Annotated in this window: 48 protein-coding genes (2 of these 48 running past the window's edge); 26 read left to right on the top strand and 22 right to left on the bottom strand. The window is 67.2% G+C overall.

Going from position 1 to position 57,671, the window contains the following annotated elements; translation table 11 throughout:
* From RBS12_RS00295 to RBS12_RS00325, 7 genes are all read left to right on the top strand, one after another.
* Nucleotides 1–1,342 carry the 3' portion of a ThiF family adenylyltransferase gene (locus RBS12_RS00295; protein ID WP_307964053.1) on the top strand. The gene continues 131 nt to the left of window position 1, outside the view, so only the last 1,342 of its 1,473 coding nucleotides appear in the window; its start codon lies off the left edge, out of view; it ends in the stop codon at nucleotides 1,340–1,342.
* A 442-nt stretch (nucleotides 1,343–1,784) separates the two neighbouring features.
* Entirely contained in the window at nucleotides 1,785–2,828 is a 1,044-nt protein-coding gene (locus RBS12_RS00300) for a hypothetical protein (RefSeq protein WP_307964054.1), read from the top strand.
* Nucleotides 2,809–3,648, top strand: coding sequence for a GSU2403 family nucleotidyltransferase fold protein (locus RBS12_RS00305; RefSeq protein ID WP_307964055.1), 840 nt, complete (start codon nucleotides 2,809–2,811; stop codon nucleotides 3,646–3,648). The genes RBS12_RS00300 and RBS12_RS00305 overlap by 20 nt, the downstream gene beginning before the upstream one ends.
* A 903-nt stretch (nucleotides 3,649–4,551) precedes the next feature.
* Complete coding sequence (mobF, locus tag RBS12_RS00310) at nucleotides 4,552–7,602, top strand: MobF family relaxase (RefSeq protein ID WP_307964056.1); 3,051 nt, start codon at nucleotides 4,552–4,554, stop codon at nucleotides 7,600–7,602.
* Between the two features lie 326 nt (nucleotides 7,603–7,928).
* A complete protein-coding gene (locus RBS12_RS00315) occupies nucleotides 7,929–8,624 on the top strand; it encodes a hypothetical protein (protein WP_307964057.1) in 696 nt (231 codons plus the stop codon).
* Between the two features lie 511 nt (nucleotides 8,625–9,135).
* Entirely contained in the window at nucleotides 9,136–9,675 is a 540-nt protein-coding gene (locus RBS12_RS00320) for a trypsin-like peptidase domain-containing protein (protein ID WP_307964058.1), read from the top strand.
* A gap of 370 nt (nucleotides 9,676–10,045) precedes the next feature.
* A complete protein-coding gene (locus tag RBS12_RS00325; RefSeq protein WP_307964059.1) occupies nucleotides 10,046–10,987 on the top strand; it encodes a hypothetical protein in 942 nt (313 codons plus the stop codon).
* Between the two features lie 446 nt (nucleotides 10,988–11,433).
* Here the strand turns inward: RBS12_RS00325 and RBS12_RS00330 are convergent, their stop codons facing one another.
* Together RBS12_RS00330 and RBS12_RS00335 are read right to left on the bottom strand one after the other, a co-directional pair.
* Nucleotides 11,434–14,223: a DUF4365 domain-containing protein gene (locus tag RBS12_RS00330; protein ID WP_307964496.1), complete on the bottom strand. Its 2,790-nt coding sequence runs from the start codon at nucleotides 14,221–14,223 to the stop codon at nucleotides 11,434–11,436.
* An 8-nt stretch (nucleotides 14,224–14,231) separates the two neighbouring features.
* Nucleotides 14,232–14,375 (bottom strand): hypothetical protein, encoded by a 144-nt coding sequence (locus tag RBS12_RS00335; RefSeq protein WP_307964060.1) that lies wholly within the window; start codon nucleotides 14,373–14,375, stop codon nucleotides 14,232–14,234.
* 658 nt (nucleotides 14,376–15,033) lie between these two features.
* Between RBS12_RS00335 and RBS12_RS00340 the strand changes: the two genes are divergently transcribed.
* Together RBS12_RS00340 and RBS12_RS00345 are read left to right on the top strand one after the other, a co-directional pair.
* Entirely contained in the window at nucleotides 15,034–15,183 is a 150-nt protein-coding gene (locus tag RBS12_RS00340; RefSeq protein WP_307964061.1) for a hypothetical protein, read from the top strand.
* A gap of 152 nt (nucleotides 15,184–15,335) precedes the next feature.
* A complete protein-coding gene (locus RBS12_RS00345) occupies nucleotides 15,336–16,484 on the top strand; it encodes a hypothetical protein (RefSeq protein WP_307964062.1) in 1,149 nt (382 codons plus the stop codon).
* 402 nt (nucleotides 16,485–16,886) lie between these two features.
* Here the strand turns inward: RBS12_RS00345 and RBS12_RS00350 are convergent, their stop codons facing one another.
* From RBS12_RS00350 to RBS12_RS00380, 7 genes are all read right to left on the bottom strand, one after another.
* Nucleotides 16,887–17,708, bottom strand: a complete 822-nt coding sequence (locus RBS12_RS00350) for a nuclease-related domain-containing protein (protein ID WP_307964063.1) — start codon at nucleotides 17,706–17,708, stop codon at nucleotides 16,887–16,889.
* Complete coding sequence (locus RBS12_RS00355) at nucleotides 17,705–18,439, bottom strand: hypothetical protein (RefSeq protein ID WP_307964064.1); 735 nt, start codon at nucleotides 18,437–18,439, stop codon at nucleotides 17,705–17,707. Before RBS12_RS00355 ends, RBS12_RS00350 begins: the two co-directional genes overlap by 4 nt.
* Complete coding sequence (locus RBS12_RS00360; protein WP_307964065.1) at nucleotides 18,436–19,848, bottom strand: DUF4041 domain-containing protein; 1,413 nt, start codon at nucleotides 19,846–19,848, stop codon at nucleotides 18,436–18,438. Before RBS12_RS00360 ends, RBS12_RS00355 begins: the two co-directional genes overlap by 4 nt.
* Nucleotides 19,845–21,023: a hypothetical protein gene (locus RBS12_RS00365; RefSeq protein WP_307964066.1), complete on the bottom strand. Its 1,179-nt coding sequence runs from the start codon at nucleotides 21,021–21,023 to the stop codon at nucleotides 19,845–19,847. Before RBS12_RS00365 ends, RBS12_RS00360 begins: the two co-directional genes overlap by 4 nt.
* 893 nt (nucleotides 21,024–21,916) lie before the next feature.
* A complete protein-coding gene (locus RBS12_RS00370) occupies nucleotides 21,917–22,378 on the bottom strand; it encodes a hypothetical protein (RefSeq protein WP_307964067.1) in 462 nt (153 codons plus the stop codon).
* Between the two features lie 275 nt (nucleotides 22,379–22,653).
* Nucleotides 22,654–23,256, bottom strand: coding sequence for a cation transporter (locus RBS12_RS00375; protein ID WP_307964068.1), 603 nt, complete (start codon nucleotides 23,254–23,256; stop codon nucleotides 22,654–22,656).
* A 75-nt stretch (nucleotides 23,257–23,331) separates the two neighbouring features.
* A complete protein-coding gene (locus RBS12_RS00380) occupies nucleotides 23,332–23,946 on the bottom strand; it encodes a helix-turn-helix domain-containing protein (protein ID WP_307964069.1) in 615 nt (204 codons plus the stop codon).
* Between the two features lie 149 nt (nucleotides 23,947–24,095).
* On the opposite strand from RBS12_RS00380, the gene RBS12_RS00385 reads away from it, so the two are divergent.
* The 5 genes from RBS12_RS00385 (at nucleotide 24,096) to RBS12_RS00405 (ending at nucleotide 29,294) form a co-directional block, all read left to right on the top strand.
* Nucleotides 24,096–24,824: an ABC transporter ATP-binding protein gene (locus RBS12_RS00385; RefSeq protein WP_307964070.1), complete on the top strand. Its 729-nt coding sequence runs from the start codon at nucleotides 24,096–24,098 to the stop codon at nucleotides 24,822–24,824.
* A gap of 23 nt (nucleotides 24,825–24,847) precedes the next feature.
* Nucleotides 24,848–27,244, top strand: a complete 2,397-nt coding sequence (locus RBS12_RS00390) for an FtsX-like permease family protein (RefSeq protein WP_307964071.1) — start codon at nucleotides 24,848–24,850, stop codon at nucleotides 27,242–27,244.
* Between the two features lie 51 nt (nucleotides 27,245–27,295).
* The gene (locus RBS12_RS00395) at nucleotides 27,296–27,424 is read left to right on the top strand and encodes a hypothetical protein (RefSeq protein ID WP_307964072.1); all 129 of its coding nucleotides are present in this window, start codon (nucleotides 27,296–27,298) and stop codon (nucleotides 27,422–27,424) included.
* A gap of 52 nt (nucleotides 27,425–27,476) precedes the next feature.
* Nucleotides 27,477–28,361 (top strand): MBL fold metallo-hydrolase, encoded by an 885-nt coding sequence (locus RBS12_RS00400; protein ID WP_307964073.1) that lies wholly within the window; start codon nucleotides 27,477–27,479, stop codon nucleotides 28,359–28,361.
* Nucleotides 28,362–28,430: 69 nt separating this feature from the next.
* Nucleotides 28,431–29,294 carry a hypothetical protein gene (locus RBS12_RS00405; RefSeq protein WP_307964074.1) on the top strand — a complete coding sequence of 288 codons (864 nt, stop codon included), beginning with the start codon at nucleotides 28,431–28,433 and terminating at the stop codon, nucleotides 29,292–29,294.
* 83 nt (nucleotides 29,295–29,377) lie between these two features.
* Here the strand turns inward: RBS12_RS00405 and RBS12_RS00410 are convergent, their stop codons facing one another.
* Nucleotides 29,378–30,322, bottom strand: a complete 945-nt coding sequence (locus tag RBS12_RS00410; RefSeq protein ID WP_307964075.1) for a DUF2599 domain-containing protein — start codon at nucleotides 30,320–30,322, stop codon at nucleotides 29,378–29,380.
* A 692-nt stretch (nucleotides 30,323–31,014) separates the two neighbouring features.
* On the opposite strand from RBS12_RS00410, the gene RBS12_RS00415 reads away from it, so the two are divergent.
* Entirely contained in the window at nucleotides 31,015–32,061 is a 1,047-nt protein-coding gene (locus RBS12_RS00415) for an LLM class flavin-dependent oxidoreductase (protein ID WP_307964076.1), read from the top strand.
* Here the strand turns inward: RBS12_RS00415 and RBS12_RS00420 are convergent.
* From RBS12_RS00420 to RBS12_RS00430, 3 genes are read right to left on the bottom strand one after another with little or no spacing between them, the layout of a single operon-like run.
* Nucleotides 32,058–33,128: a hypothetical protein gene (locus RBS12_RS00420; protein WP_307964077.1), complete on the bottom strand. Its 1,071-nt coding sequence runs from the start codon at nucleotides 33,126–33,128 to the stop codon at nucleotides 32,058–32,060. The genes RBS12_RS00415 and RBS12_RS00420 overlap by 4 nt on opposite strands.
* A gap of 54 nt (nucleotides 33,129–33,182) precedes the next feature.
* Complete coding sequence (locus RBS12_RS00425; RefSeq protein ID WP_307964078.1) at nucleotides 33,183–34,343, bottom strand: glycosyltransferase; 1,161 nt, start codon at nucleotides 34,341–34,343, stop codon at nucleotides 33,183–33,185.
* A 23-nt stretch (nucleotides 34,344–34,366) separates the two neighbouring features.
* Complete coding sequence (locus RBS12_RS00430; RefSeq protein ID WP_307964080.1) at nucleotides 34,367–35,311, bottom strand: DNA-formamidopyrimidine glycosylase family protein; 945 nt, start codon at nucleotides 35,309–35,311, stop codon at nucleotides 34,367–34,369.
* Between the two features lie 189 nt (nucleotides 35,312–35,500).
* Here RBS12_RS00430 and gcvH point away from each other — a divergent pair, with 189 nt between their 5' ends.
* The 5 genes from gcvH (at nucleotide 35,501) to RBS12_RS00455 (ending at nucleotide 38,450) form a co-directional block, all read left to right on the top strand.
* Nucleotides 35,501–35,887: a glycine cleavage system protein GcvH gene (gcvH, locus tag RBS12_RS00435; RefSeq protein WP_307964081.1), complete on the top strand. Its 387-nt coding sequence runs from the start codon at nucleotides 35,501–35,503 to the stop codon at nucleotides 35,885–35,887.
* A gap of 30 nt (nucleotides 35,888–35,917) precedes the next feature.
* Nucleotides 35,918–36,406, top strand: coding sequence for an FHA domain-containing protein (locus tag RBS12_RS00440; protein ID WP_307964082.1), 489 nt, complete (start codon nucleotides 35,918–35,920; stop codon nucleotides 36,404–36,406).
* A gap of 9 nt (nucleotides 36,407–36,415) precedes the next feature.
* The gene (locus RBS12_RS00445; RefSeq protein ID WP_307964083.1) at nucleotides 36,416–37,141 is read left to right on the top strand and encodes a MerR family transcriptional regulator; all 726 of its coding nucleotides are present in this window, start codon (nucleotides 36,416–36,418) and stop codon (nucleotides 37,139–37,141) included.
* Nucleotides 37,141–37,647, top strand: a complete 507-nt coding sequence (locus RBS12_RS00450) for a bifunctional nuclease family protein (protein ID WP_307964084.1) — start codon at nucleotides 37,141–37,143, stop codon at nucleotides 37,645–37,647. The genes RBS12_RS00445 and RBS12_RS00450 overlap by 1 nt, the downstream gene beginning before the upstream one ends.
* 209 nt (nucleotides 37,648–37,856) lie before the next feature.
* The gene (locus tag RBS12_RS00455; RefSeq protein WP_307964085.1) at nucleotides 37,857–38,450 is read left to right on the top strand and encodes a MerR family transcriptional regulator; all 594 of its coding nucleotides are present in this window, start codon (nucleotides 37,857–37,859) and stop codon (nucleotides 38,448–38,450) included.
* Nucleotides 38,451–38,552: 102 nt separating this feature from the next.
* Here the strand turns inward: RBS12_RS00455 and RBS12_RS00460 are convergent, their stop codons facing one another.
* Nucleotides 38,553–39,377 (bottom strand): ParA family protein, encoded by an 825-nt coding sequence (locus RBS12_RS00460; RefSeq protein ID WP_307964086.1) that lies wholly within the window; start codon nucleotides 39,375–39,377, stop codon nucleotides 38,553–38,555.
* Between the two features lie 213 nt (nucleotides 39,378–39,590).
* On the opposite strand from RBS12_RS00460, the gene RBS12_RS00465 reads away from it, so the two are divergent.
* On the top strand, nucleotides 39,591–42,992 hold the full coding sequence (locus RBS12_RS00465; protein ID WP_307964087.1) for a pyruvate carboxylase: 3,402 nt from the start codon (nucleotides 39,591–39,593) through the stop codon (nucleotides 42,990–42,992).
* Nucleotides 42,993–43,132: 140 nt separating this feature from the next.
* Nucleotides 43,133–44,650, top strand: coding sequence for a hypothetical protein (locus RBS12_RS00470; RefSeq protein WP_307964088.1), 1,518 nt, complete (start codon nucleotides 43,133–43,135; stop codon nucleotides 44,648–44,650).
* A 7-nt stretch (nucleotides 44,651–44,657) separates the two neighbouring features.
* Here RBS12_RS00470 and RBS12_RS00475 read toward each other — a convergent pair whose 3' ends face one another.
* Nucleotides 44,658–46,472 (bottom strand): AMP-dependent synthetase/ligase, encoded by a 1,815-nt coding sequence (locus tag RBS12_RS00475; protein WP_307964089.1) that lies wholly within the window; start codon nucleotides 46,470–46,472, stop codon nucleotides 44,658–44,660.
* 171 nt (nucleotides 46,473–46,643) lie between these two features.
* Here RBS12_RS00475 and RBS12_RS00480 point away from each other — a divergent pair, with 171 nt between their 5' ends.
* Nucleotides 46,644–47,669, top strand: a complete 1,026-nt coding sequence (locus RBS12_RS00480; RefSeq protein WP_307964090.1) for an ROK family glucokinase — start codon at nucleotides 46,644–46,646, stop codon at nucleotides 47,667–47,669.
* Nucleotides 47,670–47,762: 93 nt separating this feature from the next.
* On the opposite strand, the gene RBS12_RS00485 is transcribed toward RBS12_RS00480, so the two are convergent.
* The 3 genes from RBS12_RS00485 to RBS12_RS00495 are packed head-to-tail and all read right to left on the bottom strand — an operon-like array spanning nucleotide 47,763 to nucleotide 49,827.
* On the bottom strand, nucleotides 47,763–48,296 hold the full coding sequence (locus RBS12_RS00485) for a hypothetical protein (RefSeq protein ID WP_307964091.1): 534 nt from the start codon (nucleotides 48,294–48,296) through the stop codon (nucleotides 47,763–47,765).
* Nucleotides 48,293–49,063: an alpha/beta fold hydrolase gene (locus tag RBS12_RS00490; RefSeq protein WP_307964092.1), complete on the bottom strand. Its 771-nt coding sequence runs from the start codon at nucleotides 49,061–49,063 to the stop codon at nucleotides 48,293–48,295. The genes RBS12_RS00485 and RBS12_RS00490 overlap by 4 nt, the downstream gene beginning before the upstream one ends.
* Before the next feature lie 8 nt (nucleotides 49,064–49,071).
* Nucleotides 49,072–49,827: an alpha/beta fold hydrolase gene (locus RBS12_RS00495; protein ID WP_307964093.1), complete on the bottom strand. Its 756-nt coding sequence runs from the start codon at nucleotides 49,825–49,827 to the stop codon at nucleotides 49,072–49,074.
* Between the two features lie 120 nt (nucleotides 49,828–49,947).
* Between RBS12_RS00495 and RBS12_RS00500 the strand changes: the two genes are divergently transcribed.
* Together RBS12_RS00500 and RBS12_RS00505 are read left to right on the top strand one after the other, a co-directional pair.
* Entirely contained in the window at nucleotides 49,948–50,697 is a 750-nt protein-coding gene (locus tag RBS12_RS00500) for a lysophospholipid acyltransferase family protein (RefSeq protein ID WP_307964094.1), read from the top strand.
* 62 nt (nucleotides 50,698–50,759) lie between these two features.
* On the top strand, nucleotides 50,760–52,151 hold the full coding sequence (locus RBS12_RS00505; RefSeq protein ID WP_307964095.1) for a class II 3-deoxy-7-phosphoheptulonate synthase: 1,392 nt from the start codon (nucleotides 50,760–50,762) through the stop codon (nucleotides 52,149–52,151).
* Between the two features lie 56 nt (nucleotides 52,152–52,207).
* Here RBS12_RS00505 and pknB read toward each other — a convergent pair whose 3' ends face one another.
* Together pknB and RBS12_RS00515 are read right to left on the bottom strand one after the other, a co-directional pair.
* Complete coding sequence (pknB, locus tag RBS12_RS00510) at nucleotides 52,208–54,253, bottom strand: Stk1 family PASTA domain-containing Ser/Thr kinase (protein WP_307964096.1); 2,046 nt, start codon at nucleotides 54,251–54,253, stop codon at nucleotides 52,208–52,210.
* 46 nt (nucleotides 54,254–54,299) lie between these two features.
* The gene (locus RBS12_RS00515; RefSeq protein ID WP_307964097.1) at nucleotides 54,300–55,430 is read right to left on the bottom strand and encodes a LysM peptidoglycan-binding domain-containing protein; all 1,131 of its coding nucleotides are present in this window, start codon (nucleotides 55,428–55,430) and stop codon (nucleotides 54,300–54,302) included.
* A gap of 216 nt (nucleotides 55,431–55,646) precedes the next feature.
* On the opposite strand from RBS12_RS00515, the gene RBS12_RS00520 reads away from it, so the two are divergent.
* Nucleotides 55,647–55,979: an Rv2175c family DNA-binding protein gene (locus tag RBS12_RS00520; RefSeq protein ID WP_373886459.1), complete on the top strand. Its 333-nt coding sequence runs from the start codon at nucleotides 55,647–55,649 to the stop codon at nucleotides 55,977–55,979.
* Between the two features lie 50 nt (nucleotides 55,980–56,029).
* Here RBS12_RS00520 and RBS12_RS00525 read toward each other — a convergent pair whose 3' ends face one another.
* On the bottom strand, nucleotides 56,030–57,151 hold the full coding sequence (locus RBS12_RS00525) for a polyprenyl synthetase family protein (protein ID WP_373886444.1): 1,122 nt from the start codon (nucleotides 57,149–57,151) through the stop codon (nucleotides 56,030–56,032).
* A 2-nt stretch (nucleotides 57,152–57,153) separates the two neighbouring features.
* Nucleotides 57,154–57,671: the 3' portion of a hypothetical protein gene (locus RBS12_RS00530; protein WP_307964099.1), read on the bottom strand. It continues 13 nt past the right edge of the window; only the last 518 of its 531 coding nucleotides appear in the window; its start codon lies off the right edge, out of view; the stop codon is at nucleotides 57,154–57,156.

Here is a 57,671-nt window from a genome sequence, read left to right on the forward strand (position 1 = left end):
CGAGACCGCGCTCATCCGTGAAGCCTGCCTGCCCCTTGAGGGCGAGCGCGAGGTTCACGGCAACGCAACGATCACCGGCAAATACGTCCTCAGGGTCGCACGGGAAGCCCGCAACGTCGGTCTGGGAGTCGTGATCCTCCATTCCCACCCCCATGGCAAAGGCTGGCAAGACCTCAGCGACCTCGACGCCGCCGCAGAGGCGTACTACGCGCACCTGATCGCCCAGGTCACCGGACTACCGCTAATCGGGATGACGCTTGCGGGCGTCGACGAGAAATGGTCCGCGCGCCAGTGGAGCGCTGAGGGAAACCACGTTGCAGCCGAAAGCGTGCGGATCGTCGGTGCCCGACTCCAGGTCAGCTGGAACGAACGACTCGTGCCGGTGCCATCCGCAATGCCCAGCCAGTTCCGCACAGTCTCTGCTTGGGGCGATCGCACCCACGCCGACATCGCCCGTCTGCGCGTCCTGGTAGTCGGTTCGGGGAGTGTGGGCATGGATGTTGCCATCCGGCTGGCAGCGACTGGGATCCAGAGGGTGGGGGTGATGGACTTCGACGAAGTGGAGGAAGTGAACCGGGACCGACTCGTCGCCGCTACACGACGCGACGCAAGGCTCCGGATCCCCAAGGTCGACGTCGCCCAACGCGCTTGCGTCAGCGCGTCAACTTCAGCCGACTTCCAGTTCCAGCGCCACCATCTCAGCGTCACCGATCTTGAAGGGCAACGCGCAGCCCTCGACTACGACGTGATCTTCTCCTGTGTTGACCGGCCCTGGCCTCGAGCCGTCCTCAACCAGATCGCCTACACCGACCTCATTCCGGTCATCGACGGCGGAATCGGCATCGACACCTTCGACACCGGAGAGATGCGCAACGCCACCTTCCGGACTCACGTCGTTCGGCCAGGCCGCCCCTGCCTGCAATGCAACGGCCAGCTCGATCCCGCCCAGGTCTCCCGCGACCGCCTCGGACTCTTTGACGATCCGACGTACATCGAAGAAGTCGGCCGCCGCGAAGCCGGCAAGCAGAATGTCACGATGCTGTCGGCCTCGGTTATGGCCTCGCAGCTGGCACTGTTCGTCTCACTAGTCGCTTCACCGTCCAAGTTCGGTGAACCCGGGCCCCTGCGATTCAGCCTGACCACCCACCGGCTCGAGCACGTCAAAGTCACAACCAACCCTGCATGTGTCTACGAGAACCTCATAGCGCAGGGGGACAAGCGGATTCCGCTGACGCTGGCTTCGGCAACATCACCACCCGCTGGCCACGGAATCGCCGGGGCGCTGTTCGGCCTAGCCACCCGCTACCTGATCGGTCTGGTCAGGTGGCTATTTGGTCACTGAAGCCGTAGACGCCTCAAGTACCAAGCACCGAATCTGCGATTTGGGTGCGGCTTGGTCCGCTGTGATGTGTGTGGTGTCGATTAGCTCTGCTTCATCGTGCAGCCAGGCCCGAGCTGCCTCGGCGTATGGCTCCAAGTAGGCGAAGCGGAACGTTGAGGGCCGAGGAGCTTGTCGTTCTGTACGTGGTCCGTCAACGCACCACCCTCGTGCTGTTCGGCCTGCTCGTCGGCATCATGGGAATCGTGTTCGGGACATCGCCTGACTCAGATCGATCCCACCGGGCGAACCGGGCGACGTGCCGCCGCTGCTGGCTCTGCCTCGGATACCCGCGGCCGGCGGGCCCATATGTTCAGAAAATCCACCTATTCCATTCTCGACGGAACATGGCTATTCTCTGAACATGATGAGAGTTGGTGCGGAGCCGCCTCGGACTGAGGATGACGTGCTGTCGGCGGGAGTGGCAATGATACGCGACCGCCTGCCCTCCACATGGTCGCTATCGACTAATGGCCGACAGCGACCCAGTGACCGCGGCGCTGACGCGGTACTCTCGATTCGTGCGCCGGACGGGAAAGAGGCAATCCTGATCGTCGAGGCCAAGCGCCTGCTCGAGGTCCGAGACGTCGCGACGATTCGTGAGCAGCTAGTGAATCTCACTGCTCGACAGCCGGGAAGCGTTGGCGTGGTCGTTGCCCGGTATCTGTCTAAGGCCACGCGACAACGCCTGGCGGAGGCCGGACTGTCCTTCGCGGATGCGACCGGCAATGTTCTCGTGCGGGTAGAAGCGCCGAGCCTTTTCATTTCCGACCGCGGCGCCGACAACGACCCCTGGCGAGGCCCGGGGCGACCTCGAGGCACTCTCAAAGGCGAGCCGGCCGCCAAAGTCGTGCGGGCACTCCTGGACTTCAGGGGCCCCTGGAAGATTCGAGACCTTGTCCGCATCTCGAAGGCATCGACAGGTTCGGCCTACCGGGTGATCGAGTTCCTAGAGACCGAGGCCCTGGCAACTCGCGAAGGCGGGCTGATCAGCGTCCCGGACTGGTCGTCTCTCCTTCGGCGCTGGAGCGAGGACTATCAATTCCTCCACACCAACACGATCACCCGCTGGATAGCCCCCCGCGGCTTGGCAGCCTTTCTCGAACAGGTGCGCAATTCTGACATCGACGGCTACGCGCTGACCGGTTCCGTCGGGGCCGCAGTCTGGGAGTCGTACGCGCCTGCGCGCTCGGCCATGGTCTACGTCAGTGCCGCCGAACGCGCCGCCAAGGAATGGGGCTTGCGCCCCACCGAATCAGGCGCCAACGTCCTGATCGCCAAGCCTGCCTATCCGGTCGTGCTCGAACGTACTGTGACGGCACTCGACGGGCTTCAGGTGGCCGCGCCCACGCAGGTGGCCGTTGATCTCATGACCGGACCAGGGCGTGCGCCATCCGAAGCAGAAGAACTCCTGGAATGGATGGAACGCAATGAGCAGTCCTGGCGATGACCCGACTGACCTCCTTGTCCGTGCCCGCACGGCGTTGCTCGATGCCCTTGATGCACTCGCCGAGCAACGCGATGCCGTCATCGTCATCGGCGCCCAAGCAGTCTACCTGCGAACCGGCGGCATCGACGTCGCTCTCGCCGAAGCTACCAAGGACAGCGACGTCGCCCTCGACCCGCGCCGCCTGACGGATGACCCGAGGATCGAGACGGCCATGCGTGAAGCGGGCTTCCTCCCCTCCGCCACCGGACAGCCGGGAGCTTGGGTAAACACCGACGGCATTCCTGTTGACCTCATGGTTCCCGAACAGCTCGCAGGACCAGGCAGCAGCCAGACCCGTGGCGCGCGCATCCCACCCCACGACAAGAAAGCCGCTCGGCGAGCCAGAGGCCTCGAGGCAACCCTTATCGACCACGACGAAATCGCCGTCAGTGCCCTCGAGCCAACCGATGGGCGAACCATCACCGTCAACGTCGCGGGTCCAGCCGCCCTCCTTGTCGCCAAGTTGCACAAACTGGGCGAACGAGCCAACAACCCAGCGCGACTAAACGACAAAGACGCTCACGACGCCTATCGGCTTCTCCGCGCGATCGAGACCGAGAAGCTACGAGCGGGCTTCACCGTGCTGCTGGACAACGAGCTCAGCCGAGAAGTCACTCGCGAGGCGCTCGACCATCTCGCCGTGTTGTTCGCCGACAGTGCCGACGCGCTCGGGTCCACCATGGCCGGGCGAGCCGAGGAAGGCGTTGGTGAACCTGAAGAGGTCGCCGTTGCAGTCTCTATCCTCGCCGGTGATCTTCTCACGAGCCTCGGTCGGCGCTGATCGTCAAAGCGACATGACCTCCTCCGGCGTCGGCTTCTGCCGGCGCCCTTCATTGAGGACCCGGTCCGCCCGCCGTCTCATGGCCTCCCGGACTCAGAGGCGTGGCGGCCGACGGTGGGGCTGAGTGACGCCGAATTCGGCGATGCGCCATGGTGTGGGCGCGCTTCTCGTCGGGACCCTGTCTCGCGTCCTACATCTGGCCGGCCAGGTGCACCTACCAGGGGGCTCGAGCTTGGACTTCTGTCCGCCCATGTACGGCCATACCCGGCCGCGGGAGGCTGTCGCTGGTCCGCCCGGATACCAGGGCACTTCCGCAGCTAATTTGCGCGCAATCCCTTCCAGATCTACCCCCCCGCGGCATCGGCCGGCGGTGCTTCCCTTCGGAAATTCTCCGCGAGAGTTGGGCCGGCCAACGCTTCTGTCAGCAGGAGCTCGAATGCATCGACGGGGGCCCTGAAGCCGAAGCAGCCGCCTCTCTTCCCAGAGGAAAAGATGCTTGGGCCAAACCAACGCGCAGTCCGGGTCATCTAGATCGACGTGCATGCTGCAACGACTATGACGTCGTTGATCTGATTCTCGTGTAGCTTGCCTGATAGCCGGCCGGTTAACGAGCTCATCATCGTCTGCCGCCTGACGTTGTGTGGATCGTTGAGATCGGTGGCGAGCACTATGCGCGTAGGCCCGCATGATGAAGACGCACGCAAGGATCACTCAACCGAAACAGCCGAAGGGGCCCAAGTCTGGCCTGCCATGTCGTCGTCGACGCGCATCGTGTCACACCCCCGCCGACGCGTAGCGCGTGACGAACAGGTTATCCCCTTCGAACAAGCTCTTCTGAATGGACGCATGCTACCGCCGGTAGGTCCTGCGCACCTGTCTCTCACAGACGTGAGGGAGACGGGCATGAAGGGCGGCGTGACACTGTTCCGCGGGGACGGCGCGGCCGCGCGCCGGTACGTCGAATCCGACCGGTCGCGCGCCGACGACTACTACCTCGGCGACGCGACCGTTGCCGAGTTCGTCCAGCTCGACCGCCACGGCGAGGTTAATGCCGTCGGTGACCTCGTCCCGGAGGCATACGCTGCGTGGGTCAACTGGGCGCACCCGATCACCGGGGAACAGCTGGGCATCCCGCGCCAGGCGGGCGAGGCCCGTCTGGGATCGCCGCGCTTCGCGGAGATGGTGGTCAACGCCCCGAAGTCGCTATCCATCGCCGCGGCACTGCATCCCGAGGTGTCGGCCGCGCTCGATGCCGCACAGCAGGACGCTGCCGCCGAGATCCGCCGATGGCTCGCCCGGCATTCGGTGACAAGGGTCGGGCCGCGCGGCGCGCAGGAGGTGGTGCCGGTGGAGGGACTGCACACCGTCGCCGTCGCGCACTGCACGAGCCGCGCCGGGGACCCGCACCGGCACATCCACCTCCAGATCGGCACGCGCGTGCGCGCGGCCGGCGCCTGGCGGGCCCTCGACACCGCGGCACTGTTCGCGCAGCAGGGCGCAATCCGCGCGCTCGGCACCGCCGTGATCGCCGCTCATCCCGCGCTTGCCGAGGTGCTCGCCCGGCACGGGCTGACACTGGACCCGGTCACCGGCGAGGTCGCCGAACTGCAGCCGTTCAATACGGTGATGAGCAAGAGGGCCGCACAAGTGGAGCGGAACCTCGCCAGCCTGACCTCCGAATGGGAGGCCGCGCACCCAGGAGAGACACCCGGGCCGGTGGTCACCGCGCGGTTGCAGGCGAAGGCGTGGGCGTACGAGCGGCCCGCGAAGAAACCGACCAGCCTCGCTGAAGAGGCCGCGTGGATCGCCGAACTCCGTCAGGCCGGATACGACCCCGCAACCCTGAAGCAACCGGCAACGCCCACGGTGGCTGCGCTCGACGACCTCTCGATCGAGGAGATCGCCTCCCGCGCCCTCGACCGCAGCGCCGCCCGCGCCTCCGCCTGGACCAAGCACACCCTCACCGAGCACATCACCGGCCTGGTGACCGAGTACGGCGTGCGCGCAACCGGCGACGAGCTGCGGGAGTTCGTCGCGCTCGCGACTCGACTCGCCCTGGAAGACTGCCTCTCGCTCCTCCCGCCCGGCGCACCCGCACCGGAGCACGTCGCACACCTCACGAGCATCCACGTCATCGGAGCCGAGACCAGGCTCCGCGACCTCCTCGCCGCCCGCGTCACAGACGCCGAGGACGAGCGTCCCCGTCTCGGCGACCTCGCCCAGGCCAACGGCCTCGACCCCGACCAGTGCGAAGCGGCCGCGGCAGTTGCATCGACGGACCCGCTCGTCGTCATCGAGGGCGCCGCCGGTGCCGGGAAGACAACGATGCTCGCCGCCGCAATCGCCACCTCCGAACGCGAAGGACGCCCCGTGCGCGTCGTCGCCCCGACGAAGAAGGCCGCGCAGGTCACCGCCGAAGAACTCGGCGTGACCGCGGACTCGGTTGCAGCCCTCGTGCACGCACACGGCTGGCGATGGAACGACGACGGCGTCTGGACTCGCCTCGCCCGCGGCGCGATTGACCCCGAGACCGGACGCAGCTACGTCGGCCCGCCCGCCGCCGCGCGGATCGGCCGTGGCGAGCGGATCGTCGTCGACGAGGCCGGGATGCTCGACCAGGACACCGCGCTCGCCCTGTTCACCCTCGCCGCCGAATCAGACGCGACTCTCGCGCTCGTCGGCGACCGCGCGCAGCTGCCGGCAGTCGGCCGCGGGGGAGTGCTCGACATGGCAGCCCAGCTCCGCGGCCGCACCTGGCAGATGACCAGCGTCCACCGCTTCACCGATCCCGCCTACGCGGACCTCACGCTCGCGATGCGCGACGGCCGCGACCCCGGCGCCCTGTTCGATCAGCTCACCGCACTCGGCCTCGTCCGAATCCACGCGAGCGAGGACGAAGCCCAGACGCACATCGCCGGCACCGCCCGCGAGGGGGTCGTGATCACCGTCGCGTCCATCGAGGAAGCCGCCGCACTCAACGAGAGGATCCGCGCCCGCCGAGTCAAACAGGGCCTCGTCGACGACGCCCGCACGGCCACGGGCAGCGACGGCCTGAGCATCGGATCGGGCGACCTGATCCAGACCCGACACAACGACACCCGGCTCGGCGTCGCCAACCGGCAGACCTGGACCGTGCAGCAGGTCGACGCCGACGGATCACTGTGGGTGCGCGAGACCGGCACGGGGCGAAAACGCAACGCCAGTGCCCACCTCCCCATCGCCTATGTGGCAGATCACGCGCACCTCTCCTACGCGGCGACCGCCTACGGCGTCCAGGGCAGGACCGTCGCGGCGTCGCACACGCTGCTCGCCGACCAGACGAGCGCGGCGGCCGTATACGTCGGCATGACCCGCGGCCGCCAGGCGAACCTGCTTCACGTCGTCGCCGAGAACCCCGCCGATGCGCGGGAACAGTTCGTCTCCGCGATGGAACGCGACCGCGCCGACCGCGGCCTCGCCGTCGCCTCGGACCGCGCGGCAGAGGCGATCCGCGGGCTCGTCGACGACGGCCCAGCCAGGCGGGTACGAGACGAAATCGCCGCGCTCACCACCCGCGCCGAGGCCGCCGAGCGTACGGCGACACAGTGGGGCTACGTTGCCGACCTTCTCGCCTCCACGGGTACACGCCGCCCGACACTATCTCTCAGGGAGGAAAGATTGGCCGCCATGGCCCGTGTATTCGGCGTCGAGCAGGTCCGCCGGGCAGCCGCGCGCTACGAACGCGCTAACCCTGACCGCGAAGTTCGGCGGTGGACAAAGGCCGCAGAAGACGCGCGAACAGAGGCCGAGGCGCTCAGGTCGCTCACCCCGCGCGACGCCGTAGCTCGCATCGAGCGCACCCATGCAGCCGAGGCGCAGAAGGTCGCAGCCCGCAAGGCTCACCAGGCCGACGCTGAGAGCCTGATGACACGAGGGCGTGCATCTGGCCGGGAGGCCCGCGGCCCGAGTCTTTGAATGAGGCAGCGAATGTGAGGTGGGCGAAGCCGGGTCCCCGACCGCTCCAGCTCGCGAAGTATCTCCACGGACCGCCGGTAGACGCCCGGACGAGGTCCTCGGGCAGATCCTCGGCGGACGAAGAGTCCCGCTGGGTGCGCTGGTCCGACGGCAGGAGCGATCCTTATATAAACCTCACATAAAGAAACCATGTCTGGAGAGTTCAGGGTCAGGCTGACCTTTGGGATGACGCCGTGGAGCAGGTGCCCGGTGTACCTTCCCCCGCTCCAGGCAGTTGCTGCCGTGCCTTCGGCTACCCGCGCCGCCGCCAGCCCTATGCTTCATTCATGGGGAACAAACCACAGCAAAGCCCGCATCTCTTCAAAGTGTTCGCCAGCGGAGATCGCGAGAGCCTCATCGTGCGGTATCCATATCAAGACGAATCTGACGTCGAATTCGGGTATGTCGAGGCAGCAAGGCGGCTCGCTGCGTCATTCCAGGGACAGCCGATTGATGACGCGATCCTGATGCCGTTCATGTACCTATGGCGCCACGCGGTTGAACTGTCACTGAAACAACAGATCAAGTACGCAGCAAAACTCAGGCGGGTGAACGGCGAACAGGATGCATCACTCGATCCCCAGAGACTTCGGGGATGGCTCATGAGAACGCACAGTCTGAGGGATATGGCTACAGAGTTGGCTGGGCATTTCGCCCATCTCGACCTGCCCGAAATGCCGACCGACACACGCCGCACTCTCTCATGGCTAATCGAGGCGGATCCGAAGGGCCAGACCTTCCGCTACTCAGGCGGGCTTCCGGACACGCAGGACTTTATCGACTTCCACGCACTCGGCAAATGCCTTGAGGAGACCTACAACATGGTGTCTGCCGGAATTGATGTGCTTGGGGCCTACGGCGAGGCGCAGGAAGATTTCCTCGTCGAACGGCGCGAGTTCGAGGCGGAGATGCGCGCTGAGTTCGAGGCGGAGATGCGCGCCGAGTATGCGGAGGAGATGGGGAGCTACGGCGACTACGCGTGAGTGACGGGCCCGTTAGCCGAACTCCCGGCGGGTGCGAGGGCCCCGCGCGGTTTGGGCCGCACCGCGTGTGGAGCTGGTTCTCTGTGGCGGAGGAAGATCTAATCAAAGGCGTTTGATGAGATCTCTCCCAGCTGATGGACCGGGTCAGCAAGGAAGTGCCGTCCCCTCACCGTGCATCTCATCGTGCGGGTCTTACGCACATCACGCCGGGCCGCATTCGTGCGCCGCCGGCGAGGGGTCCGCACACACGGTGAGGGGTCGCCTTACGGGCGGACGCAAATGGAGGAACTGTTAAGTGGGCTCCAGCTAGGCCTGTAGGCTCTGGTCGTGATTGCTTACATCACGCCATTGATGAACCGCTTGGCGCTATCACGAGCGGGGCGTGGGAGCAGGTGCAGGATTCTTCGATATCGTGAAGGATGCCTCTTCTTGGCCGTGAGCTGCCACCGTCCGTGATGTCACTGCCACTTCTCGTCTACAGGCTGCCGGTGGGCCCCGATGGGTGCCCGTGATGCTGGATCAAGGAACCGGATTCCTGGTCCGCCATGAAGAGCAGCTATATCTGATCACCAACTGGCATGTGGTGACCTGCAGGAAACCCGTCACGGGCGAAAATAATGGGGGATCTTCCTCCCTTCCCGAGTACCTCGAGGTGAGTTTCCCTTTCCTTCTCGGCGGAGATCTGTATTGGACGCTCCAACGCCTCAACCTGTACGACACACATACGCGGAAAGCCCGATGGCTAGTGCATCCATATGCGCCTCCAATGAAGGGAGGGACGGACGTTATCGCCTTGCCTATCGGCAAAGAACCTTCCAGTGTCTACGCATATTCGCTTGAAGACGCACTGGATCCTCGCGAGCTCAGTCCTGGCGCCGAGCTCAGTATTGTGGGCTATCCGTTCAAGGTAAACCCCAGCACGGCAATTTGGACTCGCGCGACAGTTGCATCTGAGCCACCACATGGATTTGAGGATGATCCTGTCTACTTGGTCGATGCGCGCAGCAGGCCGGGACAGTCCGGCTCGTCGTCGCCGCAGATTCTCGTCTAGGGATCGATGGGCACCGCAAGTCGGTCGGCGGTGGATGGACGCTCGCAGGGATCTATGCGGGGCGGGTCCGTGACGACCTGGATCTCGGGCGGGTGTGGTGGCCAGTTGTGATTCGTGAGATCCTGCAGCACATGCAGACTGACCGGCTTTCCTTCGAGTAATAAGACGTTGTCAGGCCCGCAAAAGCACCGCCTTACAGGCAACTCGTGCCGTCGTGCGGGCATGGAACCGCTAATAGTTGAATTGGTCGGTTGAACGTGAGCGAGAGGACGTCAGAATGAGCTCGCCGAGTTCGAAAGCACGCCGCGCGGCGCACGCAGCACAAGTCACGGCCCGCAGCGCGCAGAGTTCCGGCAGGATCAAGTGTTACGTGGAGCGCTTCGAACGCCCCGACGGGATGCCTGACCTCCGCCTTCGCGAGAAATTGACCCGACGGACGGTGCGGGTTCTCACTAACCAATCGATGCTTCAGCCGTTCGCGCCGATGTCGAATCTGCTTCAGGACTGTTATTCCCACGGCGGCGGGCTTATTGAGCCTCGGAACCGTAAGGAGCACGTCGCCATCGTCGCACCGATCGTTACGCAGAACGCGCAAGAGATCACGGTGTGGCTCGATGACAAGTTCTCCGTGACGGTCAACATCCTGACCGCGGGCATCGTCTCTCCGCCTGTCTCCGTCTGGTGCTACGTCGAGGAGTACCCCGGCGAGAACGATAGTCTCGGCCTCCGACTCCGCCAGAAGGTTACCGGCCGCAAGGTCGAGATGTACGGCAAGAACAAGGACCACTTGACCAAGTTCCTTGCCAGCCCTCGCTTCACTGGCGCGTACAAGCTCATGCCGAACCTCTACGAGAAGGACGGATACCACGACTACGTGCTGGTGTCTGGCGGGACTGCCGTGGACTCGTACGACGTGGTCCTCTTCGAAGACGACGCCCAACTCACATACCTGCTCGGCCCGACACCGGATACCGCGTACCGGGACGCGTTCCGGGTTCTAAAAGAGGAGTCTGCGGCCGCGGCGCACTCACGCACGGCAATGACGCATTTCGAGGGTGGCCGATACCGCGAGGCTGTACTCTCCGCCCGTCTCGCGGTCGAGATGGCCTGCGGCGGGGGTGGTGCGGATGTGAAGCGTCGTCTCGATGGGGCGCCCCAGAATGTTTCGACAGCCGGCGCCACCCTTTTTGCGAGGCGCAATATCGCCGTCCATGAGGGCGGCACGAGAGTCGAACAGCCGGACGCCCTGGAAGCGATCCGCGCGATGATGCGCCTCCTTGACTACCTGGAGCTGAAGGGCGGCCAACCGTGATTGTCGAGCCAGCGGCAGTGCGCGCCTCGCTAGCCACCACCCTCAGAGCATAGGTGCTGATTGCTGGCTTGAATCGGTTGGGGATGTCCGAGCCTCCGCTGAGGGACCCCATCGGAGCGTTAGGAGTGTCCGGTAGGCCTTCCTTATGGGCCTCAGGCGCCGTGCGTGCGTCAGAAGCGACATCACCTGCCACTACTCGGCCGTCTCATCAAACGTCCGTATTCCCAGAACCTGCGAGAGTCCAAGTGAGACTCATTGCTGAGACGCGTTGTCTACTCCCATACGGGCGTTTAGAGCAGTGCGGAGGTGCACCGGCCGTTCGCTCAAAGGAACCTTTCTCTAGACTGCGTCCATCCCGCGTCTGTGGCCACGCAGAAACGACACGCAACCCCGCACTCCGCGCGGAGCGAACTTGATGCAAGGATGCGTGAAGCCCCGGGCGATCGTCAGGCGCCACCCCATCCTCGTTCCAAGATGAGCTGGCCCGTCTTTTCGCGGACCGCGGGTGAAGCGTGATGAGCCAGAGCTTTCAGGATGTTGCTGACACCGTCGTTCAGGTCTTCACCTGTCGAGACTCCAGAAAGTACCGCAAAGGGGATGCTCTCTCCACCAGCTGCCGAGATACGGGCCAACTCGTTGACGAATGCCTGTGAGATTGTCGGATCGGACGCGACTCGCTGGGCAAGTCCGCGTGCTGCTCGCGCCGCAACCTCCTTCTCGCCATCCATGGTGAGCGCCAAGATCGTTACCTCATAGCCGGACCTTCGAGCCATCAGGTCGCAAGCGGCCCGCTTTGAGTCTCTGTCACCAACGAGCAGCGCCGCCAGCAAGTCGTTCCAGTCTTCCGCCTGCGGGTCCAGTTCAAGCAGCAGTTCGGTGGCAGGCGCAGCAATGGATTTGAGGCCCGACATGCCGTCCACGTACTTGCTCGGCGGCGCCTCGCGGAGTCGCCGAGCAGCCGCAACCAATTCCTCACGATAGGCCATGGGGACCTGGCCGTAGTGTCCTGCGACGATCTTCAGAGCATCGAACATCCGCTCGGGAACGTCGACAACTGCGGTGAGCGCGCCGATCGTTGTGGCCCATGCTCTTTCACGGGCCTCGGCTGGCCCGTTGAGAGCGAGAACCGTTGCGAGACGGTAGTAGTCCTGTTCGCCGATCGAGATGCCGTTTGTCGGCAGCTTGTAGCTCTCCAGGACCGTGTCGCAGCGGTCGAGGAGCACCGATGCCTCATCGGCGGCGATTTGGGTGACGTCGTTCGCGCCGCTGAGAGCGGTGAGATCGCCGTGCAGCAGGGCAGCGCGCACAACCTTTCGGGCGCGGGTGGAGCGGGGGGCAAGCACATCGCGGAACAACTTCCGCTGCCAAGTGATCGGCTCGTCTTCCGTGTCGAAGGCGGCGAGCTCGGCATCAAGGACATCGGGGCTGAACGAATGCAGCAGTCTCGTGAGAGGACTTTCTAGCAACTGATCGGCCTCGTCGGGAAGGACTGTTGCGAACTCGATGACGGCTGCTTGCTCAGCGTCCGTGAGGTGTCGTCTGAGCCCTCGGATCGCGGCCAGCACCTTGTGATGGGCTTGGTAGCGCAGCGCGAAGTGTTCATAGAACTCTTGGGGAGCCGAGAGAGTCTGCAGGAGCAGGTCGAGCCAGGGTCTTGCCTGGTCTTCGGTGAAGTGATCGCCTGCCTGCGCGAGCAGTTCGAGGTCGGCATGGATGGAGAGCGAAGTTGCATGATCAGGTGTCGCGATGTTCGCGAGTGCCGAAAGCTCGCTGACGGGCCCGTCGGCACGAACCTTCTGGAGCGCGAGCTTGAGCGCATCGGTATCGCCGATCTGGCGGAGCGATTCGAGGCTTGTGTGGACATCCGCGTCGCCATCGGGAGGCGTGACCAAGTCGGTTTGAGCCAGCAGGCCCATATAGCCTCGCCAGCTGCCGAAATCACCGGCTAGGCGTGCGGTCAAAGCTGCTGAGAAGAGGTCGTTGTGGGCGGACTCGGTCCCGGCGATCATGATCGCAGTGTCACCGGCCCACTTCTTGAAGCGCTTCTCCGCGTCCACTTCAAGTCCGTGGGCAGCCGAATGCGTTCTCCACCAGGAGGCAGAATTATCGGCCGCCGTGACGGCCGCGGCCACGTCACCGGAGAGTACGGGCGACAGGTCGAAAAGACCGAGGATGCATGCAGCGCGTAGGGCAGAGGTGGTCAAGTCCAGTGTGAGCGCGGCCGCGGTGACCAGGCATGCTTCGAGAATCGACTTGGCCTCTGCGAGGTTGCCCTGGAGTCGTCGCACGTGGGCAAGGTGTACGCCCAGCCACACCTGGTCCGCCGAGACTTCATCAGCGTCTTGGGCTGCGGTTAGTGTCTCGGCAGCCTTGAGGAGGTCGTAGCGGTCGATTGCGGCCGTTGCCGTGCAAATTGCGAGTGCGACCTGCAGCGATCGAGGGAAGTCGTGTGCGTCAACGGATACTAGAGCAGGGGCATCCCCGAGGACCCACTTGTGGACGGCTGCTGCGAATCGCCAGCCTGGGTCATTGCCGACGAATGCCTCTTCAACGCTCGGGACGTCGGGACGCTGCTGCGCGAAGTACGGCCACTGATCTGGGTCGCCGGCGGCGCTGGTCCCGACCGCCTCTGCCCAGTTGATGTCCGATGAGTAGCCCTTGTTGCGGTGAGGCGCGACCAACCGTGGCGTAAGGAGGCCGTATCGCGCCCAGCTGGTCTCCGGGACCTGCGTTACCGAGAAAGTCCACCTCGCTCCCTCGAAGGAGAGAAGCTTTCGGGCCTCGGTCACGAGCTCGATCCAGCGTGGCTTCCAGCTGGCGTCGAGCACTTGATCGGCGGGCACGAAGACTTTGATCCCATCGCCGGTGTCCTCGATCGTCTTGGGATCGAGCACGGTCCAGACACGCCTCGTCATGTCCGTGCTCTGCAGAATAAGGAGGTGCGGGACGTGGTGGTTGATCCAGTACTCAGCATGCTTCTTGTCGGACTCGCGGAACCACCAGCCACTCCGCCCTTCTACGACGCCAGGCTCGCGAAAGGAAGTCGGCCCGGTCTTCACCTGTGCACCGAGGAGCATCCTCAGATCCGTGAGGTCGTCAGCGCGGAGCTGAATGAAGAGATCGGTGCCGAGATCATGCTTGTGGGTCTTGAGCGGACCCCAACCGATTCCGCTGAAAAAGGCGACCGCTTGGTCCTCCCCAAACTCCCCAAGCTGCACAGAGGGCGGCTGCCGCATCGAGTCCACTACGCCACCATCGCGACGAACGTGTCGTACAACCCAAACCGCTGGAGCTCTTTGGGTGAGGAGATGTTGGTGTATGACAGCCCATTGTCCTCATAACGTTGGAAAGCGAACAGGGGCTGGTTCACATGGGCGGCGTTGATCATCTTTCCATTCTGTCCGCAGTCATGGTGGGTACCGCGGAAGTTAGCTTAGACGGGGTGGCGCAGACTTCGTTCGCCGTGACCGCATTCACTGCCTGCAGGGGCTCGCGCATCTGACCGCAAGCGCCACCGAGCGCATTCGTGTGGCTGCAGTGACCGGCTGACCGCCGTTCGCGGCCATCTTCAAGACCTCCAAGAGAAGGACGGCGCGACCCTGCTCGGCGGGCCGGCACGGTCGCGCTGGCTTGAGGAGGCGGCCCCTGCATCGAGACTGAGCAGGAGCGGGATTCGGCGGCTGGTGGAGCTTTCTCGTCCCGAGCGTATCCATCACGCCGCCGACAGTGCCTCAGACCACCCAGCCCGGCGCGCACGGGACACGACAGGACAAGGACCGGAGGCGAGGCCGGCCTTAGGCGCGACATGCGAAGGGGCCCCGCTCTGAACTGCTCCCTTGGAGTTGGACTGAGAAAATCAGTTCCATCACCAGGGGAGCAGTTCCTATGCATCGGATGAGTTCGTTGTCTGCTGAGCAGCGCGAGGCGTCCTTTGCCCTGTTCGGGCGGGGTTTGGCGGATGGGCCGCGGCGTCGACGCTGGAGGTGAGCCGCTGGCCGGTCAGGATGCTGTACCCGCGGTGGCGGATCCATGGCAGAGGAGCGCTGGTGAGACAGCCCGAGAATCGACCGTATTCATTCGAGTTCAAGCTCGGCCTCGTCCAGCGGTTCCTGGGCTGGGAGGCATCCGCGGACAAGCGGGCGCAGGAGCACGGTGTGAGGAACGTCCATGGGCTCGCCGGGAGCGCCAATGCGTGATATTAGGGAAGGCCTGTGAATTCGGGAAATGCGCATGCTCGCGTCTGGGCAGTTGACTTCGGAAGCAACAGCTGGTCCCACCGTCTGCTAGTGTCATTCTAGGTTAGGGCTGCGACGCCGATTAATTCTGAAGGACGGAATAGGCTGGCACTGTGATCGACCCAGATTTCTCCCTCTCATGGCCCACCGGCCTTTTCGTCTGGGAGGCTCGGCGCCTGTTGCAGATCTCCGCAGGCTCAGACTGGCCCGATATGGTACGCCACCTCGTAGAAGAAGCCTTCGAAGATGTTCAAATGGTGGAGTATTTTGATGAAAAGTTCACAGCTCCGGCGGAGTGGGCAAATGCACTTAACGTCCTGGTGATCAAGAAGTGGCTCGAAGATCTCATTGCCGATCCTAATAAGCTCGTACAGTATAATCATCCGAAGTACTGGGCGGAACGGCACGATAAACTTGATGAAAATATGTCGCATGGTCGCGTTTCGACAATGGCAGAGGATTGGGTCGCCCTGATCGACAAACATTCAGCCGAAGGCTACCTTCCCCGCATCCTCCCTGTTCCTTGCGTAGACGCCCATTCGTCTTGGCCGGACCCCGAAAGAGTAACCGCTGAGATACAGAGAGCTACACACCTGCGGGTTGAATGGCCACTTACTCCCGACTCGGCAAACTCTTTGCCCGAATCGGTGCTGTACTCGCTCATCGAATATTTCCATGACCAATCGCAGCGGCCTCGCACAGCCTCATATCACAGCTTCAATGACTGCGGTTACCACTACTCCGATTTCAATCGAGACTCCGGCGGTGCCGTTTACCGATGGAGGGTTAACGGCATCTTGGAGGCTCACGGCGTTCCATATCGGCTCGGCATACAGGGCGACGAGCGGGGTCGGTTGGTTCGGTACTTTGGGGGCGATCTAGACTCCGTCCTGTCCGGGCAGCTATCTGTTCGTCATGAAAACCCCAAAGACGAGGTCGTACATGCGATTCGAATGTTTCGCGCCCGCGGGGCAACGACCACGGACAAAAGGGCGGCGCTTGCGCTCCTCGCCCGCGATCTAGAGCCTAGACGCAAGGCCATTGGACAACTGGTCTCCAAGGGAGATGAAAGCGATATCTTCAATATCGCCAACAACTTCAACATCCGCCACAACACTAAGCAAAAGACCGAATATGGCGAAGAATTTCTCGATTGGATATTCTGGAACTATCTCGCGATGATCCAGCTCATGGACGCTCTAAAATCGGGAAGAGGAAAACCAAGTGATAACGCCGCGGATGATTCGGGGACATCTGCCTAGTCGCATGCCGAACGTCTTAGGGGCGGACTTAGCTGATTCTCTCTGCCGTCTCGCTCTCTCTCCGCTGAACGGGCTATAGCGTTGTCGAATTGTATCGAAAACGAGCGGCGGTTCGAAAACTGTGAAGCGACGATGCCCGTTGCACCTCCGACCAGACCAGTACTGGCGGCCTGTAGCCCAAACTGTTCAGGATTGCCAAAGGAAATTAACAGACCGAAGCGCGATTGTCGTGAACGTGCCAGGCCACCGTTTCCCTCGATCTTCGTGTAAAGCCGAACTGACTGCCCGTGCCTGAGGGCCCGTCCGTCGATTATTGATAGATAGAATAACGTGCAAGAGCTACCCCACATAACCGCGGTTCTCCGCGTTTCCGAGGACCCTCTGCCAGGCCCAATGGGAGCGTCAGGCCGGTTTGAAGCGTTCGGCGACGGCTTCGCGCGCTTTGGCGACGTCGTTCTCGCCCGCTGGTTCCTGGGCCAGCTGCTTGGTCAGCCGCCGGGGGGAGAGGACATGGACTCCGCGGGTCGAGAAGAACCCGCCGATGAGGGGCCAGTCGGCCTCGACGAAGCACAGCGCGCCTGTGACCGGCATGTCCGGTACGAGGCTCCGCACGGCATTGACCTGCTTGAGTACCCCATCGACGAGCTTCGTGCAGTCACGGCGACCGACGAGCAGCTTCTCGACGCGTGGCCGGAGGATGCCGCCCTCGATCTTCAGCTCGGGCCGCCCCTTGTATCGCTTGGCGTCGATGACCCAGATTCCGGCTGGAGTGATGGCGATGTGGTCGATATTGGCCTTCGATCCGGGGATGCATCGGTCGTGGAGGAGAGCGATTCCGTTGTCGGCCAGGGAGTCGAGCCGCGCGCCGAGGCGTTCCTCGCCGATCGCGCCCTGGTCCCAGGCTCGGGTGCTCTGCCGCTCGTCGGAGAGGGCGACGGCGAGCCCGCCGAATCGGCCCCATTTCTCTCGGAGCCTCAGCTCGTCCTTGGCCTTGCGGCGCTCGTATTCTCGACGGGCCGATGACCCGGCGGCGCCGGGCTGTCTGGGCGAGGACGCTTCGGAAGGCGACTCGGGATTCGCGGGATGAGCCTTGTTGGCCTCGTTGAGGCACGCCAAGCAGAGGACGGTCTTCGTCTCGCTCTTGTAGGCCGCTTCGGCCCCGGCGGGGAGCAGTGTGCCGCACATCCGGCACGTCCCGGCGTATCGGAGCCTCATTCTCTTCATATGGAAGCCCGCTCAGTTCCAAGGAGCGAGGCGTTTCCGGCGTAGGTCCAGTGGAAGCCGAAGATGTCGATGACCTTTGCACGGGTCATGGGGCGCCGGGTTTCTTTCCCCGTTGCCATGTCGAGGGTCCGGAGCTGGGAGGCGAGGTCGTCGATCTCCTGGGCGTGCTCGGTGTAGAAGCCGGCCAGGAGGCTCCGTGAACGGCGGTTTCCGAGCGCGAACGCGCGCTTGTCGACCTTGTCGCCTGCGAGGGACTGGAAGGTGTCGACGAAGTAGGTGTCATAGGAGGGCAAGCAGCCCCATACTCCGAGCATGACCTTGCTTATGAGGGTGAGAGGCCTTCCTCCCTCGGGCAGCAGTGCCTTCTCAAGGTCCTTCCAGGCCTTGGAGAGGTGCTCGTCTGCCGCGTCGTCCCGATAGTGGTGCACGTCAAGACCGCGCATGGCCTGGTTGTGCTCCTCGATGACCTCCACGACCTTGCGGTAGTGCAGGGCGTTGGTGTGGTTGAAGAGGAAGGAGGACCCGCGGAGCATGCCCCATGAGGCCAGGTAGTAGCCCAGGTGGAGGCAGGACAGATCCATGGCCTCGGTGGGGTTGGAGTGGTCCTGGAAGTGGTTGAAGCAGAAGTCCCATGAGCGTTCCCGACGTCTGGACGGAGGAGTTCGTTCATCGTGGGCGCGGAGGAAGGCTCTGACGTGGCGGGTGATCTCGCCTGTGGCGATTGTCTTCACGGGTTCTGCTCCAGGTCTCCGTCCGGGGCGCGTCGCTGGGCGGGCCAGGAGCTGAGGGACTGGAAGTATTCGGTTGCGTCTGCTTCTTCGGTGAACTCGAGGAGGTTGCCGACCTTGCTGGCCAGGACCGCGCGCACTTCGGCGGGTGTGGCGAAGAAGAACTCCTTCCTCGGATTGGCCTGGTTGAGGGCGCGGTCCGCGAAGTGCCGGTGGAGTTCGGTTTCGAGGGTGACGGCGTCCTCAGAGAAGTAGATGGTGTGGATGTCGAAGCGGAACGGGACGGAGGCGCCGCTGAGCTCGCTGACCCGGTCGGAGGGTTCGAGGCGGCGGGTCAGGCCGATCTTGACGACCCCCTTGCCGAAGGCTCCTCGGTTGGAGATGACGTAGACGTAGCCCGCGCGGATGTTGGCTGCACGGTAGTCGTTTTCAGCGATCGCCTGGTCGATGTCGGCGAGGCGCTGGACGAGGTCGGGGTTCGTCGTCCCGGCGGCGGTGAGGGTTTCGAGGGTCTGCAGGAGCAGGGCCCGTTCCTTGTCGAGCCGGGCCCGTTCTTCGGCGAGTTCCTTCTCCACGCGGCGTTCTTCCCTGAGGCGGGCGCGCTCTTCGCGTTCGCGCTCCTTCTCCTCCTGCTTCATCATCAGCCAGTCCGCTGTCAGCTCGATCTCCTCGATGCGCAGGGCATGGTACGCATTACTGATTCGCATCTGCATCATCGCCCCCAGACGGGCGATCGCGGCCCGGGAGGCTTCGAGCCTGCGCTTGGCGGTCAGGACGTTCCCGGCCTTCAGGGTCCGGATGCTATTGTCCGCTTCGGCGTTGTAGGCGCGCAGCATCAGCTTGGCCAGATCGTCGGACATCTTCCGCCCCTTGGCAAGCGAGTTGTCGAACGTGAACATGTTCGACGTCTCGATCGCGTGCCCCTCTCGGATCAGGACCGCCACCCGAGACTCGACATCGTTGAGGCGGGGAAGATACGCCGCGGCGTTCTCGAGGGGGTGGTGGTAGCGGTAGATGCCGACCTCTTGGAGCACCTTCTGATCATCGAGCTGGACCGCACCGTCGAACGCCGACGCATCGGAGAGCAGGCGACGGAGCCTTTCGTTCTCGGCCTCGAGCGCTTCGAGGCGGCCGAGCAGCTCACCCTCATCCGAGGCAGGGGTCCGAGCTTCCTGTGCCGCTTCAGGTGAGGTCTCGTCGTCACTTTCGTTTCCCAGATCCTGCTGCACCGCCGGGCGTTCGCCATCGGGGGCCACGTCCTCGGCCGCCTCTTCCTCGGCGAGCCACAGCTGCCACCCGGGCGGGGGAGCCGGCCACGAGCTCGGAGGCTTCCACCCGGTGGGAGGCTTCCATCCCGCAGGGGCCGCCGGCCAACCTGGGGGAGGGTTGAAGCGCGCTCCCTCTGGGCTCATGAGCGGCGGACGCCGGCCGGGTCGACCGCGGCCAGCGCCGAGGGATTCTTGGACACCGCCGCCCCCAGATGCTGGAGCGTAGCGGCAGGGACCACCCCGGAGAGGTCGAACTCAAGGAACTTCTCCCGGGGCGACGTCACGGCGACCAAGGGGATGAAGGTCTCGCGTCCTGTCGCGGGGTCCTTGGTCTGGGGCCCGACCTGCAGGGAGACCGCCTGGATGATCCCCTGACGGTCGGATTCGAAGATCTCGTGCAGGGACCTGAGGGCAACCTGATGCAGGGCACCGGCGTAGCGGTCGTTCGCCTCCTTCTTCGACAGCTGCGTTGCGGTGATCTCGTCGCTTGCCTTCACATACCGGTGGGCCTTCACGGTGCGGAGCTCCTCCGGAGCAGGCACTACCACGCTCAGCTTCAGCTCGGCCGTCTCCGGGTCGAACTTCGCTTCGTGCTGGACTTGGAAGTGCTCGGGGTATACCGAGTTCGCCATGACGATGCCGACGTATTCCTCCACCGCCTCGGTGGCCCCATAGGCGAGGGCGGCCGCGAGGTCATCGATCGCGGCGTTGTGCTCGGCGACTTCCTTCTCACGTTCCTTGCAGTCGGCCTCGTAGCGGGCGATCTCGGCCTTGAGCTGACGGAGCCGTTCCTCCTCGAAGGCGGCGTGCGTTGCCTTGAGCGCGGCCTCCTGCGAAGGAATCGATTCCCGGTAGGCGGTCCACTCCTGCATGGCCTGCCAGTACTCGGCCTGGGCCTGCTGCCGCGCGGCCTCGAGCTTCTTCTTCCTCCCGAACAGCCCCGTCGGGGGCTCCGGTTCCCGGAGGACCGGAGGCGGGGGCACTTCGATCGGGGCAGGCGCTGGGTTCGGGCGTTCCAGGTCGGGGCGCGGGAACGCCGGGTGCCGCACGGTGCGCTTCAGGGACTGCAGATCGACCCAGTCGTCCGAATCGAGGGTGGCGGCGAGGATGCCGTCGATCTCGGCGTATTCCTGGTTCAGCGCGTCGTTGAGCCTTTCCGCCTCTGCCTGTTGGGCCTCGACGTGCGCTGCGCGGGCCTCCTTCTCGAGCTGCTTGCGCTCCGCCTCGGACGCACGCGCCGCCGCAGCCGACGCCCGGAGGGCAGCGGCATGGGCCCGCTCGGCCCGTGCTTGCGCGGCCGCTGCTGTCCGCTGGGCCACATTCGCTCGCTGCTGGGCCAACCGCTGCTGACGTTGAAATTCTGCAAGGAACCCGCGATGCCGCGACACTCAACCTCCACCCCATACGAAACCAACCGAGCTTCACTCTAGGCCCGTGCATCATCGAAACGACAGAACAAGACCCCCTCTCGCAGCGCGTTTCGTGGCACATCTGACACGGAGCTGACACCTTCGATGAGACAGCTTGAGGTTCAGGCAGAGCGCGCGAGCATTCGTCCCAGAGAGATCTTGGCGAATCGAAGGTGCGCGAACTGAAGCCCGTTTCGTCCAACCGCGAAGTAGCCGGGGCGCCCCGGTCCAACAAGGTACGGGCCTTGCCGGAAGATGCTTCCGTTGCCAGGGGTCGAAGTCCGGGCTGTGCCATATTTGTGCCATTAAATCCGCGAGAAGCAACTGAAACGAACTGAGACCACCGGGTAGAAACCGCGAGATTCTGCGGATCTGAGCCATAGATACAGCGCGAAAAACTCGTCTGGCCTCACTGAAAATCGAACGATCATCGGATCGACACCCCTCGGAGCCGGCTCGGAGTGACAGCGAAGCCAGCGGCCGGGCCTTACTTCGCTGCACAACCCCGGGGACAGTTCCAGGCGCGACTCCGTGGACGGCCGCTAGCTCGCGTGGAGTGCCCGGACGGTCCTCGGTGACATCAAAACCGAAGACGGAGCACGGTGACGCCCATCAGAAACCCATCGAAAACACCCGTGACTGACCCGAAACGACCCGGTAGAATCCATACGGGGGAGTCGCCCGATTCCCCGTCTGACCAGGGAAAACGCGAGATTTCCGCAGCCTTCCGGAGAATTCAAAAATCCTCCAAGGGGTCGCAGGTTCAAATCCTGTCAGCCCGACAAACCAACTCCGGTGAGAGGTCACTCTCGCCGCAGTTTTGTCTTTCCCGGTGAGAGGGCAAAATCTCGAACGCGGGGCGCACGCTGCCCGCCGCCGGGCGTGACGATTTCGGACACCGGCGCTGCCGACACCTTCCGTCGCTCCGCGGACCTCAGAGCCCAAGCGACGAGGAGCGCCGTCACGAGTGCCGCGGCGACATGAGCTACGACCATGAGGTGGAGGTCCTCCGGGGCGGCCGCCGCCGTGCCGGCTGGTGGCGAGACCGTCTGGTTGTGCACATGGCCCGCAGACGGGAAGAGCGGCGCGTTCGCACCTGCCAACAGGGTGAACCCCAGATGAAGGACCTGCTGGAGGGCTCCGCTCCCGACTCCGAGCGCCCACGAGGGCAGAGGGAGCCTCGCGACGGCAGCTGCCACGAGACTCACAAGGGCTGTGAGCGCCACGGCGACGGTGACCGGAGGGGCAGCGCCCCCCGAAGCCATATGTGCCACCAGTCCGAGTCCGACCGCGGCCGGCCCAACCACGAGCGCCGCGGCTGCTGACCTTCGGCGGGCTGCGCCGGCTCCAATCTCCACGCAGGGGATTCGGAGCGGGGCCCGATCCGGATCGGATTGCTTTCGCCGTCGCCAGCACATCCGCTCGGCGCCGCCCGACGGCAGAGTCTGGAGATCCCCTGCGTCGGTCCCCACGATCCGTCGCGGGTGAACCCCGAGACGAGGGCCCGGGCGGGGGCTGAGGCCGGCCAAGCGAGTGCGGGCTAGGACCGCAGCGTCTCCCAGGCTTCGCGGGCTGCGTAGACGATGACGACGGCGCCAGCCGCCGGGTCTGCCCACCACCAGCCGAACAGCCCGTTGAGGACGAGCCCGATCATGACTGCGGCGGCGAGGCAGCCGTCGATGAGCGTGACCTTGCCTTCCTTGATGAGGACGGGATTGCCCATCAGGCGGCCGGTGCGTTGCTTTCCCCACGCCAAGGCCAGCATCACGACCACAGTCAGGGCTGTCCACGCGATGCCCAGCAGGGAAGCTCCTGGCCTGGCCCCCGAGACGAGGGCAACGATCACCTGGGCAGTGAGGTAGAGGGCGAGGGCCGCAAACGCGAAGCCGATGAGCCGGACCGCACGGGCCTCCCGCTCGCGGTGGGTCCCCTTGAGCTCCCAGACCACAACGAGCGAGGCGAAGATCTCGATCAGCGTGTCGAGCCCGAAGCCCGCCAGAGCCGGGGACCCGGCCTGGACGGCCGCGTAGGCGATGAACCCGACCTCGACCACGTTCCACGCGAGGGTCGTGTACTCCAACCGGAGCCCGGTCCGAAGGAGCCGTGCATCGCGGGTGGCTGCCGGGCTTGGAACACTGTTCATGGGGAGGGGCCTCCACGGTGGTCGATGACGTTCACTTGTGAAGGTACAGCCTGAGACGGCGTCGTGGCTCGCCGATCACTGCCGCCGGTCGTCCGGCGCGAGTGCGGCACGGACGGCCGGCGTGGTCAGCTTCCGGAACATTGCATCGAGGTCCGCAGGGGCGAGGGTGAACCCGTCGGCGACCCACCAGCGGAGGCAGGCCAGGCACGTGGCCACGGCGCTGCGGGCGAGCAGGTCCAGCGGAACGGCTGGCGTCCGCCCCGGTCCAACGAGCGCACTCAGCTGAGCGAGAGCGGTCTCCTGGAGGACGCCCTCGAGCCTCGCCATCACGGCCCCGGAAGCTCCAGTGCCGAGAAGCGCAGTCACCAGCGGCCGCAGGTCCGCGACGTGGTGGAAGAGAAACTCGCTGAACGGCAGCGGCCGGTTGAGCGTCGGCTGGCGCCCCGCGATGGCGTCGTCGACGATGTCGCGCAGCACGGCGAGCGACTCGTCGAGCAGATCGTCCTTGTCTGAGAAATGCGCATAGAACGTGGACCGGCCGATGTCCGCACGGTCAATCACGTCCTGCACGGTGATCGCCTCGTATGGTCGCTCGGCCATGAGGCTCAGGAGGGCTTCCGTGAGCGCGGCGCGCGTGCGGCGGATCCGACGGTCCTCGGGACGGGATTTTTTGAGGTCGGGGTGAATCATTTTCCTCCGTTCCGGCATGGATTGTTCGCGATCGTCCGCTATCGGCCATCGCCGCGAGATCCGTCGATTGCCGAGGACCGATACCGAACGTTATGAATTATAGCGAACAAACTGTTCGATTACGTTCCCGGTCGGCGACACGAAGGAGCATGATGCGCTCAGAAGACACGATGCGGCCCGCGGCCGTCATCCGCGCCCGTGGCCTGAGGAAGGAATACACGGTCGACGGCGTGGCGTTCCCCGCGCTCGCGGGCATCGACCTCGACGTCAGGCCGGGGGAATTCGCCGCGGTGGTTGGCCGTTCGGGAAGCGGCAAGACGACGCTGCTGAACCTCTTCGCTGGAATCGACACTCCGAGCGGCGGCGAGGTAGAGATTGCCGGAACACGGGTGGACCGCTTGAAGGGGTCCGCGCTTGCAGCCTGGCGCGGCCGCACGATCGGGCTTGTCTTCCAGTTCTTCCAGCTGCTTCCCACGCTGACGGTGGTCGAGAACGTCATGCTGCCGATCGATTTGTGCGGAACCACTCCCGTGAGGGAGCAACGTGAGCGGGCGATGGAACTGCTCGGCCTCGTGGGCATTGCCGACCAGGCCCACAAGCTCCCGGCCGCACTGTCGGGCGGCCAGCAGCAGCGCGCCGCAGTAGCGCGCGCCCTGGCCAACGATCCTCCCGTGATACTCGCCGACGAGCCGACGGGAAACCTCGACTCCGCCACCAGCGGCCGAATCCTTGATCTGTTCGCCGGGCTCGCGAGCGATGGCCGCGCCGTCGTCATGGTCACCCACGAACGCGACGTGTCCACGTGGGCAAGCCGGGAAGTGGCGCTGCTCGACGGTCGCATCACGGCCGACCGGCAGCTCGTCCGGGCGGTGGGCTGATGCGACCCCGGTGGCGCAAGATCATGCGCGATCTGTGGATCGCGCGCGGCCGGACCTCCGCCATGATCGCGGCTATTGCCCTCAGCGTTGCCGCGGTCACCGCCTTCCTGGCCGCCGCGTCGATCCTCAGCGCCGAGATCGATGCGAACTACCGTGCGGGAAATCCGGCGTCGGCCACGCTGCACCTGGCCCGACCCATTGAACCCGAGCAGTTCGCCCTCGCGCGGGCGACCCCCGGGGTGACGGACGCGACGGCCCGCGCCACGGTCGCGGCACGCATCCGGGTCCAGGAAGGCCCTTGGCAGTCGCTGCTTCTCTTCGCGAGCGCCGAAGACGACCCCCAGCGCGTGGGGGCCGCGACCATCGAAAGCGGCAGCTGGCCGCCATCGGCCCACGGGATCTTCCTCGAACGCACGGCCATGCCATTCCTCGGCGCGCACGTCGGCGACCGCGTCGACGTGCTCGCCCCGCACGGCCGCCTCACAACGTTCGACGTCGCCGGGGCAGCGCACGACGGCGGAGTGGCACCTGCCGATCAAGAGCGCACCGTCTACGCCCGGATGACGACGGCGGGCCTCGCCGCGATGGGCCTGCCGACGGGTCTCGACGAGCTCGAGATCGTCGTCGGCGGACCGGATGGGCCCAGCGGCGACGCGGCACACATCGCCGCCGTAGCCCAGGACCTCGCGGTCCGGCTCGGCGCTGCAGGAAACCCCGCCACCTCGATCGACGTCCCGCCTCCGCTCCGGCATCCGCACTACGGCCAGATGGTCATGGTCGCCACCTCGATGCTGTTGTTCGGCGCGCTCTCCCTGCTCATGAGCTCGGTCCTCGTGGCGGCGATGATCGGCGGCATGCTCACCGCCCAGATCCGGCAGATCGGGGCGATGAAGGCGGTCGGCGCGACCACGCCTCAGCTGTTCGGAATGTACCTGACCATGACCGCGGTGATCGCAAGCGCTGCGACGGTCATCGCGATAGCGCCGGGCCTGCTGCTCGGGCGATTCATCGCGGGCGTTGGCGGCTCGATGCTCAACCTCGACATCGACCCGGGCACGATGTCGCCGCTCGTGATCGCCGTCGCGATTGCCATCGGAGCGCTCGTTCCCGTTCTCATGGCGGTGCCTGCCCTCCTGCTGGGCACCGTCCGAAGCGTCAAGGACGCCATCGACGATCACGGGACCGAGCCCGTCGGCGCGACCGCGCGGCTCCTGAACGTGCTCCGACGCCTTCCCGTGGGCCGCGACACCGCGATCGCCGCGCGCGGACTACTGCGCCGCCCTGGTCGGTTCGCCCTCACCGTGAGCCTGCTCGCCATCGCCGGCACCGGCGCGATCACGGGCCTCAACACGTCCCTCGGCTGGGACCGCCTGGTGCAGAGCGGTATGGACGCCCGATCGTACGACGCCGAGGTTCGGTTCGCCGATCCCATCCGCGCGGCATCCTTGCGCGAGCTCGTGGAGGCCGTCCCCGGCGTCTCGCAGCTCGAAGCACTGCGCGCCGCGCCCGCGACCGTGCATGGGTCGGCGCCCGTCGACGTCGTGCACGTCTATCCCGACGACTCGCACGGCAGTTTCACGATGGTCGCCCCGCCGCCCAATTCCTCGTTCGCCGCTCCGCCCATCGTCTCCGGGCGCTGGCTGCGGGACGACGACGCGGACGCGGTCGTCCTCACGACCCTGGCCGTCGCTCAGCAGGCGCCGGGCGCCGTCGTCGGCGATCGCATCGCCCTGACGGTCAACGGAAAGACGTCGAACTGGACGATCGCCGGCATCGCGCAAGAATTCGGCACCCAGGGGACGGCCTACGTCACGAGCCCCGAGTTCACCGCGGCCAGCGGCACTTCCGCGGATACGGCCACGATCCTCCGGTTCCGCGTGGCGGGGGCCACGGAAGCCGACCGCGGCCGCGCCCTCGACCTGGTGGCCTCCGCCCTCGATGCGAAGGGGATCCCCGTCGAGCGCGCCTTCACGGTCGACACCCTCAGGGCCGCCCTCGACGGGCACGTCTTCGTCCTCGTCGAAGCGCTCTTCATCATCGCCGCGATCATCGGGATCGTGGGGCTTCTCGGCCTCGCGACCTCGCTCAGCACGAGCGTGACCGAACGCACCCGCGAGTACGCCATCATGCGGACGATCGGGGCGAAGGGCGGCTTCATCCGCGGCACGGTCGTCATCGAGGGCGTGCTCACGGCCGGCGCGGCGCTGATCCTCGCGACTGTCGCGGCCCTGCCCGCGGGTGCTGCGTTCGGCGCCTTCATCGGGCAGAACGCCTTCCGGCAGGCCCTCCCGTTCACGTACGAGCCCGCTCCGCTGCTCCTCTGGTCGGTGCTGAGCCTCGCGGGAGCCGTCGTCGCGACCATCGCTGCCGCGAACCGCGCGGCCGCGCTCACGGTCAGCCGCGCACTCACGATCAGCTGAACACGCCTGAACGTCGCCGGAGATGCCGGCACTGAACGAAAGGAATCCGACATGACACGTCGCCCCAGAACCCGCATCGTCATCTTGGCCGTGGTCGCCCTGATTCTCGTGATGGCGACTATCCACTTCACCATCAACGGATTCCCAGAGCTCGGCTCGCTCAACCCGCACTCCCGGTGACCGGCCGCCAAAAGCCCGCCATCGGACCATCCCACCCCGAGAGGAGCACCTCATGCCCATCACGACCCCTGCCTCACAGCCGACGCCGATCGCCGTCGGCCGCTGGACCGTCGTTCCGGTCATCGACGCCGTCGGCCCTGCCATGCAGGCCCGCGCGGCCTTCCCGGCCCTGCCGCCCGACGAGCTCACAGCCCTTCTCGACGAGTTCGGCGACGCCCACTCGACCCCGGACCGCAGCCAGCTCGTCTTGGCGTCCCAGGGCTTCGCGATCGTCGGCCCGGGGCGCGTCATCCTCGTCGACACGTGCCTCGGCGGCCCCAAAGTCCCGGGCGGAACCGGCATGCGGGGGTTCAGCTCTCAGTGGCTCCCGTCGCTCGAGCAGGCGGGGATACCGGTGGAAGCCGTCGACACGGTGATCAACACCCACCTGCATCACGACCACGTCGGCTGGAACACGTCCCTCGGCGCGGACGGAACGCTGAGGCCCACGTTCCCCGCCGCCCGCTACCTCGTGCCCCGCGCCGACTGCGAACACTTCGAGGGCTCGCCCGGCACCGCGGCCCAGCGGCACATCGCGGACTGCATCGCGCCCCTCGACCGTGCCGGCGTCCTTGACCAGGTCGCCGGGGAGGTGGCGATCGACGACGGCGTCCGGCTGGTTCCAGCGCCCGGCCACACACCGGGGCACACACTGGTCGAGGTCTCCGGCGACGGCCGCCGGGTTCTGCTCGCGGGGGACCTCATCCATCACCCGCTCCAACTGCGGCGCCCCGACATCTCGGCCGCCATGTGCGTCGACCCGAGCGCTTCTGCCGCGACGCGCCGTGAGGTGCTCGGCCGCTACGCCGATGCGGACACGGTGTTTCTGGCCAGCCACCTGCCCGCAGGCGGCGTTCTGCGCCGCGACGGCGCCGCCTTCCTCCTGGAACCCGCCTGAGCCCGCCCGATGGCGAGACGAGCAGCCAAATCCGGGCGATCGCCCTCGATTTCTGACACACTGACGCTCATGAGCTCCATGTCCGGCCAAGACGGAGTCCACTTCGACGAGTCCCAGATCGACCTTTCCGCGACGGTCACCCGTCTCAATCGCATCCGCGCGGGGGCGCGTGCCCGCCTCGCGAATTCGGAGCTGACCCGCGCCTTTCTCGCGTCGGCGCTTCGCATGATGGAAGAGCAGTTCAGCGGGGGAGCCGAGGCTCGCTCGGACGAGGATGCCATCCCGTTGGCCTTCCTCTCGCGGCCGCGCCTTGTGAAGCGCACGCAGGACGACTACCCCGAGCTCGACGCGACGCAGGCGAAGTTCCGCGACCGGTGGGCCGGCCACCAGGACTTCCTCGGTGACTTCATCTCCTATGCCCTAGCGCTCCGCCACTATCGCGTGTGGGCGTCGAGTGCGGGATGGGCCGAAGAGCTTGTCGCGCCGGACGCCGACTTCGCGGCCGCCGTGCACAAGTTCGCGTTCCACGGCATCAGGCTGCTCGTGGATCTTCCGGCGTACCGGCTCCGGCTCCTCGCCCTGGCGTCCGCCGACCGTGAAACGGCGGGTTCGGTCGTCCGGCAGTCGTACGACTACACGGCGCAGGCCATGCTCGGACTGTTCGAGCAGTGGGTCGAAAGGTTCGATTTCGCGCTCCGGCCGGGGGTGAATCCCGAGCAGTTCGTGATCCTCCTGCTCGCCGTGGCGGAAGGGCTCGGCGAGCGGCTCCTCGCGGGCCTCGATGAGTCGGTCCTCGACACCGAGCTCGAGACCTCGCTCCTGGGCACCGCGACCCTCGCACTGTTCACGGGCCTCGCCGATCCCGGGGACGGCCTCACGATCGAACAGGCCGCCAACGCGCGGGTCCAGGAGTTCGGCGACACCCACAGCTGATCGGCCATAGCGGAGCCTTCCTTGGAACGACCCAGTGAAAAGGAAGGGGTGCCCTTCCGGTGGAGAAGGGCGCACCGCCTGGCCTAATCAAACCAGCGGTCTCCGCCGGGATTGCATTGAGTGCTCACAGTTTCCCACCACCCGACATCGGGTCGCCACTCGTCAAGATTCCATGTTGGCTTGTTCGGATACCGGACGCCAACGAAAACCTGATGGCATATGTACTGATCACGCATTCCATTGAGGTTGGTGTTCAAGCCAGCATTGCGGTATTTGGAGAAAAGTTCATCCCATCCGATGACGCCAATCATGTAGGACATCGTTGAATATGCATTAGCTCGCGCCCACTGGGTTGGCGTTACCTCTAGGCGCCATCCGTCAGTGCTTTGTGCCCAGCTCGCGGAAGCGATTAGATCTACGCCGATGTACGGGTCGGCCACCACGGGGAAATGGATATTCCGGCCGGTGAGGTCGACGATTTGTGTGATCTGGGAACCGCTGAATGTGTATTTGGTCGGAAGATCTCGGCCGAGCGCGTCCCTGGCCCAAGGAGGTGATAATTGACCGATTGGCTCACCAGCGCGGTTATGGACAATAGCGCCGCCATCGGCCGTGGGTGCCAATGCCCGGCCATCTCCGAGGTCGTACATTGAGACGGGAGAAGTTCGGTCCATGATGATGCTGGCCACTCGGGTGCCATGATCAAAGGACTGAACCGCGAACCGGTTCGTCTGCCGTTTCGAACGAACCACCAGCGATCCGTCCGAACTCGAGTCTGCCACTGAAGTCGTGTCCGGCAGCGTCAGTTCAAGAGTCTCGCCGGTTGCTGGACTCACCGCGGCAACAATCTTGGTGTCTCCATCGATCGAAGTGGTCTTGACTGGTTTCTTCTTCTCCGATCGGCCGCCGGGATCAAGCGGATTCTGTTTGGGACTTACTCTTTCAACAGCCTCGATAAGATCGTCTGCGGGCGCCTCCTGAGCGGCTACTGCGGGAGAGGCTAGAATTGCGAGAAGTAGCACGGTCATCGCTGTCAGACATAATGATCTTTTCATTATTCCCCCATGGTGCTGCTGGATTGATGATGATGGTGGCGGTGTGCTAGTCGAAGGGTCTCAGTGATTCTGGGTCGTGCGAGGACTCGCCTCGCCGCATGATCACGATCGCATATGTCGAATTCACTTTGTATGTGAACCCCAGTTCCTCAATTTCTCGGATGGTGCCATCAAGAGACTCCTTTGATGATGCGGTAACAAGCTCGTAGGATTGGTCGCCTCGCTGGCAGGTATACTTCCAGGTGTGGTTGGAGTGCGATTGATATTCGAAGCCGTTGCAGTTTGCTCGGTCCGCCACGATCTTCATCATCGCCTCCGCTTGATCGTTTCCGTGCGGAAAGGATGCCAGATCAGCAGATGACGCGCATGCGCTCAAAACCATTACCGCGAGAAGCCAAAGTGTACGTTTCATTCGCCCCCTGATGTGAAATCGCCGCATTCTCAGAGTATTCCACATACAGCCGCTCAAGGCTAGGAATATTTGAAAATTGGGACAAATGTGCCAATTGGTTTGCACGCCCCCGCCTAATTTCGCGGTGTGCTCGTCGCGGGTGAGAAGGTGCTGCGGTTCGAACGTCGAGTGTCGGCTGCTCGGTGGGCCCGCTATGGGGGCGCTTGGCGACGCCGCGGGAATCATCCGCGCCCCTTCGCGGTTGCACCCTGCCGTGAAAGCCTTCGGTTTCCTCTCGTTCGGCCATTACGGGCCGTTCCACGGTTCGCAGACGCGCACGGCGTCGGACATGATTCTCCAGACCGTCGATCTCGCTGTCGGCGCCGACGAGCTCGGGGTCAACGGCGCCTACGTCCGCGTCCACCACTTCGCCCCGCAGCAGGCGTCGCCGATCCCGTTGCTCACGGCGATGGCAGCCAAGACCCAGCGCATCGAGGTGGGGACCGGGGTCATCGACATGCGCTATGAGAATCCGCTCCAGCTCGCCGAGGAAGCCGCCGCACTCGACATCATCAGCCGCAACAGGATCGCCCTCGGTATCAGCCGGGGATCCCCCGAGCCTGCCGTGCGCGGCTACGAGGCCTTCGGCTACACCGGCTCGGCCGATCCGCGCGGCGCGGACCTCGCGCGCGAGAAGTTCGAGCGCTTCCTCGAGGCGATCGACGGCGAAGGAATGGCCGACGGCGACCCGCGCCAATTCGCGCACGGAACCAGGCTCCCCGTCGAGCCGCAGTCGCCGGGCCTCCGAGAGCGGATCTGGTGGGGGAGCGGAACGCGGGACACGGCCGAGTGGACCGGGCAGCAGGGTCTCAACATGATGAGCTCGACGCTCCTCACCGAGGACGCCGGCGTGCCGTTCCACGTCCTCCAGCACGAGCAGATCGAGCGCTACCGCGCCGCGTACAAGGCGGCGGGCCACACGCGCGCGCCTCGCGTCTCCGTCAGCCGGAGCATCTTCCCGATCACGACGTCGCGCGACGCGATGTACTTCGGCTCACGTCCGGACGGGGATCAGGTGGGGATCATCGACGGCTTCCGCTCGACGTTCGGCAAGACCTATGCGGGGGAGCCGGACGAGCTCATCGAGCAGCTTCGCCAGGATTCGGCCGTCATGGCTGCCGATACCGTCATGCTCACGATCCCGAACCAGCTCGGAGTCGAGTACAACCTGCATCTTCTCGAGTCGTTCGCGCAGCACGTCGCCCCCGCCCTTGGCTGGAAGCCCAGCACGGAGGGCCCGGTTCAGGGCGAGCCGCTCTAGGCAAGGGTGCGCGAGGGTCGGACAGCGAGGGCGGCGAGGGCAAGCATCTCGAGCCCCGTCCACACAAGCGTCCCGGCCCAGACTTCGGGCGGGAAGCTCAGCGCCCCGTCTCGGATCGCCGCGCCCGCGAAGTAGGGTCCCCAGAAGACGACCGGGCAGAGCGCGACGGCGGCCGCGAGCCGAACGGGCCGTTCGGGCGCCGGCCGGAGGGCGAGCCACACAAGACCGACGAGGGCGGCGCCGACGGCCGCGACCGGCACGAGCCACGCGTCCCGCAGGGCAATCATGGCCTGCAGCGCGATCGACGGCACGAGGACCATAGCGGCCGGGACGACGGCGGACAGCCGCCAACGCAGGGCCAGCAGCAGGACAGGGACGAAGAGCACCGCGGTCGAGACGAGGAACGATCCGAGCGCGACGATGATCGAGGACGACGTCGGCCCCGTCACCACGTGCGGCCCGGCAGCGGGCCCCGTATAGGACTGGATGAGGCCGTGGCGGGCGAAGACGGCGAACTCCTGGAGGATGAAGGCGGCCACCATCCCGCACAGCATCGCGCTCACGGCGGCGGGGACGAGCCGCAGCGCGCCGCGCTCAACCGGGTGCCGCCACGCCGCGGCGAACGGCGCCCCGAGAATCAGGAAGCCGCCGGTGGCGAGCCCGAGATGGGACGGGCTGAAGAGCGCCTTGATGTTCTGTTCGATGCCGAATACCGAGTGCCACGCGAAGTCCGCGACCCCCGAGGCCAAGAACAGGACGACGCCGAACGCGGCCGGCGCGTAGCCCACCGGAATGGCACCGCGCCAGGTCTCGCCGGGCCGGTGGCGCCGCCACGCGAGGGACGCGATCCACGCGGCCGATACCGCGAACCCCGAGTAGAGGATCGCGTGCCAGGGTGTGAAGAAGGTCTCGAGATCGGGCAGATTGTTGTGTGCCCAGCCGTCGACATACGTGCCGACGAGGAGCCATACCCCGGTCACGAGGGTGATGCTGTCCTCGATGGCGCTTGTGTTCTGATGCGCGAGGCGCGGAGCGCTCGGAAACGCGGGGGCTGCTGCGGTGTCCACGGAACCACAGTAGGTCCGTCGGGGCTGTTGCGGGGAGCCGTGGGAGCGTACGAATCAGAGCTGCTCGAGCAGTCTCCTCGCGACGTCGTCCGGCGACGGCGTTGCGGCCACCTCCCCGGCGAGCCGGCGCGCCGCAGCGCGGTGCTCGCCGTCGTCGAGCAGCCGGGCCACTGACTCGGCGACCCCGTCGACGTCGAGCCCTGCCGCCCCAGACAGCCCCACTCCAGCGCGCTCGACCGCCTCTGCGTTGAAGAATTGGTCTGCTCCCTGCGGGACGATGAGCTGGGGCACCCCGTGTTCGACGGCGGCGAGCATCGTGCCGGAGCCGCCGTGGTGCACGATCGCGTCGAGCGTCGGGAGGAGTGCTGCCTGCGGGACGAAGCGGTGCAGCCGCACATTGTCCGGAACGTCCCCGAGGGCCGCAGGATCACCGGCGGGACCGCACGCGACGATGACCTCCGCCCCGGTGCTCGCCGCCCCCAGCACGGCCGTGCGCAGCGCGTCGACGGCGCCGAAAGAGACTGTCCCCAGCGTGACGAACACGCGTGGCCGGCCGTCCGCAGGCGGAGCCATGAGTGAGGGGTCGGTCTCCGGCGCGGGCTCGCTCCACGCGGTGGTCCGCACGGGAATACGGGATTCCGGCGTCGACTCGGCGAGCGTCTGGAAGCTGGCTGGGAACGGGTCGATGTATCCCGCCCCGTCGAAGCCCATCGACGTCCCTGCGACCTCCCACGGCTTCCTCTCGTCGCCCTGGTCTGCGGCCAGAGCGACCGCGGGGAGACTCCCGAGGAACGGGGACCACTGCGTAATTCCGAAGGTGATCGCGCGGGCACCAAGCTCGTCCGCAACGAGCTTTGCCGCGGGGAACATCGTCTCGTAGATCACGAGATCGGGGGATTCCGTGGCCCATTGCTCGCGCAGCGTCGGCAGCGCTTGGCGCGCGATGACATTCCCGAAGAACGAGGGCACCCAGCGCTCACGGAAGTTGTCCCTGACCTCTGGGAACGTTGACATGACCTCGGCCGTGATGGCATCGAGCGTGGCTTCCTCGGGGAAGCCCACCCTCGTCGGGAAGTCGAGGCGGCCGTGGAACGGAGTGCCGACGGCGACGTGGACGTCGGCCCCGGCCCGCTGCAGCGCATACGCGAGCGGCATGAGCGGGTACAGGTGGCCATAGGCGGGGGCGGACGCGAGGGCGACTCTGGGAGGGGTCATGGCTCCTGCTCGGGGCGGATGGGCTACTTGAGGAACTTGGACGTCGTGCGGTCGGCGAGGATCTTCCCGCCGGTCTGGCACGTCGGGCAGTACTGGAGTGCGCTGTCGGAGAACGTGACCTCGCGGATGGTGTCCCCGCACACGGGGCACGCCTCGCCCGTCCTGCGGTGCACGCGCATGCTCGCACGCTTCTCGTCCTTGAGATCTTCGGGTGGCCGGCCGATTGCTTCCGCCGTTGCCCCCTCGAGGGTTTCGCGGAGCGCCGCGTAGAGCCGCGACGTCTCCTCGTCGTCGAGCGCCGACGCGACTGCGAACGGCGAGAGCTTCGCGACGTGGAGGATCTCGTCGCTGTACGCGTTCCCGATGCCCGCGATGATCTTCTGGTTCCGCAGGAGGCCCTTGATCTGCTGGCGCTTGTTCAGCAGCGAGCGGAACTTCTCGAGCGTGAACTCGTCCTCGAGCGGCTCGGGCCCCAGCTCGGCGATGGGAGGGACGTCCTCGAGCTTCCGCACGATCCATACCGCGAGCCGCTTCCACGTCCCAGCCTCGGTGAGATCGACGCCCGTGGTCTCCTCGCCCCGGACGAAGCCGAAGCGCGCCGCGGTGTAGCCTTTGCCGCGCGCCGGCGCAGGATCGGGCAGCTTGTCATTCACGCGCACCCAGCCGCCCAGCGCGAGGTGGACGACGACGAGAAGCCGCCCCCCGCCGTCGTCCGCGCTGGTCCCTTCAGGCGAGCCAGGCGAGTGAGCCGGGTCGAGCGAATCTGCCGAGGCGGGCGCGAAGGTCAGGACGACGTACTTGCCGCGCCTCCCGACCGCCTCGACGCGCCGCCCTACAAGCTCGGTGTACGCGGGGTCCGCCGTCTTGAGGGCGTGGATCGAGGTGACGTACACGCGGTCGACGGTCGCTCCCGCGAGGCGGCCGTCGAGGAACGCCGCAAGAGCCGTGACTTCTGGAAGTTCGGGCATGGCTGCCTTTCGTCCGCGCGCGATGAAGGCTCCCGCGATACATCCGGGCGCGTCCCGGGAGAGCCCCGCTCGTCATGACCCATCGTGGCAGAAAAAGTGCCCCGGAGCAGCGCAAACCTTGTGCCTATACTTTCAGCGACATGGCCTCGGGCACCTCCGGCGGCCTCACGACCACGAAAGGCGAGCCCCATGAGCAACGTCCCCGCCGAACTCTCCTACACGGCCGAGCACGAGTGGATCTCCGCCGCGGACGGCGACGGCGTCGTGCGCGTGGGCATCACCGATTTCGCCCAGGACGCACTCGGCGACGTCGTGTACGTCCAGATGCCCGAGGTCGGCACCGAGGTGGCGGCGAGCGCCGTCGTCGGCGAGGTCGAGTCGACCAAGAGCGTGAGCGATATCTACGCGCCCGTGAGCGGCACGGTCGTGGCGCGCAATGAGGCGCTCGACGCCGATCCGGCCCTCGTGAACTCGGACCCCTACGGCGAGGGCTGGCTCATCGACGTCAAGCTCAAGGACCCCTCCGAGGTCGCCGATCTGCTCAGTGCATCGCAGTACGAACAGCAGGTAGGGTAGACGACGGGGAAAGATCAACGAGGAGGAACGATGGGGACCGAGGAGCGTCGCGGGTTCGACGCCGGGGAAGCCACGCAGCGCAACATCTCGGCGTCCGAAACGACGTCGATCCATTTGCCGCCGCTTGTCCCAGAGTCGACGGGTGCCCGCCAGCTCACGGCCGAGGAGGCCGCCGCCATCGCGGCCCTCCCGCGCGGTTCGGCCCTCCTCATCGCCCACTCCGGCCCCAACGCGGGAGCCCGCTTCCTGCTCGACTCCGACACGACGACGGCGGGACGGCATCCGAACGCGGACATCTTCCTCGACGACGTCACCGTCTCGCGCCGCCATGCGGAGTTCCGGCGCACGGGCGAGGGCAGCTTCGAGGTCGTCGACGCGGGGAGCCTCAACGGCACCTATGTGAATCACGACCGCGTCGACAGCGTTGCGCTGCGCACGGGCTCCGAGGTGCAGATCGGCAAGTTCCGGCTCACGTTCTACTTGAGCCCTGCGTCGAGCTCGGCGAGGCACACCGCCTAGGGGGCGCGCATGGCACTCGCCCATTCGGAGCGCAGAGGGACGTCCTCCCTCAACATCGGAGAGGTGCTCGCCGCGCTGGCCGAGGAGTTTCCGAGCATGACCGCCTCCAAGATCCGGTTCCTCGAGGAGAAGGGGCTCATCTCGCCCCAGCGCACCTCCGCGGGCTATCGGCAGTACGGCGACGGCGACGTCGAGCGGCTCCGGTTCGTGCTTGCCCTTCAGCGGGATCAGTATCTTCCGCTCAAGGTCATCAAGGACTATCTCGACGCCATCGATCGCGGTGAGCGCCCCGAGAACGTCCCCGGCGGCCTGACGCTCGCGCCGCGCGCGGTGAACGACGACGTGGCCGCAGAGCTCGGCGGGAACCGCGCGCGCTCGCTATCGGGGGAGCAGCTCCGGGCCGAGTCCGGCGCGAGTGCGACCCTCGTCGAGACGCTCGTGAGCTACGGCCTCATCGTCTCCGAGAACGGCCGCTACGACGAGCACGCGCTGCAGGTCGCCCGCGCGTGCGTCCAGCTCGAGTCCCACGGCATCGAACCGAGGCATCTCGGACCCTTTCGCGCAGCTGCGGAGCGCGAGTTCGGGCTCGTCGAGCGCGCGATCGCCCCGATTGCGTCGCGGCGCGACGAGGCGTCGAGGGCGCGATCGGCTGAGGCTGCGCGCGAGATCAGCGATCTGTGCCTCACCTTGCACAGGGCTCTTGTCCACGGCCGTATTTCCAGGATGGAGGGGTGATGATCGAAGTTGAGGTAGTCGGTGTCCGCATCGAGCTTCCGTCCAACCAGCCCCTCGTGCTCCTCCGCGAGAAGCACGGGGAACGCCACCTTCCGATCTGGATCGGCACGGCGGAGGCGAGCGCGATCGCCCTCGCCCAGCAGCACGTCGTCCCGCCACGGCCGCTCACCCACGACCTTCTCGTGAATGTCGTCCACGGCCTCGGCCGGCAAGTTGTCAGCGCCACGATCGTCGCTGTCCAGGACAGCGTCTTCTATGCGCAGCTCGGCTTCGATGACGGAACGGTCATCGAGTCCCGGGCGTCGGACGCGCTGGCCGTCGCCCTGCGCGTCAACTGCCATATCTGGTGCGCCGACGCGGTCCTCGAGGAAGCGGGCGTGCAGCTCGCCGAGGGCAGCGAGGAGGGCACGGAGGAGGCCGCGCCGAGTTCGGACGAGGAGGAGACGGAGATGCGCAGATTCCGGGAGTTCCTCGCCGACGTCGAGCCCGAGGATTTCGACGAGTAGTCCGACACGGCTGCCGCTTGAGGCCAGGGTCTTTGATTTCGGTTGCCCGCCCCTCTAACGTCGTGGGTGGACGCTCCCATTGCATCCCCGGCTTGCGCGGGCGACACTTGAAGGTGCACTGATGGCTGTAATTACAGTGCTGCGCTTCGGTCGCCTCCCTCTCCTGGGCGGTGCGGTATCCCCCAGGGGAGCGAGAGAAGGAGGGTGACGTGAGTCCCAAGGGCGAGTCGGGAAAGCTGCATCAGATCAGCGGCCCCGGTCTTGATGTCCCGGTCGGCGAGCAGGGCCTTTTGTTCAACGAGGACCTGCCCGTGCTCGACGAGGAGGCAGGCTACCGTGGCCCTACCGCGTGCAAGGCGGCTGGCATCACGTACCGCCAGCTCGACTACTGGGCACGCACGGGCCTCGTCGAACCGACGGTGCGAGGCGCGGCCGGAAGCGGTTCGCAGCGTCTCTACGGATTCCGCGACATCCTCGTGCTCAAGGTCGTCAAGCGGCTTCTTGACACGGGTGTTTCCCTCCAGCAGATTCGCATCGCCGTCGGCCACCTGCGCGAACGCGGCGTCGACGACCTCGCCCAGATCACTCTCATGAGCGACGGCGCCTCGGTCTACGAATGCACGTCGGCAGACGAGGTGATCGACCTCGTCCAGGGTGGGCAGGGCGTGTTCGGGATCGCCGTCGGCCGCGTGTGGCGCGAGGTCGAGGGCAGCCTTGCAGAGCTTCCGAGCGAGCATGCCGAAGACCAGACTTTCCCGGGCGACGAGCTGAGCCGCCGTCGCGCCGCCCGCAAGACGGGCTGAGCGCGAACGACGACGGCGGAGCTCCCCAAGAGCACAAAGGGCACCCCGCGAGGGGTGCCCTTTTCATGCCCCGTGGTTCTCGCGCCGCAGGGGCGCGGCCCGTCAGCGCGAGGTGCGCGGCCGGAACTCGCGGCTCTGCTTGATGACCTCGGCGAGGAGTTCGTCGTAGAGGGCAGCGGTGTTGCGGGCTGCTTCCCCAGGCCAGTGGTGCACGGAGTGCGCGGCGCCCTGGATCTGCTGCCAGTTGGCGAGCTCCGGAATCGTCGGCGTGAGCATGAGCGGACCGAACATCTGCTTCATCTCCTCGAGCCGGTACGTGTGCTCGGTCGATGACGGCCGAACCCTGTTCGCGATGATTCCGGCGGGGGCGAGCTTGGGGGCGAACTCCTGGCGGAACACCTGGATCGCGCGCATGGTGCGCTCGGTTCCGGCGACGGAGAACAGGCCGGGCTCGGCGACCAGCAGCACGCGGTTGCTCGCATTCCACGCCATCCGGGTGAGCCCGTTGAGCGACGGCGGGCAGTCGATGAGCACGAGGTCGTACCCGTCGATGCCGTCCAGGACGGCGGAGAGCCTCTTGAGGTCGCGGCGGCCCAGGTCGGGACGGTCGTAGACGCTGCTGAGCGAACCGCCGAACGCGACGTCGAGCACGCGGTTCTTCTTCCCATCGAGCGTTGCCGCCCGGTTCACCCAGGTGCTGCTCACGACGTTGTCGGCGAGCCGGGCCCGACGGGGGGCCTTGAGCAGCCGGGCGACCTCAAGCTTGCCGTCGGCGGCCACGCCGAGGGCGGTCGAAGCGTCAGCATGCGGATCGAGGTCGACGACGAGGGTCGGGATCCCGGCGGCGAGGGCTGCCGACGCCAGGCCCGTGGTCACAGACGTCTTCCCGACCCCGCCCTTGAGGCTGCTGATGCTGACTACTTGCACTGGAGAATCCACTACCTATCCGCTGGCCGACTCCCCACCATCTTAGTGGCCATCGGGCCCAGCTTCGGCCGAACGCGGGGGCGTGCCGAAGGCCGGACGTTACACTATCGGTCGTACGTGATTCCGACCACAGCGGGTTGAGTTGCTAGTTTTCTCGCATAGAGACTAGGCACCACCTAGCCAGACCCCTCAGTGCCCCTATCAGGAGTCGAAGTGTTCTCGAAAATTCTGGTAGCCAACCGCGGTGAGATCGCCATCCGGGCTTTCCGCGCAGGCTACGAACTCGGTGCCAAGACAGTCGCCGTCTTCCCGTACGAAGACCGCAATTCCATCCACCGCCAGAAGGCGGACGAGGCCTATCTCATCGGCGAGGAAGGCCACCCGGTCCGCGCATACCTCGATATCGACGAGATCGTCCGCGTTGCCAAGGAAGCCGGCGCGGACGCGATCTACCCCGGATACGGATTCCTCTCCGAGAACCAGGGACTCGCCCGCGCGGCCGCAGCAGCGGGCATCACGTTTGTGGGCCCGCCGGCCGAAGTCCTCGAGCTCGCGGGCCACAAGGTCCACGCCCTCGAGGCCGCGCGCAAGGCGGGCATCCCGGTCCTCAAGTCGAGCGCACCGAGCTCGGATGCTGAGACGCTCCTCGCGGCGGCCGACGCGATCGGCTTCCCGATCTTCGTCAAGGCCGTCGCGGGCGGCGGCGGGCGCGGCATGCGCCGCGTCGATACGCGCGAGGCCCTCCCGGAGGCCCTCAACGCGGCGATGCGCGAGGCTGACGCCGCGTTCGGCGATCCGACCGTGTTCCTCGAGCAGGCGGTCCTCCGCCCGCGCCACATCGAGGTCCAGGTCCTCGCCGATGCCGAGGGCAACGTCGTGCACCTCTTCGAGCGCGACTGTTCGCTCCAGCGCCGCCATCAGAAGGTCATCGAGATCGCGCCCGCGCCGCAGCTCGACGAGTCGATCCGCCAGGCGCTGTACGCGGACGCCGTGAAGTTCGCGAAGGCGCTCGGCTACGTCAACGCGGGCACGGTCGAGTTCCTCGTCGACACGGTGGGCGAGCGGGCCGGCCAGCACGTGTTCATCGAGATGAACCCGCGCATCCAGGTCGAACACACGGTGACCGAGGAGGTCACCGACGTGGACCTCGTCCAGGCCCAGCTGCGCATCGCGTCGGGGGAGACGCTCGCCGACCTCGGCCTCACCCAGGATTCGATTCAGCTCAAGGGTGCGGCCCTCCAATGCCGCATCACGACGGAGGACCCGGCCAACGGCTTCCGTCCCGACGTCGGGAAGATCACGGGCTACCGCTCGGCCGGCGGCGCGGGCGTCCGCCTCGACGGCGGCACCGTGTACCAGGGTGCCGAGATCAGCCCGCACTTCGACTCGATGCTCGTCAAGCTCACGTGCCGCGGCCGCGACTACGCAACCGCCGTCAAGCGCGCCCGCCGCGCCCTCGCCGAGTTCCGCATCCGCGGCGTCTCCACGAACATCCCGTTCCTTCAGGCCGTGCTCGATGACCCGGCGTTCGTCGCGGGCAACGTTGCGACGTCGTTCATCGACGAGCGCCCCGAACTGCTCCGCGCGCGCAGCTCCGCGGACCGCGGCACGAAGCTCCTCACGTGGCTCGCGGACGTCACGGTCAACAAGCCCAACGGGGAGCTGACGGTCCACGCCGACCCGCGCGCCAAGCTTCCCGCCGTCGATCCCTCGCTCGCGCCCGCGGGGTCGCGTCAGCGGCTCCTCGAGCTCGGCCCCGAGGGCTTCGCGAAGGCGTTGCGCGAGCAGAACGCCGTCGCCGTGACCGATACGACGTTCCGCGACGCGCACCAGTCGCTCCTTGCGACGCGCGTCCGCACCCGCGACCTCGTCGCGGCCGGACCTGCCGTCTCGGTCCTGACTCCCCAGCTCCTTTCGGTCGAGGCGTGGGGCGGCGCGACGTACGACGTCGCCCTCCGCTTCCTCGGCGAGGACCCGTGGCAGCGCCTCGCGGCGCTCCGCAAGGCGATCCCGAACGTGTGCCTCCAGATGCTGCTCCGCGGCCGGAACACGGTTGGCTACACGCCGTATCCCGAGGAGGTCACGGACGCCTTCGTCAAGGAGGCTGCCGAGACCGGCATTGACATCTTCCGGATCTTCGACGCCCTCAACGACGTCAACCAGATGGCCCCGGCCATCCGCGCGGTCCGGGCGACGGGCACGGCCGTGGCCGAGGTCGCCCTGTGCTACACGGGCGATCTCCTCAACCCGAACGAGTCCCTGTACACGCTCGACTACTACCTCGATCTCGCGCAGAAGATCGTCGACGCGGGCGCCCACATCCTCGCGATCAAGGACATGGCCGGCCTTCTGCGCCCGGCCGCCGCGGCGAAGCTTGTCGCCGCCCTGCGCGAGCGCTTTGACCTCCCGGTCCACCTGCACACGCACGACACCGCGGGCGGCCAGCTCGCGACGCTCCTCGCGGCCGTCGACGCGGGCGTCGACGCCGTCGACGTCGCGTCCGCGTCGCTCGCCGGCACCACGAGCCAGCCGCCCGCGTCGGCGCTCGTCGCCGCGCTCGCGCACACTCCGCGGGACACGGGGATCTCCCTCGAGGGCGTGAGCGCGCTTGAGCCGTACTGGGAGGCCGTGCGCCGCGTCTACGCGCCGTTCGAGTCGGGACTTCCGGGGCCGACGGGCCGCGTCTACCGCCACGAGATCCCGGGCGGCCAGCTCTCGAACCTGCGTCAGCAGGCCATCGCGTTGGGCTTGGGGGAGCGCTTCGAGGCCATCGAGGACATGTACACGGCGGCGGACCGGATCTTGGGCCGCCTCGTCAAGGTGACGCCGTCGTCGAAGGTCGTGGGAGACCTCGCGCTGCACCTCGTGGGACTCAACGCTGATCCGAAGGACTTCCAAGAGAATCCGCAGAAGTACGACATCCCGGACTCGGTTGTCGGCTTCCTCGGCGGCGAACTCGGGGACCCGCCCGGGGGCTGGCCCGAGCCCTTCCGCACGAAGGCGCTCCAAGGCCGTACGGTGAAGGTTCGCGAGGAGACTCTGAGCCCGGAGGACTCGGAGGCCCTGAGCGGCGATTCCGCAACGCGGCGCGCGACGCTCAATCGGCTCCTCTTCCCCGGCCCGACGAAGGACTATCTCGCGAGCCGCGAGGCCTACGGCAACCTCGCCGTCCTCGACACGCGCGACTACCTCTACGGCCTCCAGCGCGGGAAGGAGCACGTCATCGAGCTCGAGAAGGGCGTTCGCCTCATCGCCCAGCTCGAAGCCGTGTCTGAGCCGGACGAGAAGGGCATGCGCACCGTGCTCGCGCTCCTCAACGGCCAGTCCCGCCCGGTCTCGGTGCGCGACCGCTCGGTCGAGAGCAACGTCAAGCAGGCCGAGAAGGCGGATCCGGCCAACCCGGGGCACGTCGCGGCCCCGTTTGCCGGCGCGGTGACCGTGACGGCGCGGGAAGGCGACGTCGTCAAGGCCGGAGACACGATTGCCACGATCGAGGCCATGAAGATGGAGGCGTCCATCACGACGCCGGCCGGCGGAACCGTCTCGCGGATCGTCATGAGCGGTGTCCAACAGGTCCAGGGCGGAGACCTCCTGCTCGTCGTGACACCCGCCTGACGGCCGCGTCAGAGGACCGCTCACCGGGGAACAGCTACACTGGCAGCGATCGCAGGCCGGGGCGGCGGAGCATACGCGCCGCCGCCCCGGCCGCGTTTGACCCATCACGTCCGCGTGAGTGACGAGCCTGAGCGGGAGCTATGACCGAGGAGAACACCCACCAGCACGATGCCGCATCCGGGGCCCCGGCCGAGGCTGACGAGCGCGACGTGCTTGCCGAGACCGAAGGGCGCGAGGCACCCGCCGAGGCAGGCGACCCCGCCGAAGCTCAGGCCGAGACCGGTGGAGACGAGGCAGGCGCGGATCGCGACGGCGAGCCGCAGGCTTCCGGGTCCGGGGCGTCCGTCGAGACGGCGGCTGCCGAGGTGGAAGGCAAGGTAGGCGAGGCCGCAGACGACGGCGGCTCCGAGACTGACGAGCCCGGCGCGCCGGTCGAGGTGGTCACCGTGAGCGACGCTCAGGACCGCTCGTCCGCCGGATCGTTGGCCGCGCTCACGATGCCTCAGTCCGTCGTCGGGAACCTCGTGCCCCCTGAGCCGGGCCGCCCGCCCGCGGGCTACGTCCTCCGCGCGCCGCTCACGGCGGGCGAGGTGCCTTCGGAAGATCACGCGACAGTCGGGGATCAGGCGGTGGGTCAGGCCGTCGGGGAGTCGCCGGCCGAGCCGGCTGGGGCCGCAGAGGCGACGGAACACCGGGGGGAGGCGGTGAGCGAACGGCGCGTTCGCCCTGCCGGCCCGGAGCCGGCGTCGTCCCTCACCTCGGATCGCCTGATCGAAAAGGCCGCGGTTCCGCCCATCGGAGGATGGCGGCTGTGGCTCTACAAGCTCACGTTCGGCTACGTCAACCTCGGCGACTCGGATGCTGTGCGGATCCAGCGGGCCCTCGAGCACCGCATCGCGACGAGGCTCGGCGACCGCACCCGCTTCGTGCCCGTCCTCTCGCGCAAGGGCGGAGTCGGCAAGACGACCGTCACGACGCTCCTCGGCATGGCGCTTGCCGGGCTCCGCGAGGATCGCGTGATCGCCCTCGACGCGAACCCCGATCGCGGGACGCTCTCGGATCGGAACCCGGGCCGTGCGAATTTCACCGCCCGGAACCTCGTCAAGGAGCGCTTCAACGTCGATTCCTTCGCCCAGCTTTCGGCGTATACAGCCCGTGAGGGTTCCCGCCTCGACGTCCTCGCCTCCGACGCGGACCCCATGGTGGCCGATGCGTTCGACGACGGCGACTACCGCGCCGTGACGGAGGTCTTGGGCCGCTATTACTCGATTGTGCTCACGGACTCGGGGACCGGCATGGTCCACTCCGTCATGAGGGGCACGCTGGACCAGGCCGACGCCGTCGTCCTCGTCTCCGGCGGGAGCGTCGACGAGGCGCGCCTTGCGTCCGAGACGCTCTCATGGCTCGAGGCACACGGGCGGGACGACCTCGTGAAGAAGGCGATCGTCGTGATCAACATGGCCGCGGGGGACGGGACGCGCGTGGACATCGACGAGATCGAGGAGCACTTCCGCACTCGCGTCGCCCACGTGATCCGCATCCCGCATGACCGGCATCTTGCCGAGGGCTCCCAGATCGAGTTCCGCAAGCTGCGTCACGAGACGCGCAGGGCGGCCAACGAGCTCGCCGCCCTCGTGGTGGACGAGCTCGTCAGCTGAGCCCGTCTCAGACGACCGAGGGCTTGGGTGCCGCGTAGATCTCCTCGACGACGTCGCCGAAATCGGCCATGACCTTCGCGCGCTTGACTTTGAGGGACGGCGTGAGGTGCCCCGACTCCTCGGTGAAGTCTGAGGGTACCACGCGGAACGCCTTGATGGCCTCAGCCTTGGACACCGAGCCGTTCGCGCGGTCGATCACGGATTGCACGTGGTCGAGGACGAGGCTGTGGGCCGCGGCCTCAGCGAGGCCCAGGGCGGGCTGGCCGTGCCGTTCGAGCCAGCCCGGAAGCGCCTCCTCGTCGAGCGTCACGAGCGCGGCGATGAACGGCCGCCCTTCCCCGACGACGACGACCTGGGAGACCAGCGCGTCCGCGCGGATCTGATCCTCGAGCTGGGCCGGGGCGACGTTCTTGCCGCCTGCCGTGACGATGATCTCCTTCTTGCGGCCCGTGATGCTGATGAAGCCGTCCGGGTCGAGCTCGCCGATGTCGCCGGTATGGAACCAGCCGTCCGTGAAGGTCTCGGCCTGGAGTTCGGGGAGATTGTAGTAGCCGCGCATGACGCACACGCCCTTGGCGAGGATCTCGCCGTCGTCCGCAATGCGCACGGCATTGCCCGGAAGCGGGGCTCCGACCGTGCCGATCTTGATGAGTGACGGCGTGTTGACGCTGATCGGCGCCGTCGTCTCGGTGAGCCCATAGCCCTCGAGGACGAGGAGGCCGATCCCGTGGAAGAAGTGGCCCAGCCGCTTGCCGAGCGGGCCACCGCCTGACACGGCAAAGCGGATGTGCCCGCCCATGGCCGCGCGGAGCTTGCGGTAGACGAGGGCGTCGAACAGGGCATGCCGAAGCCGCAGCGCCGCGCCGGGCCGCCCGCCGTCGTCGTGCGCGGCGGACCATGCGATGGCGGTCGCCGCGGCCGCGGCGAAGATCTTGCCCTTGCCTTCGTTCTCCGCCTTCGTCGAGGCCGAGTTGTAGACCTTCTCGAAGACGCGGGGGACCGCGAGGATGAACGTCGGCTGGAAGCTCTGGAGGTCCGGGAGCAGGTTCTTGATGTCCGGGGTGTGGCCCACCTGGACGCCGGCTGCGACCGCGAGCACCGAGATGAACCGGGCGAACACGTGCGCGAGGGGGAGGAACATGATCGTCTTGGCGCCGGGATGCACGACCTCGCCGAGAGCGGCCGTCGCATTCTCGGACAGCTCGACGAAGTTGGCATGGGTGAGCTCGCAGCCCTTGGGGCGGCCGAGGGTGCCCGACGTGTAGATGATGGTGGCAAGGGAATCCAGGGTGGCGGCCGATCGGCGCGATTCGAGCGCCTCGTCGCTCACCGCCGAGCCTGCGGCGCGCAGGACGTCGAGCCCCGCCGAGGTCATCTGCCACACGTTCTTGATGCCGAGCCCCTCGGAATCCACGGCGACGCGGATCGCGTCCTCGTGGCCCGCGGTCTCGCCGAACGCGGCGATCGCGCCCGAGTTGCCGAGGTTCCATGCGATCTGCGAAGGCGAGGACGTCTCGTAGATCGGAACGGAGACGCCGCCCGCGAACCAGATGGCGAAGTCCACGAGAGCCCACTCGTAGCACGTGCGTGCCATAATCCCGACCCGGTCTCCCGCGCGAATGCCGCTCGCGATGAGGCCCTTCGCGATCCGTTCGACGTCGGCCCGGAACTCCTTGGCCCGCACATCCTGCCACGCGCCCGAGGAATCGCGGCGCGCGAAGAGGGCGGGGTTGGAGGGCTTCTCGGCCTGCTCGATGACGAAGTCGGTGATGTTCTGTGCGACGGCGTGGGGAACGAGGGGCGGGACGATCTTCTCGCGCACAATGACTCCTTTGCTGTGCCCTCGTCGGCGGTGCCCTCGAGGGTGCGGTGCGTACCTCAACCATAGCCAAGCTCGCCGCATTGTGGCCTGCGCCACGTTGCGAAAGCTACTGGCGAGTAACTTTACGCGAGTGCCGCCATCCGTGCCACAGCCGCTGCCTACACTGGGTCGGTGCCCACACCTCGACACCACTTCCCGCCCCGCCGCCCCGCGGGACCCCGCCTCCGTCGTCGCGGGCTCGCGATCGGGATCGACATCGGCGGCACGAAGGTGGCAGCCGGTGTCGTCGACGCCGAGGGGCAGATTCTCCGCGAGGCCCGTCGGGCCACGCCCGGCTCCCAGCCTCGCGAGGTCGAGCGGGTCATCGTCGAGCTCGTCGACGAGCTGAGCTCCGACCACCGGATCTCCTCCGTCGGGATCGGGGCCGCGGGCTGGATGGACCTCGAGGGGGGAACCGTGCTCTTCAGCCCGCACCTTGCGTGGCGCAACGAGCCGCTCCGCGACAACCTCGAGCGGCTCCTGCGTCGTCGCGTTCTCCTCACGAACGACGCCGACGCGGCAGCCTGGGCCGAATGGCGCTTCGGTGCCGGTCGGGGCGAGCCTCGCCTCGTGTGCATCACGCTCGGCACGGGCATCGGCGGCGCCATGGTCCTGGGCGGCCGCCTCGAACGCGGCCGCTACGGGGTAGCGGGCGAATTCGGGCACCAGATCATCATGCCCGGAGGCCACCGGTGCGAATGCGGCAATCGCGGGTGCTGGGAGCAATACGCATCGGGGAACGCGCTCGGCCGCGAGGCCCGCGAGCTCGCGCGGGCGAATTCCCCCGTCGCGCAAGAGCTCATCAAGGCGGTCGACGGCGACGTCGACGCCATCACGGGCGCGGTGGTCACCGAACTCGCCCGAGCGGGAGACGGGACGTCGCGCGACCTGCTCGAGGACGTCGGGGAGTGGCTTGGCCTCGGCCTCGCGAACCTCGCGGCCGCCCTCGACCCCGGCACCTTCGTCGTGGGCGGAGGTCTCTGCGACGCGGGCGAGCTCCTGCTCGACCCCGCGCGGCGCGCGTTCGCCCGCAACCTTACGGGCCGCGGATTCCGCCCCGCGGCGCGCATCGAGCGGGCGGCACTCGGGCCGCTCGCAGGGCTCATCGGGGCGGCGGACCTGTCGCGTGTGAACAGGGTGGCCGGGTGGGCTCGCTAGGGCGCGGCTGGGTCCCTAGGTCGCTGGGTCCGCGAGCCGACGGCGCCGCGCCACAGGGCTGCGCTTCGCCGCGTCCAAGGGGAGCGTCCGGGCTCAGAGCCGCGCGCCGTCGTCGTCCTCGTCCTTGTCCCGCGGCAGCCGCATGATGAGGAAGCCCACGGAGGCGATGAAGACGGCGACGAGGCCGGCGATGGCATAGCCGGGAATGCCGCGCCAGAAGAGGGCTGAGAGAAGCAGCGCGACGGGCGAACCGAGCGCGCCGACCCACGCAATGACGGACGCAGGATCCGCTCCCGCGAGAACAGGCCCAGGCTCCTCGGGAACGAATTCGCCGTCGCCCTCGGGCTCGGCGAAGTCGCGCGGACCCTGCGGCTGCGGCGTGCTGAGGCCAAGCGGGTCGAAGTCGCCGAAGGAGCGCTTTCGGTCCGCGGCGTCGCTTCCTTCGGCGGGATGGGCCGCGGCCGCACGTTCCGCCGCGGAGGGCTCGAGGGGAGCAGGGCCGTACTCCTCTTCGTCCCAGACCGATTCGGCTCGCGGGTCGCCCGCGCGGAGTCTCGAGACGAGGTCACGCCAGATGTCGTCGTCTGCCTCATGGTCGGCGCGGTCGGGATCCGGCCTGCTGTTCATGCGGGCTCCTCCGTGCGTGCGGGCTGGCCTGCGACCGTGGCGACCGAGGGGACTCCCGTGACCTCGCGGAAGAAGGCCGCCGATCCCGCGAAGATCGTCTCCGCGTCGTTGTCGAGGGTCGCCACGTGGTAGCTGTCGCGGAGCCGGACGAGTCGGATGTCGGTGCCGCCGTAGCGCCGCGCGATGGCCGCGACGCTGCGCTCGCTCGTCACCGTGTGGTCGACGGTCGAGCGGAAGACCTGCAGCGGGGCCGTCGCGCGCGGAAGAAGCGCGACCGTATCGCGGAAGAGCAGCTTCAACTCATGGGCCGCGGCGACCGGCACGCGCTTATACGCGTGCTCCTCCTGGCCGGGACGCTTGATGTCGTTGCCGACGGCGGGCACGGAGCGGATCGCGTAGCGCAGGACGGCGGAGATGTGGGAGCGGGGATCGTCGATGACGAGCCCAGGGTTGGCGACCGAGACGGCGGCGACCGGGTGAAGCGCCGCGAGCCTGAGGGCAAGGGCGCCGCCCATCGAGAGGCCTGCCGCGACGACGGTCGAACACTCCTGCGCCAGTTCGAGGTAGGCGGCCTCGTAGGTGCCGTACCACTCGTGCCACGAGCGCGTCGCAAGGTCTTCCCACGTGGTGCCGTGGCCGGGAAGGAGGGGTGTCACGACCCGAAAGCCCTCTCGGCGCAGGGCTTCGGCCCATGGGGCCACACTCGCGAGGCTGCCCGTGAAACCGTGGCTCAGGGCGACGCCGACCGGCGCCGTGACGCTCTTCATGTCAAGCATTATGCCCCGACCGCGCGCTCCGTGGACTGGGCAGCGCATCGCTCGAAGAATTCGGCGGTCCGGTCGACGATGAGCGGGGCCTCGACATCGCGCGTCGCGACGTGCGCGCTCGCGTGGAGCGGCACGAAATCGACCTCTCGGCTCCCCACCCGCGCGAGGATCCGCCGGATCGACGACGGCGGAACCACAGGGTCGACGTCGGACTTGAAAGCGATGAGCGGGGCCGCGACGTGGGGGAGAACCCGCTCGGCGGCGCCGAAGAGGAGCTTGAGCTCGTGGACCGCGGCGAGGGGAGTGCGCGTGTAGTCGCCTTCGTCGCCGACCGGCTCGGGCGCGTCCGCTTCGTCGATCGGCTCGGTCGTGCGGCGCACGAGGCGGATCGCCCTGATGTAGCGCACGCGCCAGTCGTAGAAGCCGAGGCCCGGATTGACGACGGCGATGCCAGCCACCGGGAGGCGAGCCGCCGCCCGGAGCGCGATCGCTCCGCCCATCGACAGCCCCGCGACGAAGAGGAGGTCGGTGCGCTCCGCGACGCGCGCGCACGCATCCTCGAAGCATTCCGTCCACTCGCGCCACCGCCGTGTCTCGAGGTCCTCCCAATCGGTTCCGTGGCCCGGCAGGAGCGGGACCTCGACGTCGAAGCCGCGTGCCGCGAGGCCCTCGGCCCACGGGGCGAGGGAAGAGGGGGTGCCGGAGAAGCCATGGCACATCGCGACGCCCCAGCGCGGCCCCGACGGCTCGGTGTGTGCGACCATGCATTCATCGTGGCACCCCCGCGCGAACGGCGCACGTTGATTCCCGCCCACGAGGGCCGCGGCGTCACTAGAGTGAAGGCAGCAGCACGCTCCTGGACGCACGTCGACGGAAGGCAAGCGTTGATCTACAGGGCCCTCAAACTGATTTTCATCGGACCGATCGTCAAACTCCTATTCAGGCCGTGGGTCAAAGGGCGTGACAACGTGCCGGACGCGGGTCCGGCCATCCTCGCCTCGAACCATCTCTCCTTCTCCGACTCGATCTTCATGCCGCTCATGGTCAAACGCCCTGTCGTGTTCCTCGCGAAGCAGGAGTACTTCACGGGCGTCGGCATCAAGGGGTGGCTCACCGCTCTGTTCTTCCGCCTCACGAATCAGCTCCCAATGGACCGGTCGGGAGGCGAGGCCTCCGCCCAGTCGCTCGTGGCGGGGGCTGACGTGCTCCGGCGAGGAGGCCTTCTGGGGATCTACCCCGAAGGCACCCGCTCCCCGGACGCGCGCCTGTACCGCGGCAAGGTCGGAGTGGCGCGCCTGGCTCTCGAGACGCGCGTGCCCGTCGTGCCGGTCGCGATGATCGGCACGGACAAGGTCCAGCCGATCGGGCAGCGGTTTCCGACGATCCGCCGTGTGGGCGTCATCTTCGGCCGCCCGCTCGACTTCTCCGCATATTACGAAGGCGCCGATGACCGTGCCGTGCAGCGCATCGTGACGGACCGCATCATGCAGGAGCTTCAGCGTCTCTCGGGGCAGGAATACGTCGATGTGTACGCCGCGACGGTGAAAGCCCGCCTGGCCGCGGAGCGCGAGGGCGAGTCGGAGGAGCGCCACGGAGGCGGCTCGGGAGGCGAGGCGACCGCCGCGGGCCCGTGACGCCGTCGTCCGCTCGCTCGGGGCGGCCACGCGGCCGCTCGGCCCTAGGCTAGCCTTGTCTCGTGACTCAACTCTCCACGCCCCCGCCGGCTCCGTTCACGAGCACCTCGCAGAGCGGTGCGGCCGATTATCCGGGGCTCGACGACTGGCGTGTCCTTCCGGTTTCGCAGCAGCCCTCGTGGGCCGATTCGAAGGTATTCGCCGACTCGGTTGCAGAGCTCTCCGTTCTCCCGCCGCTCGTGTTCGCGGGGGAAGTCGACCTGCTCCGCCACCGCCTCGCGGACGCCGCCCAGGGCCGCGCGTTCCTGCTCCAGGGCGGGGACTGCGCTGAGACGTTCGAGGCCGCGACGGCGGACCGCATCAGCGCGCGCGTCAGGACGATCCTGCAGATGGCGGTCGTGCTGACGTACGGGGCCGCGATGCCCGTCATCAAGATGGGCCGCATGGCAGGCCAGTTCGCGAAGCCCCGCTCCTCGGACACCGAGACGCGCGAAGGCGTCACGCTCCCGGCGTACCGCGGCGACATCGTCAACGGCTACGAGTTCACCCCCGAATCCCGCGCCCACGACGCGCGCCGCATGCTGCAGGCGTACAACACGTCGGCAGCGACCCTGAACCTGATCCGCGCGTTCACGCAGGGCGGCTTCGCGGACCTCCGGCTCGTGCACGCATGGAATCAGGGCTTCACGAAGAACCCCGCGCACGCGCGGTACGAGTCGCTCGCGCGCGAGATCGACCGTGCGATCACGTTCATGGACTCGTGTGGCGCGGACTTCGAGGCGCTCAAGCGCGTCGAATTCTTCGCGAGCCACGAGGCGCTCCTGCTGGACTATGAGCGCGCACTCACCCGCATCGACTCGCGCACGGGCCTCCCGTACGACACCTCCGCGCATTTCCTGTGGATCGGCGAACGCACGCGCGAGCTCGACCACGCCCACGTCGACTTCCTGTCCCGCGTCCGCAACCCGATCGGCGTCAAGCTCGGCCCCGGGGTCTCGGGCGACGACGCGCTGCGGCTCATCGACAGGCTCGACCCCGATCGCGAGCCGGGCCGCCTGACGTTCATCACCCGCATGGGCGCGAAGAACATCCGCGAGAAGCTCCCGCCCGTCGTCGAGAAGGTCACCGCGTCCGGGGCGCAGGTCCTGTGGGTCACCGACCCCATGCACGGCAACACCGTCACGTCGCGCAACGGCTACAAGACGCGGCGCTTCGATGACGTCGTGGACGAGGTGCGCGGGTTCTTCGAGGTGCACCACGGCCTCGGGACGGTCCCGGGCGGCCTGCACATGGAGATGACGGGCGACGACGTCGCCGAGTGCCTGGGTGGCTCCGACCCGATCGACGAGGCGGCATTCGAGGATCGCTACGAGTCGGTGTGCGATCCGCGCCTCAACCACATGCAGTCGCTCGAGATGGCGTTCCTCGTCTCGGAGGCGCTGACCAAGCGCTGACAGCGTTGGCCGACCGCCCGCCGTCGTCCCCGCGGGGACGGCGGCGGGCGTTCACGTCAGGCGACGGTGAGCGTGATCGTCGTTCCTTCGGGCTGGTCGCCGGTCTTGTCCTGCCCCGCCACGAGGCCGAAGACGGGCCGGCCGTACGTGTAATTGCTCTTGACCGCGAATCCGGCCGCTTGGAGGATCTGGATCGCGTCCTGCTCGGTCTTGCCGAAGACGTCCGGCACGTGAACCATGCGCGGCCCCTTGGAGAGCGTGATCGTCACGGTGTCGCCCTTCACCAGATTCTGGCCGGCGGCGGGGGACTGCGCGGACACGGAGCCCGCGGGGACGTTCCGGTCGAAGACCGGGGCGTCCGCGACCACGGGCTTGAGTCCCGCGGCCGTGAGCGCCGCGACCGCATCGGCCTGCTTCATCCCGACGATCTTGGGCACAGGGATCGGCTGGCGTCCCTTGGAGACCGTGAGCGCGACCGGGCTGCCGTGCTTGAGCGGGGTGCCCGCGGCGGGGTCCTGGGCCATGACCGCGCCCGCCGGAACAGTGTCGCTGTAGGCCTCGGAAGCCGTGCCGAGCGTGAGCTTCGCGTCGGCGAGCGAGGCCTTCGCGGCGTCGAGCGTCTTCGCGGTGAGGTCGGCGAGCGGGAACAGCTCGGGCCCCTTCGAGACCATGAGCTGGACGCCCTCGAACTTGCGCACTTGGGTCCCCGCTCCGGGCGCGCTCGCGACGATGAGGCCAGCTGAGATGCCGTCATCGAAGACGTCGTGCGTCGTGAAGCCGAGGCCTGCCTGCTGGATGAGCGCCTGGGCCTGCGCGACTGTGAGGTTCTTGACCGGCGGGACCGTCGCGAGGGCCCCAGGGCCGAAGCCGAAGAACCATCCGATCGCTGCCGCGAGCACCGCGAGGACCACGACGATGGCGACCCAGATCGCGCCGCGTCGCCTCGGGTTTCCCCGACCGAGCTGATGCGTCGGCCGCGCGGCGGCGGCTTTGGCCGCGCGATCGGCCTCCTTGGCCTGCCGGCGCTGCTCTCGCGCGCTGAGGGGCGCGGGAGCGTCCGGGGTGACGGGCCGCGGCATGACGGCGGTGTGCCCGGAAGCGACCGCGGTGATGACCTCGGTTCCGCGCGGGAGCGCTTCCGTGCGCTCGCCGGACAGGCGCTCCGTGAGCAGATCGTGGTGGTCGAGCACGCTCGTGCCGGCGTCGTCGTCGATGAGGCCCTTGCCCGCGCCTCCGGGAGCGCGGTAGTCGAGCTGGGCATCTGTGAGCGAGCGCCGAATGTCGCGGACTTCGCCGAGGAGCGCGAGGGCACTCGGCGGGCGCCCGTCCGGGTCCTTGCGGGTCATCCAGCCGACGAGCTCGTCAAGCTCGGGTGCGAGACCGGGGGCGACGGCGGAAGGCGGCGGCACATCGTCGTTGACGTGTTGAAACGCCACGTGGCTGCGGTCTTCCCCTGTGAAGGGGAGGCGGCCCGTGAGCATCTCGAAGAGCATGATGCCCGTTGCGTAGAGGTCCGTGCGCGCGTCGACGGGGCGCCCCATGAGCATCTCGGGCGAGATGTATTCGGCCGTGCCGAAGAGGCTGTCGGTGATCGACGTCGCCGACAGGCTGCGCGCGAGGCCGAAGTCGCCCACCTTGACGCGCCCGTCGTCCGCGAGGAGGACGTTGGCGGGCTTGACGTCGCGGTGGATGATGCCGGCGGCGTGGGCGGCCGCGAGCCCGTCCACGACGGCGTCGAGAAGGGCTAGTGCCTGCTTGGGCGCGAGCGACCCCTGCTCGTCGAGGAGGTCCCGCAGCGTGTGGCCGGGCACATACTCCATCACGAGGTACAGCACCCCGAGGTCCTCGCCGCGATCGAGCATCGAGACGACGTGGGGGTGCGACAGCTGGGCGGCGGCGATCGCCTCTCGCTCGAACCGCTCCGCGAAGTTCCGGTCCCGGCTCAGGTGCGGGTGCAGGACCTTGAGGGCGACGCGGCGACGGAGGGTCGTGTCCGTCGCAAGATACACAGTTGCCATGCCGCCGGTGCCGAGCAGCGAATGGACCTCGTAGCGACCGCCGACGACGCTGCCGACGAGGCCGTCCGTATGCTGTCCGTTCACCCTACGATCCTACCGAGGGCGGGAGCGCGGGCGCGGATCTGCCCACTCAGCGAAACAGTTTCATGTTGGCGTTGATCGCCGTGACGTAGTCCTTCGTGTCGTCGAACATCCCGCGCTTCGCCACGGACGCCTGGCCCTGGTAGTAGCCGGCGATGGCGAGGTCCTGGTTGGGGCTCGCAGCGAGCAGGGCGCGAAGGATCGCGACGCCGGCCGTAGCGTTGTCGCGCGGGTCGAGTGGATTGAGCTTGCGGCCCACGAGGTCGGAGGCCCACTGGGCGGAGGACGGGACGACCTGCATGATGCCGATCGCGTTGGCTGGTGAGACCGCGCGCTGGTTGAATCCCGACTCGTGGTAGGCGAGGGCCAGTGCAAGCGCAGGGTCGACGCCCATGCTCCGTGCTGTGTCTGCCACGATCTGCTTCACTTGCTCGCGCGTGGGGACAGGCGAGGCGTTGAGGATCCGCTTGTTCTCGTTGGCGGAGGCCACGACCGCGTCCGGGTACGTGAAGCCCAGGAAGCTGTTCCCCACGAGGGCCTTCGGCGGCGCCGCGGAGGCTGGCGTCACGGAGGATGCCGGGGCCACGGTCGGTGCCGGAAGCGTGAGCGAGCGCCCGGCGTAGATGACCGAGGTCAGGCTCAGGCCGTTGGCCGCGAGGAGGTCGCCGAGCGGCACCTGAAGTTTGGCTGCGATGCCGTAGAGCGTATCGCCCGGCTTGATCTGGTAGGCGCCGCCGCTCGGCGTCGGCGCGGGGTCTGCGGGAGCCGGGTCGCCGGTGAGCCGGAGCTTCTGGCCGGGGAAGATGAGCGACGAGGGCTGCAGGCCGTTGAGCTGGAGGATCCGCTGCCATTCGAGTCCATACTTCGAGGCGATGCCGATGACGGTGTCCCCGCTGGCCACGCTGTAATCGGCCGGGGCCGCGGGAGCGGCGGGGACGACGGCGGGAGCGAGGCGTGAAGGGACCATCGCCGCGATCTCCGAGGCCGGCACGATCTCGGCCTGGCGTGCGGAGCGCGCCGCCGTGATGGCGCCCTGGACGTGTTCCGGGGCGGGTGCGGCAGCGGCAGGCTGGGCAAGTGCGAGCGACGAGAGGACCACCGCCGGAAGCGCTGCCGTGGTGACGGCGACGGCCGGCAACTTCGTCCTTGCCGCGGGGTGTGCCTGGCGGTGTGCCGACATGGGAAGTCCTCCGTGTGACGCGTGTGACTGATGTTATTCAGGTGATCGCATAACACTTGCGATACATATGTGACTCGAGTGAATCTCTCACGGATCGGCCCTGAGCACAAGGCGCGGGGTGGCGCAACCCCCTCCCGGCGCAGAGTCGCAGCCTTCGACTATGAGCGGCGGCGGAGTCCGTGGCACGCTTGTCGCGTGAGTGAGATTGACGAGCTGGTGTCAGAGTGGCTTCCCCTGCCGGACGTGGCCGAGCGGCTGGGATGCAAGATCACGAAGGTTCACGGGCTCTTGGATGAGCGTGCTCTCATCGCCGTGCGGGTGGGCGAGCGGGCGATCCGCTCCGTCCCTGCGCTGTTCCTCGACGGTGATCACGTGGTTGACAGCCTCAAAGGCACGATCGCGGTCCTCGCGGACGCGGGATTCTCGGACGAGGAGCTCGTGGCGTGGCTCTTCACGCCCGATGAATCGCTCAGGGGCCGTCCCATCGACGCCCTCCGCGAGGGGCGCAAGACTGAGATCCGCCGCCGCGCCCAAATCCTCGCCTGGTAGCCGAATCCTCGCCTCGCGGATCACCCGCGGGGGCGAGGAGGGGCGTTGACTCAGGCTGCGCGCTGAACGGCTGAGAGGCCGAGGCTGCGGAGCGCGGCTCGGATGTCGTCCGGAAGGTGAAGCGCGTCGAGGGCGTCGAAGGCGCGCTTCGAAAGGCCCTCGATGAGGTCCTCCGTGGCCGCGAGGGCCCCGCTGGTGCCGATGATGTCGCGCAGGCGCTCGACGTCGTCGTCGCCCAGGTCCTGCCGCCCAAGGCTCCGTTCGAGCAGGCCCGAGCCTTCCGGCGTCGCCCGTTCGAGCGCGAACGCGACGAGCACGGTGCGCTTGCCCTCGCGCAGGTCGTCCCCGGCCGGCTTTCCCGTGGTCTGCGGATCGCCGAACACGCCGAGCACGTCGTCGCGCAGCTGGAAGGCCTCGCCGAGCGGGAGCGAGAATCGCGAGTAGGCGGCCAGGAGGGCGTCGTCCGCGCCCGCGAGCGCCCCGCCGATGCCGAGGGGATGCTCGGTCGAGTACTTGGCCGACTTGTACCTGATGACGTTCGCGGCGGCCTCGACCGCCTCGCCCCGGGCGCGGCTCGGGCCCGCGACTTCCTCGAGGATGTCGAGGTACTGGCCGGCCATGACCTCCGCGCGCATGGTGTTGAAGATCCGACGCGCGGCCGTGCCTGCCGCCGCGGTCGGCCCGATCGCCGTGAACGCCTCTTCCGAGAAGGAGAGGCACAGATCGCCGGTCAGGATGGCGGCCGCCGTGCCGAACCGCTCCTCGTCGAGCGCCCAGCCCCGCTCGCGGTGGAGCGTCCCGAAGCGGCGGTGCACGCTCGGGCCGCCGCGCCGGATGTCCGAGCGGTCGATGATGTCGTCGTGGATGAGCGCCGCGGCCTGGAAGAGCTCGAGGGCCGCCCCCGCCTGGACCGCCTCGGCCCCGAGTTCGCGGCCGCCGGCACCGCGCCAGCCCCAGTAGCACAGGAGGGCGCGCAACCGCTTTCCGCCCGTCACGAGCCCAGTGATGGCGTCCATGAGCGGGGCGACGTCGTGCGAGACGCGGGCCATAGCAGCGCTCTGCTCCTCGAGGAAGCCCGCGAGCCTTTCTGCGAGCGCGTCCCGATAGGCGCCCTGCTCCTCGTCGAGGTGCATGCTTTCGGCCTCGGACTGGGTGCGGTCGGCGGCGGTCATGGCTACTTGATGGTTCCCGATGCCACAGAGGCGCCTACGGTGAACGTCGTCCTCCCGTTCACGACGACGACCGCGACGTTGACCGTCTCCTTGCCTCCCGAGCGGACGAAGTCCTGGCTGTCCGTTGAGCCGACCTTGGTCTTGGCGACGGCCGTGAAGCCCTGGCCCGTGAAGGCCTTCGAGTAGAAGTCGAGGATCTGGTCCGAGGTGGCGGTTGTCGACGCCACAAGCGATGCGCTCTGGGGGTTCGTGCTCGCGTCGTAGCTCGTCTGGAGCGGGGTCGCCCCGGGCATGATCGGGATGAGCTGGGTCGGGAAGCCGGGCACCATGGCATTGACGGTGGCGGAGGCCGAGCCGGACGGGGTCGCCGTCGCGCTCGCGGTGGCGCTCGGTGAGGCGGACGACGACGAGGCCGAGGGAGAGGGCGACGCCGCGCCTCCGTTCGCAGGGGACGAGCACCCCGCCATGGCGAGGGCTGCGAGTGCGATGACGGCGACAAGGCCTCCGTGTCGATTCCTCA

It is taken from the genome of Sinomonas sp. ASV322, from assembly GCF_030908245.1.
Taxonomy (GTDB): domain Bacteria; phylum Actinomycetota; class Actinomycetes; order Actinomycetales; family Micrococcaceae; genus Sinomonas.

Bases quoted from the DNA above. Each gene is read 5' to 3' on its own strand.
- RBS12_RS00515 (WP_307964097.1), bottom strand. From the start codon at position 55,430: ATGTCGGCACACCGCCAGGCACACCCCGCGGCAAGGACGAAGTTGCCG.
- RBS12_RS00425 (WP_307964078.1), bottom strand. From the start codon at position 34,343: ATGACCCCTCCCAGAGTCGCCCTCGCGTCCGCCCCCGCCTATGGCCAC.
- RBS12_RS00470 (WP_307964088.1), top strand. From the start codon at position 43,133: ATGACCGAGGAGAACACCCACCAGCACGATGCCGCATCCGGGGCCCCG.
- gcvH (WP_307964081.1), top strand. From the start codon at position 35,501: ATGAGCAACGTCCCCGCCGAACTCTCCTACACGGCCGAGCACGAGTGG.
- RBS12_RS00380 (WP_307964069.1), bottom strand. From the start codon at position 23,946: ATGATTCACCCCGACCTCAAAAAATCCCGTCCCGAGGACCGTCGGATC.
- RBS12_RS00330 (WP_307964496.1), bottom strand. From the start codon at position 14,223: ATGCGGCAGCCGCCCTCTGTGCAGCTTGGGGAGTTTGGGGAGGACCAA.
- RBS12_RS00450 (WP_307964084.1), top strand. From the start codon at position 37,141: ATGATCGAAGTTGAGGTAGTCGGTGTCCGCATCGAGCTTCCGTCCAAC.
- RBS12_RS00370 (WP_307964067.1), bottom strand. From the start codon at position 22,378: ATGGCTTCGGGGGGCGCTGCCCCTCCGGTCACCGTCGCCGTGGCGCTC.
- RBS12_RS00320 (WP_307964058.1), top strand. From the start codon at position 9,136: ATGCTGGATCAAGGAACCGGATTCCTGGTCCGCCATGAAGAGCAGCTA.
- RBS12_RS00315 (WP_307964057.1), top strand. From the start codon at position 7,929: ATGGGGAACAAACCACAGCAAAGCCCGCATCTCTTCAAAGTGTTCGCC.
- mobF (WP_307964056.1), top strand. From the start codon at position 4,552: ATGAAGGGCGGCGTGACACTGTTCCGCGGGGACGGCGCGGCCGCGCGC.
- RBS12_RS00405 (WP_307964074.1), top strand. From the start codon at position 28,431: ATGAGCTCCATGTCCGGCCAAGACGGAGTCCACTTCGACGAGTCCCAG.
- RBS12_RS00400 (WP_307964073.1), top strand. From the start codon at position 27,477: ATGCCCATCACGACCCCTGCCTCACAGCCGACGCCGATCGCCGTCGGC.
- RBS12_RS00410 (WP_307964075.1), bottom strand. From the start codon at position 30,322: ATGACCGTGCTACTTCTCGCAATTCTAGCCTCTCCCGCAGTAGCCGCT.
- RBS12_RS00375 (WP_307964068.1), bottom strand. From the start codon at position 23,256: ATGAACAGTGTTCCAAGCCCGGCAGCCACCCGCGATGCACGGCTCCTT.
- RBS12_RS00385 (WP_307964070.1), top strand. From the start codon at position 24,096: ATGATGCGCTCAGAAGACACGATGCGGCCCGCGGCCGTCATCCGCGCC.
- RBS12_RS00350 (WP_307964063.1), bottom strand. From the start codon at position 17,708: ATGAAGAGAATGAGGCTCCGATACGCCGGGACGTGCCGGATGTGCGGC.
- RBS12_RS00395 (WP_307964072.1), top strand. From the start codon at position 27,296: ATGACACGTCGCCCCAGAACCCGCATCGTCATCTTGGCCGTGGTCGCC.
- RBS12_RS00360 (WP_307964065.1), bottom strand. From the start codon at position 19,848: ATGAGCCCAGAGGGAGCGCGCTTCAACCCTCCCCCAGGTTGGCCGGCG.
- RBS12_RS00525 (WP_373886444.1), bottom strand. From the start codon at position 57,151: ATGACCGCCGCCGACCGCACCCAGTCCGAGGCCGAAAGCATGCACCTC.
- RBS12_RS00430 (WP_307964080.1), bottom strand. From the start codon at position 35,311: ATGCCCGAACTTCCAGAAGTCACGGCTCTTGCGGCGTTCCTCGACGGC.
- RBS12_RS00335 (WP_307964060.1), bottom strand. From the start codon at position 14,375: ATGATCAACGCCGCCCATGTGAACCAGCCCCTGTTCGCTTTCCAACGT.
- RBS12_RS00445 (WP_307964083.1), top strand. From the start codon at position 36,416: ATGGCACTCGCCCATTCGGAGCGCAGAGGGACGTCCTCCCTCAACATC.
- RBS12_RS00440 (WP_307964082.1), top strand. From the start codon at position 35,918: ATGGGGACCGAGGAGCGTCGCGGGTTCGACGCCGGGGAAGCCACGCAG.
- RBS12_RS00305 (WP_307964055.1), top strand. From the start codon at position 2,809: ATGAGCAGTCCTGGCGATGACCCGACTGACCTCCTTGTCCGTGCCCGC.
- RBS12_RS00390 (WP_307964071.1), top strand. From the start codon at position 24,848: ATGCGCGATCTGTGGATCGCGCGCGGCCGGACCTCCGCCATGATCGCG.
- RBS12_RS00490 (WP_307964092.1), bottom strand. From the start codon at position 49,063: ATGAAGAGCGTCACGGCGCCGGTCGGCGTCGCCCTGAGCCACGGTTTC.
- RBS12_RS00485 (WP_307964091.1), bottom strand. From the start codon at position 48,296: ATGAACAGCAGGCCGGATCCCGACCGCGCCGACCATGAGGCAGACGAC.
- RBS12_RS00495 (WP_307964093.1), bottom strand. From the start codon at position 49,827: ATGGTCGCACACACCGAGCCGTCGGGGCCGCGCTGGGGCGTCGCGATG.